The sequence below is a fragment of the Actinomadura fibrosa genome, from assembly GCF_900659615.1.
GTDB lineage: Bacteria > Actinomycetota > Actinomycetes > Streptosporangiales > Streptosporangiaceae > Spirillospora > Spirillospora fibrosa.
In genome coordinates, this window is record NZ_CAACUY010000029.1 from 1 (window position 1) to 57,671 (window position 57,671).

A 57,671-nucleotide genomic window follows, 5' to 3' on the forward strand; every position below is an offset into this window, starting at 1 on the left:
CGCGGTGCGCGGCGCGCCGCGCGTGCAGCAGCGCGGCCGCCGGATCGGCGTCCCGGAGCGCACGGGCGAGCAGCAGGTCGGACTTGCCGGGCGAGACGGCGGCCGCCGGGTCCTGCCGCTGGTGGGCCCGCAGCAGTTCGACGGCCTCCGCGCCGCGCTCCAGCAGCAGCAGGGCGTGCGCGTGGACGAGCTGGGCGCGCAGCGTCGCGGGGTGCGATCCGCCGAAGCGCAGCCGGCGGCCGGCCAGCACGTGCTCGCTGTGCTCGGCGGCCTGCCCGGCGAAGGCCCGCCGGTCGTCGGCTGCGGCGGCCTCCTCCGCGCGGGCGACCAGGGTCTGCGCCAGGACGAGCTGAGCGATCCAGGTGAACGGCCGGCCGGAGCCGTGCGTCCGGGTGCGCAGCGCGGCCTCCCGCTCCAGCATCTCCAGCGCCCGTTCCAGGTCACCGGGGCGGCCGCGCTCGCGGATCGCCATGGCGAGGTTCGCGTGCACGGTCGAGATCCGCGGGTCGTCCGGCGGGAACAGCCTGGTGCGCAGCGCGTGCTCGCGCTCGTACAGCCCCACGGCGAGGTCGGCGTCCCCCGGGCGGCCGCGGCGGCGCACGTACTGCGCGTGCAGCGCGCGGATCGCCAGGTAGGCCGGGTCGCGGGCCGCGACCCGCTCCTCCGCCGCGCGCCGGGCCAGCGTGGCCCAGACCTCGGCGGAGAGCGCCGCGTCGCGGTCGCGGCTGAGCCACTTCTCCAGCTCGCACTCCACCCGCAGTACCGTGGCGGGGCGCACGCCGGAGCGCCGGCGGGCCTCGGCGAGCAGCTCGCGCAGCGGCATCGGGTCACCGGTGTCGTCGACATGGGTGACCAGCGTCGCGAGCTCGCTGATCAGTTCCGTCTCGGGCCCGGCGGGCATCGCTCAGGCCCCCTCGGCGAGGAGGCGCAGGGCGTTCCGCGGCGCCCACGCCGGCAGCAGCCCGTCGAGCTCGGCGTCCGACATGCGCCCGAACGCGGACTGGAGCTCGCGCAGGCGCGGCCGCATCCCCTCCAGCAGCCCGGTGATCGCGGCGGGCGCGTACAGGATCTCGGCCAGCGCCTCGTAGCCGGCCTCGACGACCGCCTCCGGTGACGCGCCCAGCGGCCCGCGGGTCTCGGTGACGACCTTCGCCAGCAGGTCCGCGGCGCGCGGCTCGGTCAGCTCGCACGGCACGATGGCGCACAGGTCCTGGACCGCCGAGTGCGGCGCCGCGAAGCCCGCCGCGCCGGCCAGGCCGGGCTCGGCGGCGGCCCACTGGGACAGCACGTGCAGCAGGCTCAGCGCGGCGCCGCGGACCGAGCCGCCGGGCAGCCGGGACAGCCCGTTCAGCCAGCCCTGCCGGTAGGACCGGTACGACCAGATCTTCGCCTCGGCGACCAGGGTCGCCATGGCCTCGCTCCGGTCCAGCGTCGCGCGGAACTCCGACGCGCCGAGCGCCTCCTTGAAACCCGAGTTCTTGACCGTGTGGTAGAAGGTCGAGGACGAGGAGATCCCGAGCTGCCGGTTGAGCGCCGCTCGCGTGGGCCTCCGGGAGTACGACGGGGCGCCGGCGTCGAGGAGCTCGCGGAGCGCCCGGTAGATGCGCTCCCGGCCGTCGGTCTTCTCCTGCGACTCCCACCAGCGCGCGGTGGTCGTCCTGCTCAGGCGGGAGATGGAGTAGGTCATCGCTCCCCTTGTGATGACTGATTCTTGCCCACTGTCGGTGTTATGCCCCACTAGTACCGTGCAGGTCGCCCGCCGTGATCCGGTGTGGCCGCAATCGTCCACGAAATGGCAGGCATTTGCGCACTGGGCTGTTTCTGTCGGCTCGATGGTCTGGGATCCGGCGTTCCTGATCGTGATTCTGAGAGGACCATCGGAGTTCGCCGGGAGGACGGCATGGATAGGTGGATCAGCGTCGCGAGCGGGCCGGGCGGGAATGGCGACGGCAGCGGGGACGAGGACGACGAGCCGTAGACCGGCGACCCGCAAGCCGATGCCCCGTGGACCGAGGAGCCGTGGAGCGGTGCGCCGTGGAGCGGTGCACCGTGGATCGCGGCGTCCTTCCCGGTGCGGGCGCGGCGCCCCGGGCGGGGGTCATGACGGCCCGCCCGCGATGGCCGCGTGGAACGGACGGAGCAGGCCGTTCGCGGCGGCGAGGCCGTCGGGCTCGGACAGCTCCACGTTCAAGGCGGGCACCTGTTCCAGCGGCACCGGATCGCACCGGTCGCCGAACAGCATCAGCGCCCGCTCCGGGAAGTTGGTCCGCGACATCCAAAGCAGCCCCTCGGCGCTCCCCTCGGCGCACCACAACCGGCCCGCCCAGACCCGGGTGTGCGCGTACGACTCGTCCACCGTCCAGAGCAGCCGCTCGTCCTGGTAGACGGCCCGGACGTCGGTGGCGCTGCACAGGCGCAGCAACCGCAGCTCCCGGGTGGTCCGGACGGCGCTCAGCCGGCGCCCCGCCACCTCCTCGTATCCGATCAGGTGCGCCTCGGCGGTGGGGTCGCGGTCCCGCATCAGCGACTCGGTCAGCGCCGTCTCCGGAAGGTCGGCGGCGTAGTAGAACGAGTACGGCCACAGCGACGTCCCGTCGAACCGCGCCCCGGCGGAGACCGGGTCGGCGCGCGGCGGGACGAAGGCGCGGGCGTCGCGCCGGACGCGGTGCACCCGCCAGAGGAGCGTGCCCCGCGGCAGCAACTCGCAGCGGGCATCGCCCTCGCGGTAGTGGTCGGGGAAGACCCTGACGGGCATCAGACCTCCACCAGGACGGCCCGGGCCAGCTCGACCAGCCGGTCGTCGGTGACGGCGCCGAGCAGCTCGGCCGGGACGCCGCCCGCGGCGGGGCGGACGCTCAGCCACCAGGACGCGGCGGTCCACGGCGAGCGGGCCGCGCCGAGCATCCGGTTCACGGTCCGCACGACGGGCCGGAGCGCGCCGTCGGGACCGAACTGGAACTCCGGCGCGCGCGGCACCCCGTCCGGGAAGCCGAGCACGATCAGGTCCGGGTCGGCGATGAAGCCGGCCCGCGCGGGCGCGGCCCGCAGCCGCGCCGCGCCCAGTTCGATGATCTCCTCGGTGCTCGGCCCGCGCTCGTCGACGGTGGCGAGCAGGCGCCGCGCCGCGGCGCGGACCCGCGGCCAGTCGACCTCCTCCGCGACGCCGGCGGACCGGGTGCCGCTCGCGCTGACGAACAGCCCGGTGACCGCGTCCGCCGGCGGCAGGGACTCCAGCAGGAGCCGCCGCAGCCGCCGCCAGGCCGCCTCCGGCCGCTCCCCGCCGGACAGGTCCGCCAGGAGTTCCGCCAGCTTCCCGGAGACCGGGCCGAGCGGGTCGCGCAACCTGCCGAGCTGGGTGTGCAGCGAGACGATCGCGTCCTCCTCCAATGCCCCCTCCCCCTTCGCGCGTCAGGGACCGCGGTGTCCGCGCAGGGTCACCCGTACGGACACCTGTCCATTCATTCGTTCGACGGTCCCGGCCGCGCGACTTCCGGCCGACACCTTTGCCTCATATCAAGTCATATCTGACCGGTGTCCATTTTCCTGTCTTGAGCAGAAGGTCGGTCAGATTTCCAGAAAGTTCTGTCGTTCCACTGGAAACGGTATCTTGTCGCACCACCGCAGAGAAACAGGGAAAACACTGGAAAACGGGTGATCATGAACCCGCGGAGGCGTCGTACGACGGCTTGGAGATCTGCCGGGTGAAAGCGCCCCACACCGCGAGGTCCGCCAAGGGCGGATCGTCCGCGCGGTCCACCTCGGCGGCCAGCGGACCGGGCATCGTCTCCGGGACGGCACGCTTCGGATCCAGCATCCAGAGCTGGGTCCGGCGCAGTGCCTCGGCCGGACCGCCGCCGTCGGCGAGGTGGCGGCGGAACATGAACGCCAGCAACGACCTCGTGCCGTCGGCGACGGGCCAGCGGGAGCCGACCGCGTGGGAGGCGTCCTCGGACGCCGCGACCGCGGCCGACACCACCGGCTCAAGGGGACGGCCGGTCGCGACGGTCGTCAGGGCCACCCGGTGCACGACGCGCTGCCGCGTGCCGGCGCCGAGCCGTGCCGCCTGCCAGGGAAGGACGTCCAGATCCCCGCAGGGCACTAAAACGACGCGGAGAGCGCGGTCGCCGTCCCGCCCGCCGGGATCGCCGGGCCCGCCGAGATCTGCGAGCCCGTCGAGGACCGGCGTCACGATCGCCGGACCGGCCCAGTCGCACCACCGTTCCAGAGCCGCTCGCCACACCGCGTCCCTGCCGGGCCGCCCGGCACCGGACGATCCGGACGCCGCGGCGACGTACGCGCTCAGCGGCCCGAATCCGGACGCACGGAGCGCGGGCAGGGCGATCGAGCGAGGTTCTGCCTCGGCGGGCACGATGACCGCCCATCCCGGCTCGTCCGCGGCACCGGGAACCAGGTAGACCAGCGCGTCCTGGTCCGAGCGGCGCAGGCCGGCCTGAAGTTCCGGCACGCGGAAGGCTTGAAGAGGTGACCCTTCGACGGCGTGTCCGGCGAGCGCGGCCAGGGATTCCTCGCGCATCCGGCCCGGTACCTCCACACCGACGAGTGCCTGGAGCAGAGGCAGCTCGTCCCGGGGCCGTGCGGCCGTTCCCGTCACGGTGCTCCAGGTAGGTGGCTGCGCCACCGGGGCAGCGGCGTTCCGCCAGGCGCGCGCGAGATCGGGTTCACCGACGGCGGCAAGCCGGTCGGGCAGGTCGGCCAGGTCGCTAGCCGCAGCGGCCGCGTACGGTCGCAGTCCCCTTCCGGTCTCCAGTGTTCGGACGGCCTCGTCCACCCGCGCTTCGGCGAGGCACCAGCGTGCGAGGCGCCATGCGCTTTCGGCAGCGCGTTCGGCGGCGGTGAGCCCGAGAGGGCCGCCTGCCCGCAGGAGGACCTCCTCCACATGAGCGTTCAGCGCCTCCGCCGCGGTGGCGACCGCTCGTGCCGTGTCCCCTGCGATGCGCTGGGACGCGGCGAGACGGTCGAGCACGTCAGTGTGCGAGGCGAGATGCTCCTCGCGCAGGAGAGCATGTCCACGATCGAGGCAGGCGATGCCCTTCGACTGGTCGCCCGTTGAGCCCCCGTGCCGCTCCAGGTGCGCAAGCCGGGCCTGCCCGAGCGCCATCGTCGTCCAAGCCCGCTGCCTACGTGGCAGAAGCGGCTCCTCCAGTGCCTGCTCAAGCCGGACGATCCCCTGTTCGAGCCGTCGCTCATCGTGTTCGGCGAGCCCTTCCACGGCCCAGGCGATCGCTCCTCTGGCGCGGATGACCGCACCGACGGCACCGCCTCCCGAACCTTCGTCAGCCGCCAGAATGCAATGGCCCAGACCGAGCGAGAACGCGACCGGCCGCCGCTCCAGCAGGCCGCGGCCCAGGTAGGCGAATCCGAGACCGGCGAGGAGCCGCCGGCGCCATGGACAGGAGCCGGAATGCCGTTCATACGCGGCGTGCAGCGTCTCAGCCGCCGCGGCGAGCGCTTCGAGATCCCGCGCGGGCCAGGCGACCACGGCGCGCACGAGAGCGGTCACGCCGTCCAGGACCGGATCTCCCTCTCCTTCGGCGTCCGCTACCGGCCGTTCGGCGTTCTCGAAGAACAATCGCAGGGAATCGGCGTCCGGCATCTCTCCGTCAAGCATGTACCGGTCACCGAGTACGGCACCGAGTGCGCGGACGGCCGGCAGGGCGAGCGGGTCCTTCGGAGGGATGTTCTCTACGGCCCGGCTCAAAGCGTCAATCGCACAATCAATGTCATCGAGCGCCCCATCGCCGGTCGCCCGGAGAGCGAGCACTGTCCCATAGAGGAACTGACCCCTGCCGAGAGCGACACGATCGCCGTCATCCTCATCCACCATGTGAGCGGTCTTCGCCAGGACCCGTCCCGCGACCGTCGTCTCATCGTCGGCGCCATCCGGCGCCTCCGTATCGGGTGACGGACCGATGGCGATGTCCGTACCTGGTGGCAGGGCATGGGCGCATGCCTGCATGAGGTCCTCGTGGCAGCGGTCATCGGGCTCCGCCGACGGCGCGCCGTGCCCGCGCAGGCCCTGCCGCAGCCGCTCGTCCGCGAGCAGGATCCGAAGATCCCCGAGCAGGGACGCGCGCGGATCCGTCTCGTCACCGTCGCGGGGCCGCTCCTGCGGTGCGGCGACGCGGGCCTCGTTCTGATCGTCGTGCCGGTCGGTCACCGCGGGGCCTCCGGGAATCGGTCGATGGTCGGGGGGGCGGGCTCACGGCCGAAGCGCGCCGAGCCGGTCGAGCAGTGTCAGCGCCTCGGCCACCTGGACGCTGTCGACGGGGAAGTGGTCGAGCCGCCGCCGGCACGCTTCGCGGGCCGTGCGGGACGCCTGCGGATCACCCGTCACGCTCTGCGCCCTGGCCAGCAGGACCTCCGCCCACCCCGGCTCCAGGGGGACGCCCGAGCGCCGTGCCGTGGCGCGGATGTGGTGGAGCTCTCCGGTGGCGTCCGCCGCCCGTCCCGAGGTGAGCAGGGCGTGCGCGTGCACCAGATGAGCGCGCAGCGTGGCCCCGTCGGCCCGCCCGAACCTGCTGTTCCGCACGTCCACCACCGTCTGGGACAGCCGCAGCGCCCGCTCGGCGTCGGGGGCCGGGAGGCCGGCCCGGGTTCCGGCGGCGTCCTCCTCGACCGCCCGCAGGATCGTCTGTGCCAGGACGAGCTGCCCGACCCAGGTGAAGGGGTGGCCGGTGCCGTAGCGCCCGAGCCTGTGCGCCAGCTCGTCCTCCAGCAGGCGCAGGGCGTCGGGGAGATCGCCCTCCCCGTTCCGGTCGCGCAGCGCGAGGGCCAGGTTCGCGCGGATGGCCCTGGTGCGCTGGTGGTCCTCGCCGAACCGCTCGCACCGCCACTGCCACTCCGTCCGGTAGGCGCGGACGCCGTGGTCGAGGTCGGCGCGGGTGCCGCGCATCCGCCGGTGCCGGATGTACTGGGTGCGGATCGACATCAGGACCGGATGGTCCTCGGCGAGGACCTTCCCGGCGCGGCCGAGCAGGTCCTCCCAGGCCCTGACCGACTCTCTCACCGTGCGGGTGCGGCCCCGCAGCTCCTCCAGGCCGCACTCGACCAGCAGGACGACCGGATTGCCCGGCCCGAGCTCGGCGGCGCCCGCGGCGTGCGCGGCGGCCAGGCGGCACAGCTCGCCCGTCGTCTCCGCGCGGTGCAGCGCGGTCTCGTTGCGCGCCAGCAGCCGGGCCTCGGCGTCGCTGAGCGGACGGTCGGAGAACCTCATGCCCATCTCTCCTCCTCGACGACCTCGTTCAGCGCGGCCAGCCTCGCCTCCAGCTCGGCGCGGACGGCGGCGCGGTCGTCCGGCCGCAACTGCGAGACCAGGTACCCCACCTCGCCGATCGGCTCGTCCAGCCGGCGGACGATCTCCAGGACGTAGCCCGGCCGGTCGAAGCCGAGCACCGCCATCAGCCGGGCGTGCACGAGGTCGAGGACGTCGGCGGCGGACGTCGCCCGCGGCCCCACGGAGGTCGTCAGCACGCGTGCGAGGAACGCGGTGATGTCGGCGGCCGGGGTCCGCCGCCCGCAGATGACGCCCAGGTCCTCCACGGCGGACGCGGCCGGCATGTAGTCGGCGTGCGCGGCGAGCCGGGGGTTCGCGCCGGCCCAGTCGGCGAGGACGCGGACCAGCGTCTCGGCGGCGAACCTGCGGTCGTCGGTGCCGGCGAGGGCGTCCAGCCACCCCTGCCGGTACGGCCAGTGGCTCAGGGTCTTCAGCTCCATCACCACCGTGCGCACCATGTCCGACGCCCCGACGGCCCGCCGCGTCTCGTCCGGCAGGCGGTCGGCGAGGGCGTGCTTGGCGCCGCGCCCGAAAGTGAAGTAGAGGGTCGACGGCGATTTGTGCCCGGCCCTGCGATACAGATCCTCGTAGCTGTAGTCGATCATTGCGTGATCGGCGCCGGGGGGACGCGAGTCCAGCGCTCTCAGCACGATCTCGTAATAGCGCGACCGCGCCTTCTCCGTAGTGATCACCCGGTCCTCCCCGACCGCCGATCTCTTCGCCTCGGCACGCACTTCCCTCACCCAGCGGGCGACGACGGTCGCGTCGAGCTGCCGTCCCAGTGGAAGCATCGCCACCTCCGAGGTCGGTCCGTCCTTCTCGTGAGACGATCCGCGCGCCGGCGGCGTTCACGGAATTGAATGACGCTTTCCGGACACAAAAACGCGGGGCGCAGGAGTTTGCCATAAAGATCGCGAAAAAGATGACAGAATGTCCTCTTTGTGGCGCGGTGTGACTCGGAAAGGGGCGGACATCCACGGGACGTCCGCCCCCTCGACCGGCGTCGCGCATCGGCCGGCTCACGACCTGGCATGGGGTTCCATGACCTCCACCTCCCGGATTCCGAGCGACGCCTCCAGACCAGCCGCCCGCCGCGGCGCATCCCGGGCGTCGGCCGGGCCCGATCCGGGCGCGTCCGGGGCGCGCTCCGGGGGGACGTGGCATCCTTGAGCCGTTCAGCCGCCCCGTCCGTCCGGGAGGCCGGTTCGTGACCGACGGTCAGGCGCCCGCAGAGGCCGCCGCGCGACGGCGGGCCGCCCTGCTCGCCGAACTGCGCCGGCTCTGCCGCGGCTGGGGAGTCCAGGCACCCGACCTGCCCGGCCGGATCGGTCCGCAGCTCGGCCGGTATCTGGACGGTGGCGCGGACCCGCGCCGCGCACTGATCTCGCTGCTCAGCGGCGCGGCCGCGGGTCTGCCCGGCGACCTGCCGGACGCGGCGCGCGCCGCGCTCGGCCTGGAACCGCGGTTCCGCTTCCTCAAGGACCGGCAGTCCTGGCTGGCCGCCCGGCTCGACCGGGACATGCGGACGGCCCGGCGGCGCATCGACGAGGCGCTCGCCCTCATGGCCGAGAGGATCACGGCCGAATCCATCGCGGCCGAGTCCATCGCGGCCCCGTCGATCGCGGTCGGCGGGCACGGGCCAGGCCCCGCGGCGCCCGCCGTACCGGCCGCGGACGCCGATGGCTGGTACACCGAGACGCTGCAGACCCTGGTACGGATGGACCGGGACCCGCCCGCGATCCAGGAGGAGCGCCGGATCGCGGTCACGGCGCCCCTCCTGGAGGTCATCACCGTCCCGGTCAGCCTGCCGCCCGCCCCGGCGGCGCCCTCCGGCCGGCCCCGCGACCTGTTCGCCGAGGTCCTCTACGGCGGCATCGACGCGGGCACCGAACGGCCGAGCCAGAGCCACTTCCGCTTCCTGGTCAGGCCGCCGCGCCCGCTGCGCGCCGGAGAGCGGCACTCCTTCGCGCTCGGCTACTCCCTCCCGCCCGGCCAGCCGCTCGCCCCGCACTACGCGCTGACGCCACTGCGCCGCTACGACGGCTTCCGGCTGCGCGTCCGCTTCGCGGCCGACCGCCCGCCCGAGGGCCTGTGGCTGGTCGCCGGCGTGCCGCCGCGCACCCTCGACGACGCCCCGGACGGGCTCCCGGCCGTCGAGCTGGACGCGGCGCAAGAAGCCGAGGCGTCCTTCACCGACATGTCGATCGGGCTCGCCTACGGGTTCCGATGGCGCGAGGCACGCTGACGCGATCACGCCGGTACGGCTCGCGCCCCCGTCCCGTCCTTGTTCTGCCTTTGTCCCGTTAAGGGGCCGCGTTCTGTCCTAAAAGCCGTCTTCTTTGCATTCGGGCCGCGCTCCAGCCTGGCAGTGTCCACGAACCGCTCCCGACAAGGAGGCCGGCCATGTTGCTCGGACCGCCGGACGAAAGCGAAGAGCCCTTCACCGGAGCCCGCACCGATCCCGCCGCGATCTTCCGTTGCTGACACCGCCACGGCCGACGGCACCGCGCGGCCCGCTGCGCAGGATCGGCGGCGGGCTGCGCGACCGCGCCAACGCCGACGCCCACGTCGTCACGGCGGCCGCGCTGGCCTGCGCGGTGCTGTCGGTCTGCGGCGACCTGCTCTCGCCCGGCCTGCGCTGGGCGGTCGTCATGGCCGGGCTCGGCCTGCTCGTCCACGACATCACCGTTCCGGACCGCGCGGGGGCGGCCCGGAACGTGGTGCTGGGGGACCGCTCCGCGTTCACCGAGGACCCGGTCCCGCTGCGGCACGCGCGCGAGGTGTGGATGTTCGCCCCGGCCGGCAAGAACTTCCTGAGCTCGGTGCACTGCGACCTGCTCCGCCGGGAGGTCCTCGAAGGCCGGAACGGGAAGGTCAGGATCGTCCTGCTGGATCCCGGGCTCGACGACGCGGTGCGGCTGGCGACGCGGCAGCTCACGCTGTCCAGCGACTATCCCGGCCAGCCGTTCCCCGAGGCGCTGGGCGCGGCCGTCCAGCGGCTGCGCGGGCTGGCGGGCGGCGCCCGCGGCGACTTCGCCTACGGCTTCGTCGACTACAACCCGGGTTTCAGCATGCTGGCGGTGGATCCGTACGGTCCCGGCGGCGTCCTGATCGTGGAGATCCACGGCTACCACAACGAGTCGAGCGCGTCGCGGATGCACCTGCGGCTCACCAGGGAGACCTCACCGCGGTGGTACGACTACTGGTGCGCGCAGTTCCAGCACCTCTGGGCGGCGTCGGGCGCCGAGGCGGCATGAGACCGGGCAGCGCGAGGCCGCGGACGGGTCCTCACCGGGCGGCGCCGAGGAACTCCACGATCATCTCGGTGAGGTCGGGCCGGTGGTTGACGAAGTGCGCCTGCCAGCCGTCGTCCGGCCCGATCTCGCGCCGCATGGCCGTCCAGATCGCGTTCAGCCCGAGCCGGGGGTCCAGGCCGCCGCGGCCGGAACCGAGCAGGGGGAAGGCGATCGAGCACAGCGGCGGCGCGAAGCCGCCGCGCTCGCGCCGGGCGAGCCGGAAGGTGTTGCGCACGGCGAGCGAGATGCCCTGCGGCGTGACCTCGTAGCGGCCGCTGCCCGCGACCGGCACCGTGACCGCCGCGTGGTACAGCCGCCGGATCCCCCGGTCGGCCAGCTCGCCCGGCGAGGTCGGCGCGACCGTCCCGGGCGCCATGGCCAGCCCCCGCCGGCCGTGCTCGGCGACCCACGCCGACAGCTCGCGGTGGACGACGTCGTCCAGGATCTCGCCGACCTCGTCGCAGCGGGCGGCGCCCCGCCGCAGCGACGCGGACACCGACGACTTGAACGTCTGCGGGAGCTCGAAGTAGGTGTTCTGCGGGGACACGACGATGTCCACGCCGGCCAGGAGCTCGACGGAGCAGCAGTGCACCGTGACGGGCACTCCGGCGGACCCGGCGAGAACGGTGACGGGCGCGCACGCCTCCCAGCCGGCCTTCGGCCGCGGCGCGGGCGCGAACGCGGTCTCCTGGGCGCCGCCGTCCACGGACGTGCGGGCGGGTGCCACCGCGCTCCACGGTGCCGCGCTCCCCGGTGCCGCGCTCGCCGGTGCCGCGGCCGCGTCGCACAGGCCGAGGATCGCCTCCGCCGTCTCCTGGACGATGATGCGCTCGTAGTGCTTGCGGAACCGGTCGCATGACACCCCGTAGGCGGCGGCTCCCTTGCGCCGCCGATCCTGGGCGGGCCAGTCGCGGGTACCCGGGACCAGCCCGAACGCGTACTCGGCGGCCGTGCCGAGCCGTCCGCCGTCGAGGCGCTCGACCGCCGCCCGCACCAACGCCTCCACGGCCGCCGGCACGCTCGTCCCGGGACGGCAGAGTCCCGCCCGGGCGGCCGCCAGCGCCAGCGCCTTGACCGGCGTCCTTCGCAGGCCGATCAGCCCGCTCTCGCGCAGCCGCCGCAGCTCCGCCACGAGGGCGTCGTACTGGAGATCGTCGATCACGATCCACCTCACCCTGGTCGGGGCCGCGGTCCGGGGCCGGGCGCGGACCCCGGCTCAGGATCCCACGTGCACGTAGGGGGCCCAGGCGCGGAGACCGGCTCCGGCCTCGCGCAGGGCCCGGGCGGCGCCGGTCACCGCGGCGGCGACGCTCGCCCCCGACAGCCCGTCCACGGCGAGCGCCTCGTAGACGAGCTGGGCCATGCGGGCCGAGGTCGCGTCGTCCACCTCCCACAGCGAGCCGATGACGTGGGGGAAGCCCGCGAGCCTGCACGCGGTGACGGCGTGCACCGCCTCGTCGGCCAGCGGCAGCGACGTGCGCGCCGCCTCGCAGGCCGACAGGTACGCGAGCAGGGCGCCGGGCAGGTCGAGCCGCGCGAGGCGCGCCACGGTCAGGGGCCGCTCCTGGTGGTCGTGCAGCAGCAACGCCCCGGACGACGGGACCTCCGGGTCGGCCCGGCCATGGCACGCGAAATGCACGACGGCCTTGCCGGGCAGCTCCGCGAGGACGCGGTCCCGGGTGGCCTTCTCGTTGAACAGGTCGCACAGGCCGGGGAACCGGCGCCGCAGCCAGTCGCGCTCCTCCGCGACGGCCCTGAGCGGCCGCTCGCCGGGCGTCGCCGCCATGGCGACCAGCAGGACGCGGTCGCCCCTCGGCATCGGCGGGGCCGGGTCCGGCTCGGCGTGCGACAGGCTCCGGATCGTCGGCGTGTACGAGGAGACGACGCGGTCCCCGACGGACGCGCCGGACCCGTCGTAACGGCCCGCGGCGTGCAGGGGGAGCGCGGCGAGCGGCCCGGTCGGGCACCACCAGAGCCGGGGAGGCGCGCTTCCCGGAGGAGGCGGCGCGGTGTGTCCCAGCCGTTCCAGCACCGGCTCGGCGATGCCGTCCCACAGCATGGCCAGCAAGCGGGCGAGCGCGCCGTCGGAGGCCAGCGCGCCGGAGTCCGGCGCGAACGCCGCCGCCGCACGCCGCACGGCGGCATGGAGTCCGTCGCCGAGCCGGACCACGTCGACGGTCCCGTCGTGCAGCAGGATCGCATCGCTGCGGTGCCGGCTCGGATTGACCACGGCGACGGTCCGGCCGCCGAGCCCCGCCATCAACTCGGCGAAGGCGGGCGGTCGCAGGAAGTCCGCGAAGCCCGGCACGGCACGGATCTCCTCAAGGCACCGGTCCCACTCGCTCGCCAGCCGATCGCGCCGCTCCGCCTGCCGTACCGCTCCGTCTCCCAGTGGCGCGGCCTCCCGTCCGGGGACGTCGCCGGGCCGGTCCGTCGCGTCCATGCGGTCCCGCACGGCGGTGAACCGGCGCGCCAGGTCCGGGGCGCGTTCCCGCAGCCCGTCGATGTCGCCGCGCAGGTCCAGGGCCTTCGTGAGCAGCAGCCCGCGGCCCTGTTCGAGCAGCTCGACGGCGCTCTTCGGACGCCCCGCGGCCAGCGCGCAGGCGGCCGCGTCGGTGGCCAGGCCCGCCACGCGTCCGAGCTCGTGCTCGCTGTCGGCGCGGGTGAGGCGCCCGGGAGCCAGCCGAGCCAGTTCCGCCACCGCCCGCTCGAACGCGGCGCAGGCCCGCTCGGCGTCCCCGAGATCGGCCGCCGCGTCCCCCAGCGCCCGCAGCGCGGCCAGCCGCGGAGACGGCCGCCGCACGGCGGTCGCCGCGCGGTCGAGGGCGTCGGCGGCGCGGGCGAGGTCGGCGCGGCCACGCGTTCGGGACGCGCGCATCTGCAGCGCCGTCCCCAGCAGGCCGACGCAGTCGACGCGCTCCGGTGCCGCGCCGTCCTGCCGCGCGGCGTGGTCGAGCACGGTGACCGCCTCGTCGAGGTCCTCCGCCGCGCCGGCGCGGCGGAACCGGTCGAGCAGGGCGATGCCGAGGGCCGAGCTCGCGTGGCACAGGTCGCGGACGTCGCGGGACTCGCGCACGGCCTCGCGGAGCAGTGCCACGCCCTCGGTCTCGTGCCCGAGGTCGCCGGACGCCTCGGCGGCGCGCCCGAGCGCCTGGCCGAGGCCGACGGCGTGACCGATCCATTCGGGGCGGTCGCGCGGAACGCCGCGCACCACCGCGCGGGCGAGCTCCAGCGACTCCGCGGCGGCCCGCCGGTCCCCGGTGCGCTCGTAGTGTCGGCTCAGCCCGGCCGACAGCGTGTTGGCGGCGATCCGGTGCTCGTGGGAGCCGGCCGGCAGGTCCCCCAGCGCTTCCCGCGCGAGCGTGATCGACTCGTCGAGCGCGACGGCCGCGCCGGTCTGCCGGTACCGGTCCAGCAGTGCCGCCGCGAGGTTCATTGCGACCGCCGGCCGTATCGCCCCGCCCTGCCCCGCCGGCTCCAGCGCCCGGCGTCCGAGCGCGATCGCCTCGTCCAGGTGCCGGAGCTCCTCGGTCATGAGGTAACGCTTCCAGTGCCCCACCGCCAGGCCGGACAGGACCGCGGGGTACACCGGCTGCTTCGGGTCGATCGCGCCGGCCGCGTCCGCCAGCTCGTCGAGGCCCTCGTCCGACACCTCCGCGCGTCCCGCGCGCAAGGCCGCCTCACTCAGCACCGCGCCGAGCGCCATCCGCACGAGGGGAAGGTTCGGGTCCCGCGGTGGCGAGGCGGCGACCGCCTCCCGCAGCACCGCGGCGGCCTGCTCCAGGCTCGCGGTCCGCGCGCCGCCCGGCGTCTCCATGACCGCGGCGAGGAGCACGCCCAGACGCTGGACGGCCTCGTGGCGGCGGGGGTGACCGGCGGGCATCGACGCCAGGTGCGCGCGGCACCGGGCGATGAGGCCGTCGATCCTCTCGGACCGGTCCGGGGCGGCGGGATCCGCCAGCTCCGGCAGCACCGCCAGGATTTCGAGGAGTTCCGGGTCCACGCGCATCGACGCCAGCTCCGAGGCGTCCGCGGAGACCCGTGCCGCGCTGCGGTCCGCCTCGCTCACCAGCGCGGACGCCTCCGCCACGAGCGCCGGGTCGCGGCTGGCCAGGTAGCGCGCCATCAACGCGGACGCGAGCGCGCGCTGCGCGGCGGGTCGCTCGTCCTCGGTGGACGGCAGGCCGCGCAGTCCTCTCCGAAGCACCTCGACGCACTCGTCGAGCAGTGTTGGATCGCCCGTCCGGCGCTGGAGGCGGCACAGCGCGATGCCGAGCATGACGTCGGCGAGCGGCCGCTTGACCGCGGGCGTCTGGTCACGCATCCGGCGCAGGTGGACGACGCTGTCCTCCAGCAGCCCGGTGTCGTCCTTCTCGGTCGAGCGGTCGTCGGTCTCCATGGCGCGGATCGCCGCGTCCATGAGGCCACCGCCCGGGTCGATCCGGACCGCGTCTGGTGTCTCGTCGCGGACCTTCTCCTGGAACCGCACGCGCGCCGCGCGGATCTCCGCCCGCAGCTCCGGCGGGACCCGGTTCGGGTCGAACGTGTAGAGCGCCGTGAAGATCTGCATGGCGATGGACCGGCAGCCGGGGTCGCCGCCCACGGTGGCGCGGTACCAGCTCAGCCAGGCCGCGGCGTGCAGGCCCTCGATGTCGCCGTTCATCGTGGGATGCAGCGCGAACCGCCTGAGCTCGTCGCCCAGGCCGGCTCCGGCGACCAGGGACCGGTCACCGGTCGCCTCGAAACGCGCCAGCCGATCACGCAGGGCCTGCACGGCGCCGTCGGTGCTCATCTCTCAGATCCCCGCGTGCACATAGGGCGCCCAGTCGCTCTGAGCGGCGCCTTCCGACCGCAGGGCCCGGACGGCTCGATGAAGGGCGCCCGCGATGTCGCACCGGTCGCCCGTGCCCGCCGTCAGCGCCTCGTAGAACGTCTGTGTCACGGTGCGGGAGACCATGTCGTCGACCGTCCAGAGGCTTCCGACCACGTTGGCGAATCCGGCGAGCTGGAAGGCGGAGACGAGCTGCACCGCTTCGCCGGCACGGGCCGCCGGGACGCGCGCCGTCTCGCACGCCGACAGGTACGCCAACGCGGCGCCGCCGAGGTCCAAGGCGGACAGCCGCGCGATCGTGAGAGGGCGTTCGGCGTGGTCGTGCAGCAGGAGCCGCCCTTCGTGGGGCGCCCCTGGGTCGAAGGTCCCGTGGCAGGCGAAATGCGCGACGGGATGCTCGGGAAGCCGAGCCAGCACGGCGTCCCGCACGGCGTGGTCGTCGCGGAGCTCGTGCGCCTTGGGGAAACGGTTCTTGAGCCATGCGCATTCTTCGGCGATCCCTGGGAGCGCATCCGCGTCCGGCGTGTTCCTCATCGCGACCAGCAGCATCCGGTCGAGCATGTCCTTGGTGAGCCGCTCGCGTCCCCGCGCATGCCGCAGCGCCCTCGCGGTCGGGATGTAGGAGGAGACCACCCGGTCCAAGGCGGACTCGCCCGCCCTGTTTCCCGCGGCGTGGACGGGCAGAGTGGCCAGCGGCCCACCCGGGCACCACCAGATCCGGGGCCAGCGCTCGCCCTCCACGGGTGTGCCGGTGTGGCCGAGCTTCTCCAGCACGCGCTCGACGCACTCGTCCCACAGCCACTCCAGCGTGCCGGTGACCGTCTCCTCGGAGGAGGGGAGGGTGTCGACCGCGTCGCGGAACGCCCGTTCACGCGCATCGGCGTCCTGGTCGAAACGGACCTTCAGCCCCACCGTGTCGACCCCGTCCGGCGTGACCACGATCGCGTCGGAACGGAACCTGCTCACGTTGAGGTAGACGATCGCGCCTCCGGCCGCCTCGGCGCGCAGGTCCCGCACGCCGAGCGGCCGCAGGAAGCCGTCCATGCCCGGTACACGGCGGATCTCGTCGAGGAGCGCGTCCCACTCCCCGGCCAGCCGGCGGATGCGCTCCCTCCAGGACGCCGTCGCCTTCTCCGGCTCGGAGAGCTCCAGGCGGTTCCGCAACGCGTCGTACCGGTCCGCCAGCGCGGGCGCTGCCGCGCGCAGCGCCGACTGGTCGGAGCGGGTCTCCAGAGTCATGGCGAACTGCACGGCGCGGCCCTCCTCCAGCAGCTCCACCGCGCGTTCCATGTCACCCGCGGACAGGGCGCACGCCGCCGCGTCGGCCGCCAGGTCCGCGGTGTGCAGAAGCTGGCGGTCGCGGTCGGCCGCGGCGAGCCCGCGACCCGCGAGCCGCGGCAGCGTGCCCACTCCCGCGCCGAACGCCTCGGCGGCGGCCGACCACTCGCGCAGTTCGCCGGCCACGGCGCCGAGCTCCATCGCCGTGGCGACGAATCTCGACGTCGGGTGCGGCGCGCGGAACGCCTCGGCGAGCGCCGACCGGGCCTGCTGGAGCGACGCGCGCTCGCTCGGGCCGAGATGGTGATGGCGCAGGTGGAGGACGTGACCGAGCAGGCCGAGGCACTCGGCGCGCCCGTTGCCACCCGCGGGCGTCGCCGCCACCGCGTCGCGCAGGGCGGCGGCCGCCTCGTCCAGATCCGCGAGATCCCTGGTCAGCACGTAGCGCGACAGCAGCGTGACCGCCAGCGGGTTCGCCGTCCCGGCCGCGGGCGAAGGATCGCCGCCGGAGGCGCGGGCCGCGTCCCTGATCATCCCCGCCGCCTCGTCCAGCAGCGCCGGGTCCGCCGCGGCCTCGCCCGACAGGCGCAGGGAATCGGCGAAGCCCAGCAGCGCGTCGCACCGGTGCGGGTGGCCGTCGTGAGCCAGCCGTTCGGCGTCCCGGCCGACGCTGATCGCGCGTTCGAGCAGTTCGGCTCCGCCGTTCGCGGAGTAGGAGAGCTGGAGCCCCTGGGCAAGGACGAGCAGGACCGGCACCTGCTCGGGCGCCCCGTCCTGGACCGCGCGCCTGGCCTGCTCGGCCAGGGCCACCGCCTCACTCAGGGCGGCGGAGTCGCCGGTCGAGCGGAACCGGTCCTGGAGGCCGCTCGCCAGGTTCATCATGATGGACGGCCGGGTGGCGCTGTCGGCGTCGGAGCGGTCGAGGGCCCGGCGCGCCGTCTCGATGGCCGCGTCCAGGTCCGCCGCCTCCCCCGTGTCGTGGTAGCGCCGCCAGCGGGCGACGGCCAGGTTCGACTGCACCAACGGCCCGGCCATCGCCCCCTCCGGAAGGTCCTGCGCGCCGTCGCCGAGGAGGTCCAGCGCCTCCTGGGGGAACTGCTCCCCGTTCGCCTGGGCCTTCATCGCGAGGACGGTCCCGAGCAGGCCCCGGACGGGCAGCTCGAACTCCCCCAGGTGCCCACCGGTCTCGTACGCCTCGCGGAGCCGGGTCTCGGCCTCGTCCAGCAGAGCGGGGACGCGCTCCTGCTCGTACCGGACGGCGAGCAGCCCGCCCAGGTGCAGCAGCGCCTGGGGGCGGCCGGCATCACCGGGCGGAGCCGCGGCGAGGGCCGTTCTCGCCGCGTCGAGAGCCGCGTCGTGCTTGCGCTGCTCGCGTTCGGGCGCGTCCGGGTTGAGACCGCGCATCATGTCGGCGGCGATCGTGATGAGCGGCGTCATCGGCGAGTCGGCGGCGGAGCACTCCTGGGCCTCCCGGGCGACCGCGTTGACTTCGGCGAGCAGCGCGGGGTCCGGCCGCGTCATGAGCTTGAGCTGCAGTCCGCCCGCCAGGCCCATGAGCGCCGACGACCGCAGCTCATGGCCCGCGGGCATGCGCTCGACACCGCCCCGCAGGAGCGCGACCGCCTCGTCCAGCACCTCGTCGCTGTGCACGCGCTCGTACTGCATGAGCAGCCCGTAGCCGAGCAGGACCATGACGGGAGGGCTCATCAGATGGCCGTCCGGCATGTCCGCCCGGACGCCGCGGAAGAGTTCGAGGGCCCTGTCCATGGCCGCGGTGTCGTTCGTCTCGATGGAACGCTGGAACAGCAGTCCGGCCTCCCGCGCCCGTCCGAGGAACGCGGTCGGGTCCGCGGCCGTCCCGCCCTCGACTGCCGTGCGCTCGCGGCTCGCCCGGCGGGCTCGCATCTCGTCCTGGAGCGGCCCGGGAACCAGCTCCGGGTCGACGACGGACACCGTGTGGAAGAGCCGTACGGCCGCCTCCCGCTCGGCCGTGTCCGACGACGTCAGGAAGCGGTACCAGCGGAGCCAGGCCAGTGTCGCGATGACGTCGGTCTCAAGGTCCCGTGCCTGCTGCCGGACGACCGCGTCGATGTCGCGGCCGACATCCGTGCCCGCGATGACCGACACGTCGCCGGTGGCCTGGAACCGGGCCAGCCTGTCGGTCAGGCTCCGGTACGGCTCGTTCATGCGGCCCCTCTCCCAGTGGCCGGCCGCGCTCCTGAGGGCGGTCTGCGGAGCGTGACGCGGTAGGAGGCGAGCGCGACCCTGAGCCACTGCGTTCCCGCGTCGTCGTCGAGGTGGATCTGCCGGGACGGCGTCGGAGCGAGGGCCGACGCGGCGCCCCGGTCCGCGAACAGGATCAGCGTCGGCCTGGACGTGTCGCGCAACGACTGCCAGACGATGCCCTGCGCCCATTCCGCCTGTTCGCGGATCCAGTGCCCCACCGCCCGCGTCTGCGCGTACAGCGCCCCCTCGGCGGTCACGAGCCAGGGCTCCTGCGCGACGGCGGCCAATGCCGGCCCGTCGAGCAGGCTCACCAGGAAGAGCGGCTTCTCGACGGTGACCGCGCTGATCGTCCGGCCCCTCACCTCCCTGGCGCGCAGGTGCCGGTACCCCCGGTCGTCGCGCGGCAGGCCGCGCAGGAACGCCTCGGCGAGCGCGGTCTGCGGGGACAGCCCGGCGTACAGGTACTCGTACTCGTCGGCGGGCGTGGAGTCGAAGCGGCCGCCGCCGAAGTGCTCGTCGGAGCCTCTCGCGTTGAACTGGGCCGGCCCGTAGCGGCGCGAGTGCACGCGCCACAACGTCTCCCCGGCGGGCAGCAGGTAGGAGACCGGTGTGCCGTCGTAGCGCTTCGGCAGCGAGTGAGGCGTCGGATGACCCATCGTCACACCCCCGGATCCACGGCCCGCGCCGCCGAGACCAGCACCGCGTCGTCCAGCCGCCCGAGCGCTTGCGACGGGATCCTGCCCTCCAGCCAGGCGTTCGGGCACAGCCACCAGTCCGCCGCTCCCCACGGGTCGTCGGCGGCCTCCAGGAAGGCGTTGATGTAGCGCACCAGCGGGATGGGGCTACCGTCCGTGGAGAACTGGAACTCCGGCCACTGCCCCCCTCCGTCGGGGCGCCGCAGCAGGATCAGGTCCGGGTCGTCCGGGTCCAGGCCGAGGGCGACGAGGTCGTCCTCGCTCAGCGCCGGGGCCTTGAGCAACCGCCGTTCCGCCCAGAACTCCACCTCCTGGGGCCCGATGACGTCTCCGGCGACCTCCAGGCCGTCCATCTCCTCCAGGAGCCGCCGGGAGACCAGCGCCACATCGTCGACCGCGGTGCCGCGCCGGGCGGCGCGCAGAACCGGCAGGAGGGGATCGTCGTCCGGCAGGACCGCGGACAGCACCTCGACCAGCTCGTTCCGCGCGTCCCAGTCGGCGCCGCCCGGCCGTTCCGCGGCGATCCTCGCGGCCACCCGCCGCAGCAGGCTCCTGGTGTCCGCGCCCACCTGCATCGCGACGCGTCCCCAGGAATCCGCCAGCATGCCGAGCACCAGCCCGAAACCGGTCATGTCCGCCACGTCACCTCTCCCACCTCGACTCCGGACGCGGCAAGCCGCTCCACTACCAGCTCCGGTTCACCGGGACGCGGGATCCCGACGAACCAGACCCGATCCCCCTCCTGGCAGATCTGCATGCGCGGCCCGTCATCCGGGACGCCGCCGTACCGCTCCCGCCCGAGGGCGGTCAGCGGCACCAGGCTCTGGTTCGACGAGCCCCGCCATGGCAGGGACGACGGGCGGCGCGCCACGTACGGCCCGGTCATCACGGCGTCGGCCAGGTCCAGGACCCGCCGCGCCGGCGCGGACCGCCGGAGCCGGTGCAGGGGGTAACCCGAGTACACGAGGACGTCGACGGGCCGGGAGCCGCGCCAGTCGCGCACTCCGGCCAGCAGCTCGGCGACGGCCGCGGCCTGCTGGAAGGGCTCGCCGCCGGACACGGTGACCCCGTCCACCCGCCCGGGCAGCGAGTCGAGCCAGCCGAGCAGCATGTCGACGCCGACGGCGCCGCCGCCGTCGCGCGCCCACGTGTCGGCCGCCACGCACCCGGCGCAGCCGAGCGTGCAGCCCTGCACCCAGATGCCGGCGCGGCGCCCAGGGCCGAGCGCGGTCACCGGGAAGTGGGTGCGGTTCAGCCGCAGCGCGGTCATCGCGGCCGCTCCCGCCGCCGCGCCTTCTGCACCGTCCTGCGCCGCGGCGCCATCGCCCGGACCGGCAGCGGCCGCTCGCCGGGCTCGGTCAGCTCCCGGGTCGCCACGCGGACGCCCTCCCCGGCGAGCCGATCGCGGACCTTCCGGAACTCCTCGCACCACGCCTCCGCGCGCTCGCGGTCCACCCGGCGCTCCTCCTCGCCTCCGGCCCCCTGGGTGCGCCGCACCCCGGCCCTCAGTTCCATGCCGTCGATGACCAGCGCGACGGCGTGGTCCGGCCAGTCACCGCGCGACAGCTCCAGCCGCTCGCCGACGCGCAGCGTCTCCAGGTCCTCGGTGACGTCGAACCCCAGGTCGGACACGGCCTCGACGAGAGCCGCCCGCACCTGGCGCCGCTCGGCCTCGGCCCGCAGTCCGGCGCACCTCGCCGCGGCCCGCGCGCGCAGTGCCGCGTCCAGCTCCCGCTCCCGCCTCACCACCTGCGCGAGCGCCGCCCGCAGCGGTTCCGCCGCCGGCGCGGCGTCCTGCCCGAGCGCCTGGAGCAGCATCGACGCGTCGAGCGCGTCCGCCCTGGACCGCCGCGCGGCCGCATTGGCCTTGGCGACCCGGTGCCGCAGGTCGTCCAGCCGGCTCCGCTCCTCGTGCCGGTCCGGGACGAAGACCCGCGCCGCGGACTCCTGGACGAGGATCCGGTCGGGCTCGCGGGCGTCGAGGGCCAGGCGCCCGACGACGCGGGCGACGTCCGCGGCGATCCCGTCCGCGTGCGCTCGCTCGGCGGCCCGCGCGCGGTCGGCGCGCGACGCGGCGACCGCCTCCGCCGACAGCACCTCCGGAGGCACCGAACCCGGCCTCGCCTCAAGCCACGCCTTCGCCATCCTCGCCTCGACGTCCGCTGCGGCGGCGTGCGCCAGCCACCGCTCGGCCCGCTCCAGCTCCGTTTCCACCGAGGCGCACCAAGCGTCGAGCTCCTCGATCGGGCGCCCGGCCGGTGACAACGGCGGCGGCAGCGCGGGAGCGGCCGCGGTCATGGCCTCCGCGGCCCCGGTGGCGGCGGTGGCGCATTCCGCGGCCAGGACGGTGAGGCGTGCGTTGCGGTCCACGACGCGCAGCGCGGCCCGCTCCCACTCCGACCTCGCCTCCTGCTCGGCCAGCCACTGCGCGTACCGCGCCTCCATGTGCTCGCCGAACGCGGCCATCGCCCCGCCGGCGGCCGTGACGGCGGCGCCCGCGACGGCCGCGCCCGCAGCGGCCGTCAGCGCGGCACCGCCCAGCACGACCACGCCGACCTCGAAGACCCCGAACGAGCTCATGCGTGCCCTCCGAGGATCCGGTTCATGGCGTCCTGCCGCTGCCTGTTCCAACTCGAAAGGCGGATGATCGCCCACACCGCGTGCCCGACCGCGACCGCGAGCGGGACCGACAGCGGGAACACGGCGGTCAGCAGACCGGTCGCGCAGAGTGTCGCGAACACCAGCAGGCAGCCGCCGCAGCCGCCCGCGGAGCGCATCGTCGCTCCGGCGCGCCCGACGAGCACGGAGACGCGCTGCAGGAGCGAGTACTGGGGGTGGTAGAGCGAGCCGATCTGGTGGGCCAGCGTCGCCTCGCAGGCGCACTGGAACGCGAGAACGGCCATCGTGAAGATCATCACCAGGCCGGCGTAGCGGAACGTGAAGAAGTTCGCGCCGAAGAGGAACACGACCCAGATCCCGCCCATGATGCCCGTACCGCCGGCCACCGCGCCGTACGCAGCCGCCCGTCCGGCCAGCCGCTCGGCTTCGAGCTGCTGCCAGCGCGCCGTCCGTTCCGCCTGCCGGGCCCGGCCCTGGTCGATCGCGCTGCGCGTCCGCCGCGCCTCGTCCGCCGCCACGGGCACCGCCTGCCGGACGGCCAGCAGGCGCAGCGGATCGGACCCCGCCGCGACCAGCAGCGTCTCGAACCAGTCGACCCGGACCGGCATCCGCGAACGGCCCGCGATGATCTCCGCCCGCAGTTCCTCTCCGGCCGCTCGCGGATCGAGGCAGGCCAGCAGCAGCCGCGCGGCGACCTCCGGAGCGGCCTCGGGATCCACGTGCTCCAGCGTTCCGGCGAGAGCCGGCCAGGTGCGGACGATGCCGGCGGCGTCCAGGCGCCATCTGCGGGCCGCCTCCCGCCACCGCTCAGCGATCTCCGCGAGGCCGGAGCCGCCGGGGGCGCCGTCGAGTACGTCCAGCACCCGGTGCGGAAGCAGCTCGGACACGACCCGCCCGGCGCGTGCCTCGCCTCCCACGGCACGCCGCGCGAGACCGGGCAGGTCGACCGGTGTGAGCCGCGAACCCGCGTACACGGGCGGCAGCTCCCCGTCGAGCCAGCGCAGCAACATCATCAACTGGACGTCGCCCGGCGCGGGGCCGCCGAAGAGATCGATGACCTCGTCCCTGCCCGCGACGTCGTCGTTCCTCGGATCGTCGAACTGCAGAAGCCAGGCGCGCAGCGTCTCCAGCGCCTGCCCTGGCCGGGCGAAGAAGCGCCGCACCGTCTCTTCCCAGTGCTCCGCCATCGCGGCGGCCAGCTCCGCCCGGTCCTCGTACACCCGCTCCCGGAACAGGAACGGCTTGACCGCGTCCTTGTCCAGCAGGGGCGCCGAGCTCTCACGGACGGCAGGTGAGCCGCCCGTGCTCCACTCGGCGAACTCATCGGCACCCCAGCGGTCTTGAGGATCGCGCACCAGCAGGCCGCGGCACAGCAGCCGGAGCCGCGCGTCCTCCACCCGGGCGGTGTCCACCGGGCGGGACGCCAGGTGGAGCATGACGGCCTCCGGAAGCATGCCCGCGAACGGACGCTCGCCGAGAGCCAGTTCACGCACGATGATGCCGAGCGACCACCAGTCGCGGCTCGGCGACACCATCCCGGCGAACGTCTCCGGCGCCGTGTAGGCCAGGGTGTGCCCCGCCGAGGTGAACATCGCCGACTGGTCCAGGTAACGGCTCGACCCGAAGTCGGCGAGGGCCAGCTCCAGCGGTTCCCGCGAGCGCACCAGGACGTTCTCCGGCTTGAGGTCCTGATGGATCACCTTCGCCGCGTGCAGCGCGGCCAAGCCCTCCGCGATCTGGGCCGCGACCCTGACGACCGCCGGCGTCTCAAGGGCCGTCCCCCGCTCCTCGATGTATTCGCGCAGGGTGCCGCCGGGCAGGTACTCCATGACCTCGAACGCGCGCCCGTCGGCGTTCCCCGTCTCCAGAAGGCGGACCACGCGAGGTGACCGCACGACGGCCAGGCCCCGCCACATCTTCCCGTCGGGGACGACGCCGCGGCGGTAGAGCTTGAGGACGAGTTCGCGCCCGTCGGCGTCCCGCACGTGAAGCATGTCGGCCTCGGCACCCGCCGACGGTAGTTCGCGAAGCCTGGTGAAACGTTCGGCGAGCCGGCCGCTGAGCCGTACCTCGTCGGCACGCTCCGCCGGGCCGAGGTCCTCCCGGCGCGTCGCGGTCGGATCCGCCTCCGCCGGCTTCACGACCGGCTCGTGCCGCGTCTGGTCCGGCCGGATCTCCCCCATCCTTCTGCCCCCTGCTGTATCGCCGGGAAACGTCTTGCCGGCGGCCCCGCCAAGCGATCTCCGCACCGCGATCCGGTCCGTCGGTCATGCCGGATCACCATTACTCGGAATCACGACGATCGTGGACGACGCTAGCGCAGCACTCGCCACAAATCGGTTCACGAGCCGCTAAAGCAGGTCTTTTCCAGCAGATAGACATCATCACTAGAAAGAGACCCCGTGCTTTCCCGGAAGCACTGGTTACAAGGGTCAGAGGTGCCCAGAGGCACCTGGATCGGTGAGGGCGGCCGGTCTCCGACGGCTCTCTTGGTCGTCCGGTCAGGTTTTGACGGTTGTCAGGCGGTCTTCTAGGTCGAATAGGGCTGTCAGGTGGTGCGGGGGTTCGGTGGTCGGGTGTTCGCCTTGGATGCGGGCTGGTTGTGTTCTGATCACCTTGGTGTCGTCGCGGGCCAGGATGGCGCTGACCTCGGGGTGGGCCTTGGCGTTCTGCATGGTGCAGCGGATCGTGACCTGGTGGCCGTCGGCGTACTCGACGAGGAGGATGGCGGGTGATTCGTCGATCTGGAAGCCGTGGTGCTTCAGGAAGCCCCGGACCACGTTGTGCTGGTCGTCCGGCCATACCTCGGCGGCGCGCAGTAGGAGGCGGGGGGCTGTCAGGGGGTCGTACTCCGCGGTGGGAAGGTCCGGGTCGCTGCTGGCCAGGACGAGACGGCCCTTGCCTTCGTTGATCGTGACGAAGCTGACGGCTCGGGCGCCGATCAGGGGGGCGGCCGCGAGGGCCATGGTGAACGCGCCCTCGGTGGGGAGGTTGAAGCGGGAGAAGTCGAGGTGGCCTTTGAGCAGTTCGGGGATTCGGTGGCGGGCGCCGAACTCGCGGATGGTGCGCAGTTCGGCGAGGGACGGGGAGTCCTGGTCGAAGGTGGGGTTGTCCCATGCCCATAGCCAGGTTTGTGTGAGGTTCGAGAAGCTGCCCAGGACGGTGAGGTTCCGTAGGGTGCGGCCGTCCAGGGTGACGGTTGCCCTTTCCAGGTTCCATTCCAGGTAGTCCTGCGTGTAGGCGTCGTTGAAGACGTCCTGCTGGTGGATCGCGGCGGCGGCGATCTCGCTGGCGAAGGCTTGGAACTCGGGGCTGTAGAAGGTCGGGCCTTCGGGGTATTCGCTCCAGTAGCGCGCTTGGCGGGGCCGGTCCGCCCTGGTGTAGATGTCTCGGAGTTTGCGGGCGGCCTTGGCGTCGTCGGCTTCCAGGGCGGCGCGGCGGAGCCAGGTGATGCCTTCGTCCAGGTTCTGTGCCGAGAGGTGGACGTCGGCGACCGCGTAGGCGGCGCGGGGGTGGCCCAGGTCGGCGGCGCGTTGCCATGCCTCCAGGCGTTTGGCGAGGTCGCCTCGGTCCTGCCAGACGAAGCCGAGGTTGTAGGCGGCCGCGGCGTTTCCCAGGTCGGCGGCCCGTTCGTACCACTCGGTGGCGGCGACGAGGTCGCCTTTCCCGTCATCGTCGTAGATTGCGGCGAGGTTGAACGCGGCCTTGTCGCTGGAGGCCAGGTCCCAGGCTCGCATGTAGCACTGCTTCGCCTCGTCCACGGCGCCTCTGCGGCGCAGGAGCACTCCCAGGTTGAGGTTGGCGCTCGCGTGGTCCGCTTCGGCGGCCTGCCGGTACCAGCGTTCGGCTTCGGAGAGGTTGCCGCGCGACTCTTCGGCGTAGCCGACTTCGAAGGCGCTTTCCGGGACGCCGAGTTCGGCCGCGCGGCGGTACCACTTCTCGGCTTCCGCTTCGTCGCCTCGGTCCATGAGGAGGGAGGCCAGGGCGTGGGCTGCGGCTGGGTGGCCTGCTTCAGCGGCTTCGCGAAAGTTCCGTTCCGCCTGTAAGGGGTCGGTTTCGCGCAGTCCTCGTTCGTATAAGGCAGTCGCGTCGGCGTCGCTCATGGGCACTCCTTCTGATCGCTTTCGTACAACGACGCCTCGCGGGGAGGAGCGGTTCCGCTGGGAGCGGCGGCTCTGACGCGGTGGTCGCCTGCCGTGGACGGTCAGTGCGTAGCCGCCCGAGGCGCAGATGCCGAGGACGCTGAGGAGGCGCAGGCGTCCTGAGGGCTGTCACTCGGTGGTCTGGTGCGCTCAATGGGGGTGCGGTGCCGCGTTCACGTGCGGCCTTTACGTTGCCGATGTGATCACGGGGCGGGAGGCGTGGAGGCTGCCGCGGGCCGCGGCGCTCGGCGGGGTCGCGGTGAGTGTCGCGGGGATGATCCTCATCGGGCTGTGCCGGCCGCCCGCGGCGGTTCCGACGATGGACGGCGCCGGGCTGTTCCCGCGCCTCGGGTGGTCGCCGGAGCCTGACCTGTCGGTCACCGTGCTGCTGTGGGCCTCGATGATCGTCGGGACGCTCGGGACGGCCGCCGGGCTGCTCGCGCTTCACCGGGGGTGGCGGCCGCGCAGCGGGCCGGTCTTGGCTGGGGCGGCCGGGGCGGTCGTCCTGCTGGTCGCGGCGCCGCCGATGGGGACGACCGATCCCATGGACTATGCCGCCTACGGGCGCATGGCGGTGCTGGGCCTCAATCCGCATGTCACGACGCCCGGAGACTTCCGGGGAACCGGCGATCCCGTCGGTGTGCTGGCGCCGCGCGAGTGGGAGGACATCCCCTCGGTGTACGGGCCGGTCGCGACGGGCGCGCAGTGGGCGGCTTCCAAGCTGGGCGGGACGTCGGCGGCCCGGACGGTGCTGTGGTTGAAGATCATGAACGGTATCGCGTTCCTCGCGGTGGCGCTGTGCCTCAACCGCCTGGCCGGGGCGCGGCGCGTCCGGGTGCATCTGTTGTGGACGCTCAACCCGCTGCTGCTGTGGGCGTTGATCGGTGGTGCCCATGTGGACGGTCTGGCGGCCGCGCTCGCGGTCGGGGGGCTGGCCGTTCTTGGTCCGGGCACGGCACTGAGGGGACGGGCCGGACTGGTGCGCGCGGCCGCCGCCGGGCTGCTGCTGGGTGCCGCCGCCGGCGTGAAGCTGCCGTATGTGCTGGTGGGCGCCGGGATGGTGTGGACGCTGCGGCGCTCGCCGCGGTGTTTGGCGGTGCTGGGCGCCGGGGCGGTGGCCGCGTTGACGGCGGGGTACGCGGTGGTCGGTCCGTCGGCGATCGAGGTGGTGGTGCGGCGGGGCGGCATGCCGTCCTGGAACACGCCGTGGCAACTGGTGCTTTCGGGGTCGGCGCCGGGCTGGCTGACCTGGGGGGCGCTCGCGCTGGCGGTGGTCGCCGGGGCCGCGCTGCTGCGGCTGCCGACCGGTGCGCCGCCGTGGCCGGGGCCCGCGCTGGCGATCTGCCTGGCGTGGGTGATCACCGCGCCGGTCTACTACCCGTGGTACGAGGCGCTGGTGTTCCCGCTGATCGCGCTCGCGCCGGCGTCCCGGCTGGACGTGCTGCACCTCGGCCGGGCCTTCGTCGCCACCGTCGCCGCTCTGCCGGGCGTGGTGTGCAGGCTGGGCGACTCGTGGCTGCGGGCGGCCGTTCTGGACGGGCCGGTGACGTCCCTGGCGCCGGTCGCGCTCCTGGTGCTGGCGCTGCTGCTCGTCGGGGGTGCTCTGGCGCGGGCGCGCGTCGAGGCGCCGGCAGGTCGTGGGGCCGGACGGTCCGTGGTCACGGGCTGAGGATCAGGCGGATCGGGTTCCCGGTCTTGCTCTCCAGCGCTTGGACGGCCTCGGCGGCCTTGGCCAGCGGGAACGTGCCGCTGACCGAGCGGGTGAGGTCGAGGCGGTGGCCTCGGACGAGGTCGACGAGCTGGACGACGTGCTCGGCGGCGGAGCCGTAGTGGCCGCGGATCTGCTGCTGGAGGTAGCTGAAGCGGGTGCCGTCCGCCAGGGACAGGGGCTTGTCGGTGAGGCCGACCAGGACCAGCCGCCCGCCGGGGCCGAGGCACGCGGCGGCCTGCTCGCGGACGGGTGGGACGCCCGCGAAGTCGAACGCGGCGCGCAGGCCGAGGCCGGACGTGGCGGCGCGGACCTTGGCGGGCAGGTCGGGGTCGGCGGGGTCCAGCGCGAGGTCCGCGCCGAAGGCGAGGGCCCGCTGCCGGGCGGCGTCCAGGGGGTCGAAGGCCAGGATCGGGTAGGCGCCGACGAGGCGGAGCAGCTGCACGCCGTGCGCGCCGAGCCCGCCGACGCCCCAGACGCCGACGGCTTCGGCGGGTCTGACCTCGGCGGTCGCCACGATCGCGGCCCAGGGCGTCGAGACCGCGTCGGGGATGAAGCAGGCCTGGTCGAAGGGCAGATCGTCCGGGATGGGGACGAGTGTGTCGACCGTGGCGAGGGCGTACTCGGCCCAGCCGCCGTCGTAGTCCACGCCGCGGGTGTGGACGACGCCGTCGCGTTCCTCGCCCGCTTGGAGGAGGACGCGGTCGCCGGGGCGCGGGCCGGTCACTCCCTCGCCCAGCCTGTCGACGGTGCCGGCGACCTCGTGGCCGAGTGTCACCGTGTCGCCCTGGAGGTAGAGGGGGCGCAGCATCCCCTCGATGAGGTGCACGTCCGACAGGCAGACGCCCGCGGCCGCGACCTTGACGAGGACCTCTCCGGGGCCGGGTTCGGGGACGTCCACCTCCTCGACGGCGAAGGTCCGCGTCGTCACGTTCAGCCGACCGGCCAGCATGCGGCTCACAGGCTTTCCTTTCCGTCATCATTGACTGACTGCCTGTAGCTACCCCGCTGACCTCATAGTTAGCGTGAGCAGATCACGGAGCCCTGGACGGCGAGGCGGGGCGTCGACCCGAGGCGCCGGTGCGGAGCCGCCGGTAGCCGGGGTGGACACCGGGTGTGAGGCCCTCGTGGTCGGCGATGCGTCGGAGCAGTTCGGCCAGGTGCTGGCGCTCCTCCGGGGTGAGCGACTCGGTGATCTGCTGCTCGTGGGCCATGCCCGCCTTGGCGAGTTCGCCCAGCATCTCCCGGCCCTGCTCGGTGAGGTGCAGGGCGTAGAGCCGCCGGTCCTCGGCGTTGCGGCGGCGCTCGATCAGGCCGCGTCCCTCCAGCTCGTCGGCGAACGGGACGAAGCGGCTGGGCGGCATGCCCAGGTCGCCGGCGAGCTCGCGCTGGCTGCGGCCGGGGGCGTGGGCCAGCATCCGGAGGAGGCCGGCCTGCGGGGGCGTGAGGTCGAGTTCGGCGATGCGCCGGGCGAACCGGTCGGCCGCGTGCGCCCCGAGCTGGGCCAGCAGGAACGCCACCCCGCCGAGGGCGGGGGGCCGTGCGCCGTCGTCGTTCGTACTCATGGCGACATCGTACCCGCTTGACAATCGTTCTACTTTGTAATCATTATCGAACGTGTACGGAGTCGTTCCCTCGAAGGAGACATGATGATCACCGCATCCGAGCCGGGCCGCGCGCAGCGGTCCCGCCGCCCGCAGTCAGGGCCGCCCCTCCTCATGCCGGTGCTGGCCTACGCGGCGCTGACCGTCGCATACGTCGTGCTCAACCGGTCCACGCCGCATCCCGACGCGTCCGGGGCCGAGGTCCTGCGGTACGCCCAGGGGCACGCGACGACGGTCAAGGTCGGCGCGTTCCTGCTGTTCTCGTCTGCCGTGCCGCTGGCGATCACCGCGGCGGTGCTCTACCGCCGGCTGCGCGCCCTGGGCATCACCGCGCCGGGCTCCGCGATCACGCTGGTCGGCGGAATCCTGGCCTCCGCCGCGCTGACGCTGAGCGGGATCTTCTGCTGGACGGGCGGGCGGCTGCCGGACGACGCGCCTCCCGTCCTCGCCCGCGCCCTCGCCGACCTGGCGTTCCTCACCGGCGGTCCCGCGTTCGCGGTCGCCTTCGGCCTGCTCGCCGCCGGGATCTCCGTCACCGGCCTGCTCGCCCGGCTGCTGCCGCGCACGCTGACCTGGACGGGGCTGGTCATCGCGGCCGCCGGCGCGCTCTCGACTCTCACCCTGCTGGGCTCCGGCTTCGGCTACCTGCTGCCGGTCGTCCGCTTCGGCGGGACGATCTGGCTGGTCTTCGCCGCGGCGGCGATGCCCCTCACCCGCACGGCGCGCCGCACCGGTGCCGCCCCGGCCGCCGACGCCGCCACCTCCTGACCCGGACGATCACTCGTGGAAAGGCGATCGACATGCTCAGCACCTACTCCGACCTTCGCGGCAAGGTCGTCGTCGTCACCGGCGGCTCGCGCGGCATCGGCGCCCGGACCGCCCGCGCCTTCGCGGACCAGGGGGCCAAGGTATGCGTGGTCGGGCGGGACGAGGCTGCCCTTACCGCCGTCACCGCCGATATCGCGTCCGCGGGCGGGACCGCCATCGCCGTCACCGCCGACGTCACCGGCGCCGCGGCGCTGGAGGAGGTGCGGCGCCGGACGGAGTCGGAGCTCGGGCCGGCGGACGTCCTCTGCGCGTTCGCCGGAGGCCAGGGCTTCCCCGTCCCGTCGGCGGAGCTGACGGAGGAGCGGTGGCGGCAGGTCATCGACTCCGATCTGACGTCGGCGTTCCTGACCGTCCGGACGTTCCTGCCGGGCATGCTCGACCGGGGCCGCGGCTCGATCATCACGATGTCGTCGGCCGCCGGGCGCCAGCCGAGCCAGGCCAACCTGGCCTACGGTGTCGCGAACGCCGGGCTGGTCATGCTGACCCGGCACCTCGCCACGGAGGCCGGGCCCGGGGGCGTCCGCGTCAACTGCATCGCGCCGTCGTCCGTCCGGACGGAGAAGGTCGAGGCGAACATGCCCGCCGACGTGCAGGAACGCGTCGCGGCCATGCATCCCCTCCGGCGCCTCGGGACGACCGAGGACGTCGCGGAGACCGCCCTCTTCCTGGCCTCAGACGCCGCTTCCTGGCTGACCGGCCTGACCATCGACGTGTCCGGCGGCCGCGTCACCGGCTGAGCCCGGGACCGGCGCCGGCGCGCGGTCGCCGCCCGGCCTGGCCCGGACGGGCTTGGTCACCTGCTTCGCCACGCAGGACGGGATCCCGGCGGTCGCGTCGGCCGCCTGGCGCCGGTAGACGCTGGGCGGCACGCCGACGAGCTCGGTGAAGCGGGTGCTGAAGGTGCCGAGCGACGCGCAGCCGACCTCGAAGCAGACCTCGGTGACGGTGAGGTCGCCGCGCCGCAGCAGCGCCATCGCGCGCTCGATGCGCCGCGTCATCAGGTAGCCGTAGGGCGATTCGCCGTAGGCGAGGCGGAACTGGCGGCTGAGGTGCCCGGCGGACATGTTGACGCCGCGGGCGAGCGCCTCGACGTCCAGCGGCTGCGCGTACTCGCGGTCCATCCTGTCGCGGACGCGGCGCAGGAGGGCGAGGTCGCGCAGGCGCTGCTCGTCGGAGGGCTTGCTGCTCGTCACAGGCGCATCGTACGTCCCGCCCGAGCCGCGCGGCGCCGCCTGAGCCGCGCCAGGCCGCGCCACGCTCCGCCCGTTGGCGTTGGCCGGGCGCCGGACCGGCCGCGGCGAGGACCGTCGCCGCGCCGTCCTCGCCGGCGGCATGGTCATGAGGCGTCCGTCGCCGGAAGGCCGGGGTCGGCTGTCGGTGTCCATGCCTGAACGGTAGGGCCGGAGCCGCGGCGGACGCTTCTCGATTCCTGACCGTTGGGCACCAGGGGTCCGGTGGGGTCACATGAGCCGGGCCAGCCGGTCGGGGTCGGCGAGCACGTCGATGGCCACGATCGTGCCGTCCACGACGGTGAAGGCCATGACGGAGAGCGGCTTCCGGTCGCCGAGCACGACGACGCCGGCGGTCCCGTTGACGATCGCCGGACGCGCGAGCGGGGACAGCCGTCCGAAAGTGACCGCCTGAGAGGCCACGGTGCGCGCACCGTTGAGGACGACCGTCTGGGCCGCGCGGACCGTGCCGCCGTCCGAGCGGAGCACGACCTCCGGGTGGAGGACGGAGACGAGCGCGTCGAAGTCGCCGTCGCGGGCCGCCGCGAAGAATGCCTCGACGGCCGCGCGCTGGCGGCCGAGATCGGGGTCGGGGACGGGCGCCCGCTCCCGCACCCTGCGGCGGGCGCGGCTCGCGAGCTGCCGCGTCGCGGCGGGGGACCGTTCCACCATCGGCGCGATCTCCTCGAACGGCAGCGCGAACATGTCGTGCAGGACGAACGCGAGCCGCTCCGCCGGGGCGAGGGTGTCGAGCACCACCAGCAGCGCCAGCCCGACCGAGTCGGCCAGGACCGCCTCCTGCTCGGGTCCCCCGTCGAGGGTGATGATCGGATCGGGCACCCGGACGTCGAGGGGGTCCTCGCGGCGCCGCTCGCGGGAGCGCAGCGTGTTCAGGCACACCCGGGCGACCACCGTGGTCAGCCACCCGGCGAGGTTCTCCACGTCCGCGGTGCCGGCGGCGTTCACGCGCAGCCAGGCGTCCTGGACGGCGTCGTCCGCCTCGCTCACCGAGCCCAGCATCCGGTACGCCACCGACCGCAGGCGGGGCCGGTGCTCCTCGAACAGCAGCGCCAGCGATTCTTCGTCGGCCACCTGTCACATTCCTTCCGCGCGCGGGTTCAAGGGGGTGAAACCGCGAAAGCTGGAGGAACCATGACATCACCCATCCTGATCACCGGCGGCACCGGGACCCTCGGGCGCCTCGTCGTCCCGCTCCTGCGCGATACCGGACGCGACCTGCGCGTCCTCAGCCGGCACGCCCGCGAGCCCGAGCCGGGCGTCGAGTACGTCACCGGCGACCTGATGAAGGACGAGGGCGTCGACGACGCCGTGAAGGGCGCTGAAATCGTTGTGCACCTCGCCGGCGGCCCCAAGGGCGACGACGAGGCGACCCGGAACCTGGTGCGCGCCGCGAAGCGGGCCGGGGTGCGGCACCTGGTGTACATCTCGGTCATCGGCGCGGACCGGGTCCCCCTCGGCTACTTCCGGCGCAAGTTCGACGCCGAGCGGATCATCGCCGAGTCGGGCGTCCCCTGGACGACGGTGCGCGCCGCCCAGTTCCACGAGTTCGCGTTCAACACGGTCAAGGCGATGGCGAAGTCGCCGATCGTTCCGGCTCCGGGCGGGCTCCGGTTCCAGCCCGTGGACTCGCGCGAGGTCGCGGCCCGGATCGCGGAGCTGACGCTCGGCGAGCCCGCCGGACGCGTGCCCGACCTCGCCGGGCCGGAGGTGCACAAGCTCAGCGACCTCAGCCGCGACTACCTGCGGGCCCTCGGCAAGCGCCGTCCGATGCTGCCCGTCCGCATCCCCGGCCGCGCCGGACGCGTGTACCGGGCGGGCGAGAACCTGACCCTCGAAGGCGCCGACAAGGGCCGGCGCACTTGGGCGGACTTCCTTGCCGAACGAGTCCAGGGGTGACCGCCGATCTTCGGTTGTGCGCAACTCAATGGGCGCCAACGTAGACTAGCCCCATGACGGGGACGCCCGGCGACGAGTACATGAGACTGGACGTGCAGGTCTGCTTCGCCCTGCACGCCACCTCCCGCGCTTTCGACGCCTTCTACCGGACGCGGCTCCGCAAGCTCGGCCTCACCTATCCGCAGTACCTCGCGATGCTGGCCCTGTGGGAGGCGGACGGTCTCACCGTGAAGCGGCTCGGCGAACGGCTGCGCCTCGACTCGGGGACCCTGTCGCCGCTGCTGAAGCGCATGGAGGGCGCCGGGCTCGTGGAGCGGCGGCGGAGCCGGGACGACGAGCGGTCCGTCTCCGTCCATCTCACCCGGCGGGGCACCGAGCTCAAGGACCGCGCCGTCGACATCCCTCGGCACGTGCTGGAGGCGACCGGCCTCGACCTGGTCGACCTGGTGCAGCTCCGGCGCACGCTCGACCGGGTGACGGCGCAGCTCGACGCGGCCGTGGAGGCGTCCGCCGCCGGGACGCAGCCGTCCTTCTAGGAGTCGGCGCGGTCGCCCTGGGAGCGCTGGCGGGACGACGGGCGGCGGAGCACCCGCGGGCGGACCTTGCCCAGCCCCTGCAAGGGACGCGGACGCAGCGACGAGACGTCGTAGGACGCCCCGTCGGGAAGCGCGGACGCCAGGGCGGCGTCGATGAGGACCGTCCCGGGATAGGCCGTGGCGGTCAGGCGCGCGGCCAGGTTGACGGGGGTGCCGAAGACGTCGCCGAGCCGCAGGATGACCTCCCCGTACGCCATCCCCACGCGGACCTTGGGGAAGTCGGGGTCCTCGTTGAAGCGCTCGGCGATCTTGAGCCCGATCTCCGCGGCGGCGCCGGGATCGGAGGCGACGAAGAGGATCTCGTCGCCGAGCGTCTTGACGACGCGGCCGCCGCGCTCGGCGACGATCTCGCCGGCCACGGTCTCGAAGCGCATCACGAAGGCGGCGAGGGCGTCGCCGTCGAGCTGCCGGCTCAGCCGCGTGAAGGAGACGACGTCGGCGAACCCGACGGCGAGGTTCGCGACGCCCGCGGCCGGATCGGCGCTCGCGGCGGCCGTGGTCGCGGCGGCGCGCATCCCGGCGGCGGCGAGCTGGCGGCGCCAGCCGTGCAGGAGCAGGCGCTCGAACGCGGGGCGCAGCTCCTCGGTGGCCGCGAGCGCGGCCGTGACGATCTCCGAGGTGACGGGCTCGTCCGGCGGGTACTCGTCGCCGAGCCGCTTCAGCCACACGTCGCCGAGCCAGCTCGCGAGCCGTCCCATCGTCTGGCCCACGGCCCGGACGAGCTGGAGGACGAGGTCCTCGTCGACCAGGTCGTTGCCGAGCAGCTCCCGGATCTCCCGGAGGGCGTCCACGTCGCCGTCGGTGAACGCGACCTCGTCGTCCGTGGGCGTCGGGAAGCCCAGGGCCTGCCAGATGCGGAGCGCGTAGTCCTCCGAGACGCCGGCGAGGGTCTCGACTTCCTTGCGCGTGTAGCGCATGGGGCCGCCGAGCAGGGTCCCCTCAATATCCTGGGGCACGCGGGGGTCCGCCATCGGGGCCGCCTTTATGTGTCATCAGTCAATGTAACAATAGTGCCGAAGTAAGATCACGGCGGTCAAGGTGGACGAGTCCGGCGGGCGGGGCATGGTCGAGTACCGAATCGACGAACTGGCGCAGGCGTCCGGGAGCACGGTGCGCAACATCCGCGCCTACCAGGACCGGGGGCTCCTGCCGCCGCCGCGCCTGGAGGGCCGGGTCGGGCTCTACGACGACTCGCACCTGGCGCGGCTGCGGATGATCGGCAAGCTGCTCGGCCGCGGCTACACCTTCGCGATCATCAAGGACCTGCTGTCGGCCTGGGAGACGGGCAAGGACGTCGGCGAGGTCCTCGGCCTGGAGAAGGTCCTGACGGACCCGTGGTCGGACGAGATCCCCGGCACCGCGACCTACGACGAGCTCGTCCAGATCTTCGGGGCCGGGCTCGACGAGGACGAGGTCGCCCGCGTCCGGCAGCGGACCATCGAGCTCGGCCTGATCGAGCCCGACGGCGACGTGTTCCGCGTCCCGAGCCCGCGCCTGCTGCACGTGGGCGCCGAGCTGGTCGCCGCCGGGATCCCCCTCGACGCGGTCCTCGACATCGCCGAGCAGATCCGCGACGACTGCGACGTGATCGCCGGGCGGTTCGTGAACCTCGTCGAGGAGTACGTCTTCCATCGCGCGACCGACCCGGCGGCTCTGACCGGCGAGGACGTCGCCGAGACCGCCGCCATGGTCCGCCGCATGCGCCCGCTCGTGAAGATGGTCGTCGACCCGTTCATCGCGCGGGCGATGGAGACCCGCGTCCAGGCGGCCCTGGGCGAGCAGCTCGAAACGATCCGCGACCATCTGGCGGGAACCCCGGCCGACGGCTGACCCCAGGCCGCCCGGGGCGGAGGTCAGAGGATCGTGGCACCCCACGTGACGGTGACCTGGTGAGTGGCGCCTTCGGAGTCCGTGAAGGTGAGGGTTCCCTGGCCGGGCAGGCCGATCAGGGCCGTCCGGAGCGTGATGGTCAGGTCGAGCGAGCCGTCCTCGGGCATGCCGCCCTGCATCTGCGACAGGATCAGCTGGCTCGTCGACGTCATCGCCGTCCAGGTGACGGGACCGCTCCGCGCGGCGAGGCGGATCTGCGCGGTCTTCTTGCCGTAGAGCTCGACCTTGGCGGGCGCGATGACGAGATCACCGGGCGGCGTCGGCGCGGTGGACGGGGTCGGCGCCGTCGTGGTCGTCGGCGTCGGGCTCTTCGGAGCCTCGGTCTCGGTCTGCGGGCTGGCGGGCGGGGCGGCGCCCGGCCGCCCCTGCGCCGCGCCGCCCGGCCCGGTGGGCGCGCCGGGGCTGTGCCCCGAGCCCTGCGACGGCTTCTGATGGGTGATGGACGGCTGCGGGTGCGCCGGGAAGGGCAGCCACGACGGCGCGCTGCCGATCCCGGGCCCCATGATCAGCGCGGCGACGACCGCGGCGACCAGCGCGCCGGCCATCCCGCCGCCGGTGAACAGCCATCGGCGCGTGAAGGGCGAGGGGACGTCGGGCTGGTTCGGCAGGCCCTCCGGCGTCAGCGTGCCGCCGCGCGCGGCGATGTCGGCGCGGTGTCCGGCCAGCTCGGGGTCGGTGGCGGTGTGCATGACGCGGTGCCGCAGGGCTGCGGGCAGCACTGGCGCGGGTGCCCGTTCGAGCAGCGCGACGGCGCGCACCTGGCAGCGGGCCCGGCAGGCCGCGCATCCGCCGACATGCTCGCCAAGCTCCCGGTCGCCGGACGGGTCGGGAACGACCTCGCCGCGCCGGTGGAAGGTCTCCCACAGCGGACCGGAGAGCGGCCCGCGCCGCGAAGAACCGCGATTCACGGCCGACGTCCGCCGCATGGCGGTGACGGCGTCCCGCGCCTGCCCCAATTCATAGACCTGGCCGGACGCCTGAGGCTGATCGGGGGTCTTTCGGGTTTCGTCGGAGACTCGGGTGAGGTCGGAGGTTCCGCTGTGGTCGGAGTTCCTCTCCCGTCCGGGGGGCTGGCTTCGGGACGCGAGGACGGCGATGCCCGAGGCCCCGGTCTTCTCGGCGCGAGAGGACTCTGCGCGGCGGGGCTCAACGGCTTGATCCGCGGCGCACGCGAGGTTCGCTTGGAGGCACTCGGCCTTGAGAGCTGCCTCCATCTCGTCCCGTGCCCGCCGGACGCGGATGGCCACCCGGCGAGCCGACAGGCCGAGCGCGGCACCGAGACGGGCCGGACGGAGCCCGTGCCGGAACGCGAGGAGGACGGCCTCCTGGTCGGCGGGGTCGAGGCGAGCCAGGGAGGCGCGGAGCAGATCATGCAGCTCGGCCGAAGGCGGCCACTCGGACTCGGCGCTCTCGGGGGCGGGGGCGGTGGTGTCGGCGGCGGGGGTGTCGGCGCGGTCCATGAAGGGCGCGTCCGAGAAGTCGTCCGTCCGGTCCCAGTAGAGCTCCGGCTCGCGGCCCCGGCGGATGCAGCGGCGCCGGGCGGCGCCGTACAGCCAGGAGCTGAGGTGGAGGTGGTCGCGCATGCGCGGGGCCCGGCGGCAGGCGTCGATGAAGGTGTCGTGGACGATGTCGCCGGCGAGTTTCTCGTCCGCCGTCATTGACAATGCGTAGTCGTAAAGGCGCTCCGCGTACTCATCGTAGAGCGCGGCCAAGGCCGTTTCGTCGCCGTCGTTCAGCCCTTTGACCAACGCTCGGTCGGCCGTGGTCTGAGCGGGGGACAACCTCGGCATACACGCTCCCGGCAGCGGCGTGGGCGTCCGCCCCGAACGGGGCTGTCCGGACAATCAGCCCACCTTGCATACACCCCGTAACACCGTTCGCACCAGTTGATCCTTGAAATAACCCGCATCGGTGACAGCGGGGTCGTTCGTCGCATCTCTCCGTGACGACGGGGCCCGTGACTTCGAGTCAGATTTGAGTCACCTTCACGTTCCAGTCTGTTATCTTGGTACCATGGTAACAGTCGATCGCGTCCAGACCGGACTGCGCGTGGAGCGGAACGTCCTCAAGGTGCTCAAGGGGCTCGCGGAGTACCTCGACATGTCCCTCGGCGACCTCGTGGAGGGCATCGCGCTGCACGCCTTCGAGGGCGTCACCCCCTTCTCCCCCGAGACCCTCGGGAAGATCCAGCAGCTCAAGGCGGTCTACGGGCTGACGCTCACCGCCGCCGACGCGCACGGGCTGACCGAGCGATGAGCGCCCGGCGCAGGCTCACCGGGCGGCTCCGCGTCGCGCTGCCGCCCGAGGAGGCGTTCGGGCTGTTCACGCCGCGCGGCGAGGAGCGGTGGGTGCCCGGCTGGCGGCCCCGGTTCCCGGCGGGCGACGACGGCGGCCCGGGGACGGTCTTCGAGACCGTCCACGACGGCGAGACGACCACGTGGGTCGTGCTCGTCCACGAACCGGGCCGCCGCCTCTCGTACGCCCGCGTGACGCCCGGCCACCGCGCGGGGACGGTGACCGTCGTCCTCACCGGTGACGGCGACGGCGGCAGCGACGTCGAGGTGAGCTACGACCTCACCGCGCTCACCGCGGACGCGGAGCGGGCGCTCGACGGCTTCGCCGCCGGCTATCCGGCCTTCCTCCGCTCGTGGGAGGGGGCGATTCAGTCGACGCGCTCGACGTCCAGCCCGCCGTCGGCGTAGCGGCGGCGCAGGACCTTCTTGTCGAACTTGCCCACGCTCGTCTTCGGGACCTCGGCGATGAACGACCAGCGCTCGGGCAGCTGCCACTTCGGGATGCGGCCGCTCAGGAACTCCCGCAGCTCCGCCGCCGTGACCGCGGCCCCGTCGCGGACGACCACGGAGGCCAGCGGGCGTTCCTGCCAGCGGTCGTCCGGGACCCCGACCACGGCGGCCTCGATGACGTCCGGGTGCGCCATGAGGTGGTTCTCCAGCTCGACGGACGAGATCCATTCGCCGCCGGACTTGATGACGTCCTTGGCGCGGTCGGTCAGGACGAGGTAGCCGTCGGACGAGAGGGTGCCGACGTCGCCGGTCCGCAGCCACCCGTCGTGGAACTTCCCGGGGTCCTCGTCGAGGTGGTAGGCGCCGGTGATCCACGGCCCGCGGATCTCGACCTCGCCGACCGCCTCGCCGTCGTTCGGGAGCACCACGTCCCCGTCCCCGACGATGCGGATCTCCAGCCCGGCGAGGATGCGCCCCTGGGTCACCCGGGCCTGCCACGCGTCCTCGCCGGTCGCCCCGGCGGGCGGGTGCGCGACGGTCGCGACGGGGGACGTCTCGGTCATCCCCCACGCCTGGACGATCCGCACGCCGATCTCGTCGAACCCCCGCATCAGCGCCTCGGGGACCGCGGACCCGCCGCACGGCACCAGCCGCAGCGAGCCGAGGTCGGAGCCGTGCTCGCGCGCGTGCCGCAGGACGTCCGACCAGATCGTCGGGACGGCCCCCGCGACCGTCGGGCGCTCGGCCTCGATGAGCCGGACGAGCGGCTCGGCCTGGAGGAAGCGGTCGGGCATCACGAGGGCGGCGCCGGCCATCACCGCGGCGTACGGCAGCCCCCAGGCGTTGGCGTGGAACATCGGGACCACCGGCAGGACGGTGTCGGTGGCGCTCAACCCCATCGCGTTGCCCGTGCAGGTCGCCATCGAGTGCAGGTACGCGGAACGGTGCGAGTAGACGACGCCCTTGGGGTTGCCGGTGGTGCCGCTCGTGTAGCACATCGCGGCGGCGGAGCGCTCGTCGATCTCAGGCCAGTCGAAGTCGGCCGGGGCCGCGGCGAGCAGGTCCTCGTAGGAGTGAAGGTCCTTGCCCGCGTCCGCGAGCGGCGCCGTGTCCCCCGCGCCGACGACGATGACGTGCTGGACGGTCTTGAGCTGGGGGAGCACGGGGGCGAGCAGCGGGATCAGCGACCCGTCGACGAGGACCACCCTGTCCTCGGCATGGTTGGCGATGTACACGAGCTGGTCGGGGAAGAGCCGCAGGTTGAGGGTGTGGAGGACGGCGCCCATGGACGGGACGGCCAGGTAGGCCTCCAGGTGCTCGGCGTTGTTCCACATGAACGTGGCGACGCGCTGGTCGCCGTCCACGCCGAGCCCGCGCAGCGCGCCCGCGAGCCGGGCGGCGCGCTCGCCGACCTCCGCGTAGGTGCGGCGGCGGGTCCCGTCACCGGTCCAGGTGGCGACCTCCGTGGCGCCGAAGACCGACGTGCCGTAGCGCATGATCGAGGTGATGGTCAGCGGGAAATCCTGCATGGTGCTCCACACGGCGCGCCTCCTGCTCGCAGCGGATTCCAGAACCGGATTCTTGCCGCTCAGCACCCGGATTGTCAGCCCTTGACGCGGTCACGGTTCGCGCTGATCCGTCCGGTGGACGTTCCCCGCCGCCAGGAGGCGGTTACGAGTGTGGGGGTGGAGGGCCGGGGAAGTCGTCGCCCAGCGCGCCGTCGTCGCGGAGCCTTGCCACGGCGCGGGAGACGGTGCTCTTGACCGTCCCGACGCTGACGCCGAGGACGTGGGCGACCTCCGTCTCCGACATGTCCTCGTAGTAGCGGAGCATCAGGGTGACGCGCTGCCGCTCGGGGAGCCGGCGGAGCGCCCGGCCGAGCGCGTCGCGGAGCTCGCTGCGCCGGGTGTGGTCGTCGACGGGCCGGTCGGGCAGCTCGTCCGTCGGGTAGATCTCCAGCTTGCGACGCCGCCACCAGGAGATCTGCGTGTTCGCCATGGCCCGCCGGACGTAGCCGTCCAGGGCCGCGCGGTCGTGGATGCGGTCCCAGGCGAGGTAGGTCTTGGCGAGCGCGGCCTGGACGAGGTCCTCCGCCTCGGTGCGGTCGGGGGTGAGCCGCATCGCGGCGCGGAGCAGGGCGGGCCCGCGTTCCGCGACGTACGCGCGGAACTCCTCGTGCCTCGTCCCGTTCACCTCACCCCCCGTGTCAGGGGCCGTGGAGCCGCCGCCGGACCGATCCGGGATCTTGACTGAGCGGGCTCCCGGTACCGTTGACGATCGCAGCTAGTTCGTCATTACGGGTCTACTCTGCGCGTATTTTCGGGTCAACCAGTGCACAATCTTCATCCCGAGGATGTCGAACCTCCTCCGCCGAACGACTTATCGCGACAAATCCGTCGACACTGGCGTCACCGCGCGTGAACCTTGACTCGCCGTCCTAACAGCCGTGACCGCGAGTGAAGATCAACGCCGGAGTGCCGCCATGTCGCTGTCCCGCCGCCGCGAAGCGAGGCGCCGCCGGCATCGCGCGGCGGTGCTCGGAGCCTCCGCACCGGGGCGCGGCGGCCTGCCGGAGCGGGCCGCGCCGCCGCTGGACGTCGTCACCGGGACGATCCTGGACGCCAGCCCGCACCTGCTCGTCGTCCGCGCGGACGCCCCGTACGGCGGCGCCGTGAGCCATCCGGACGCCCCGGACGCGCAAAGGATCACAGGCGCGACCGGCGCGGCGGACCCGGACACCTCGGACACGCCGGGTGACACGGGCACGCGGAGTGACACGGGCGCACCGGACGGGACGTGCCCGGTGGGTGGCACCGGCGGCACGAGCCGGGCAGGCGCGGGGGGCGGCGCGGGCCGAACGAGTGACACGGGCGGCCCGGAAGCGGCGGCTCCAGGCTTCGCGGCGGGTGCCGGGTTCCCGGTGGGTGCGGAGATCCGGCTCCCCATGTCGGACGGGACGTCCGTCTGGCACGGCGGGCGCGGGGGCCTCGCCGCGCTCCGCCCGGGCCGCGAGGTGATCGTTCGGCCGAAGGGGGACGGGCTCGGCGCCGACCGGGTCTGGGTCGACATCGGCCGGGTCACCGGGACGATCCTGGCGTGCGGGAGGGACACCGTGGAGGTGGACATGGGGCCGCACAGAGGGCGGACCCATGTGGTGATCCCTCCGCACGCCCTGGAACGGGTGCTGGTCAGGCACCCGCGGCTGGAGCCCGGCTACCTGATCGACGTCATCTGCGTGCGGGCGGGCGGCGTCCTCCAGGCGGTGCGTCCGGGAACGTCGCAGCCGGGTTACCGGGCGGACGACCTCGCCGCGCCGGAGGCGTCCGCGCCCGTCCCGGAGGTGCTGCACGGGACGGCGACCTGGTTCGGGTTCATCGGCGCGGCGGCGCAGGCCGGGCAGGCCGCCCGGGCCGGGGTGTACGAGGGCACCTGGCCGTACCTGCGCGACGGCGGGCTCGCGACCGGTGCCGGGGAGCAGGTGCGGCCGTCCGTGCGGAGTGCGGCCGGACGGCACGGGGCGGCGTATCCGGCCGTCGACCCTGAGGGCGACGGCGGCGGGTGCGCCGACGCGCCGTCCGGGTGCGCGGCGATGCCGTTCCTGTCGCTGGGCAGCGACGTGGCCGTCCACAACGAGTGCAGCGGACGCACCGCGACGGTCCCGGTGATCGAGTGCGGCTGCGTCGCGGCCCGATACTGCGACCGCTGCGTGGAGTGCGGCACGTCCCCGCGCGGTCGGATCGTCGAACTGACGCCGGCCGCCTTCGTGTCGCTCGGGGGCGACCTGGACGCGGGCTGCTTCAACGCGCTCGTGCGGCCCGGAACGCCCGGAGCACCCGGGACGTCCGGGGCGTCCGCCGCGCCGCTTCCGGCCGAGGAGGGGAGGGCCGGACGATGGTGACGGCGTTCCAGAACACGCAGGTTCTGCTGCTGGCCGCGGTGCTGCTCGCCGCGTGCCTGGCGAAGCTGACGGTTCGCGAACGCGCGGCGGACGCCCCGGACCGCGTGCACGGCGTCCCGGTGCCGGCGGGCCTCGGCCGGCTGACGGCGCTGCGCCGCGTCCGGGGGATGAACGCGGGGCTCGGCGTCGGCGAGGGGGTCCTCGGGCTGGCGCTGCTGGTGACGTCGCACATGTCGGTGCGGCTCGCGACCACGGTCGCGTTCGCCGCCGCGACCTGGGTGGTCGGGGAGCTGCGGGTGCGCCGCCCGGACGCTGGGTGCGGCTGCTTCGGCGGGCTGAGCCACCGGCGGGTCGACCGGCGCAGCGTGCTGCGGGCGGTGCTGTTCACCGGCGCCGCCGCCGCCTCGATCGGCGCGCCGCTCGCGGGGCTCCAGGCGCTGCGCGACGTGCAGGCGCGGATGGGCCTCGTGCTCCTGGTCGAGCTGGCGCTGTTCGCGGCGCTCTCCCCCGAGCTGTCGGAGCTGCTGGAACGGTACCGGCGGCGGAACGGCCGGGGCCGCGGGCGGACGGTGATGCCGTGCGAGCGTCGGCGCAGCCCGCTGGCGGAGACGTACGCGTCCCTCTACGACAGCGCGGCGTGGGCGGCGCACGAGAACGTCGTGTCCAGTGCCGTTCCGCTGGACGTGTGGCGGGAGGGCTGCTGGCGCTTCATTGCCTTCGGCGCCCGCGTGGACGAGCGGGACATGGAGGTCGTGTTCGCCGTCTCGACCGCCGAGCGCGACCGGACCGTCCTCGCCGCGTTCGTCCAGCCCGAGCGCGCGGACGCGCCGGAGGAGGAGCGCGCCGCGCGGTCGGCGGAGCGGCTGTCTGCACTCCTCTAACCCGGTCTTGGACGCGTCCAATAGAGGCATAGAGATCCTTCGGGTCCGGCGGGCGGCGGGTGTGGACGGACGGCCGCCGGGGGAGGACCGTCCTCGGGGGGACCATGGCATCGGGGGAGGCCGGCACCGCCGGCGGATACCTGCGCTTTCCGTCGATCCGCGGCGACGACGTCGTCTTCGTCTGCGAAGACGACCTGTGGACGGTGCCGGCGGAGGGTGGGCGCGCCTACCGGCTGACCGCGGGCGTGGCCGCCGCCGCCTACCCCCGCCTCTCGCCGGACGGGACGCTGCTGGCGTTCGCCGGGCGCGAGGAGGGCCCGACCGAGGTCTACGTGATGCCCGCTCAGGGCGGTACCGCGCGGCGGCTGACCTTCCACGGGACGTCGTGCACGATCACCGGCTGGGATCCGTCCGGCGGGATCGTCTACGCCAGCGACGTCCGGCGGCCGTTCGCCGGGGACAACCGGCTGCTGCGGATCGAGCCGAGCGGCGCGGGCATCCCGGCCCGGCTGCCGTACGGCCCGGCGAACAGCGTCTCCCACGGTCCGGGCGGCGGCGTCGTGATCGGCCGCAACACCGCCGACCCCGCCCGCTGGAAGCGGTACCGCGGCGGCACCGCCGGGGACCTGTGGATCGACCCCGGCGGCACCGGCGCGTTCCGCCGGCTGATCGCGCTGGACGGGAACCTCGCCGCGCCGTGCTGGGTCGGCGGCCGCGTGTACTTCCTGTCCGACCACGAGGGCATCGGGAACGTCTACTCCTGCCTGCCGGACGGCGGAGACCTGCGCCGCCACACCGACCACCGCGACTACTACGCGCGCAACCTCGCCGACGACGGGCACCGGCTCGTCTACCACGCCGCCGCCGACCTCTACGTCCTGGACCCGGCCGGGCCGGGGCCGCGTCGGCTCGACGTGCAAATCGGCAGCTCCCGCACCCAGCGGAACCGGCGGTTCGTCTCCGCCGCCGACTACCTCGACTCGGCGACGGTGAACGCGGCGGGCGACGGGCTCGCGATCACCACCCGCGGCAAGGCGTACTCGTTCCCGGCCTGGGAGGGGCCCGTCCGCCAGCACGGGCGCGAGGACGGCGTCCGCTACCGGCTGCTGACCTGGTTCAACGACGACCGGCGGCTGATCGCGGCGGCGTCCGGGGAGGACGGCAGGGAACGCCTCGTCGTGCTGACCGCCGACGGCCGCCGCGACGTCGCGCACGCCGAGACGTCCGGCGACGTCGGGCGGGTGCTGGAGCTCGCGCCCTCCCCCGCCGCCGACCGGTTCGCCTTCACCAACCACCGCAACGAGCTGTACCTGCTCGACGTCGGCGGCGGGACGCTCGACCCGGTCCCGCTGGACGTCAGCCCGTACGGGGCGATCACCGGGCCGGTGTGGTCACCCGGCGGCGAGTGGATCGCCTACGCCTGCCCGGACACCGCCCGCACCACGGCGATCAAGGTGTGCCACGCCGACACGGGCCTCGCCGTGCCGGTCACCGCGCCCGTCCTGCACGACCGCGCCCCGGCCTGGGACCCGGACGGCCGCCTGCTCTACTTCATCGGACGACGGGAGTTCGACCCGGTGGGCGACTCGCTCCAGTTCGACCGCGGTTTCCCGCTCGGGTCCCGGCCGTACGCGGTCACGCTGCGCCGCGACGTGCCGTCGCCGTTCGTCCCGGCGGCACGACCGCTCGGCGGCGACGCCCCCGCCCGGCCGAGTTCCGAAACCAAGAACACGGAAGCACCGATTCCGAGCGCAGGCGCACCGCCGGGTCCACGCACTACGCCCGCGGGCATCGGAGGGCCGCCCACCTCTGACGGGTCCGCCTCCCCCGGACGGGACGCGCCCATCGGACCAGGCGCACGCCTCGCCCCAGAAACACACAACAAGCCCCGCACGGACGCCGAACCCGGCACACCCGTCCAACCCAGCACGGACGCCGAACCGGGCGTGGCCGTCGAACCCGGCGCGGACGTCGAACCCGGCGCGGACGTCGAACCCGGCGTGCGCGTCGAGCCGGGTGCGGAGGCGAACCTCAGAATCGACTTCGAGGGCATCGAGCGGCGGGTCGTCGCGTTCCCCGTCGGCGAGGCCCGCTACGGGCGGATCGCGGGTTTCCGGGACATGGTCCTGTACTCGATCTTCCCGGTGCGCGGCGCGCGCGGCGACGATCAGCCGCTCGGCCGTGTCGAGGCGTTCGACTTCGGCACTCAGCAGGCGAGGACGTGGCTGCGCGAGGTCGGCGACTTCTGGCCGGCGCGGGACGGCGTCAGCGTCCTCTACCGCTCGCGCTCCCGGCTGCGGCTCGTCACGGCCGGACGCGAGCAGCCGAAGGACGACGCGCCCGGCCGGCAGAGCGGCTGGATCGACCTCGGCCGCGTCCGGGTGTCGGTGTGCCCGGCCGTCGAGTGGCGCCAGATGCTCCGCGAGACGTGGGTGCTCCAGCGCGAGCACTTCTGGGACGAGGACATGGCCGGCGTCGACTGGAACGCCGTCTACCAGCGCTACCTCCCGCTCGTCGACCGCGTCACGACCCGCGGCGAGTTCTCCGACCTGCTCTGGGAGATGCAGGGCGAGCTCGGCACGAGCCACGCGTTCGAGAGCGGCGGCGAGTACCGCCGCCGCCCGGTGTACGACCAGGGGTTCCTCGGCGTGGACTGGGCGGTCCGCGACGGCGCCTTCGTCATCGACCACATCATCGACGGGGACCCGTGGGACACCGCCACCACGTCCTCCCTCAACCGGCCCGGCGTAGACGTGCGGCCGGGCGACGCGGTGATCGCCATCAACGGTGAGCCGGTCGCGCCGGGCGGGGTCGTCCCGGGCGCGCGGCTCGTGAACCTCGCCGACGCCGAGGTGCTGCTGACGATCCGGCGCGGCGACGCCGAGCCGTTCACCGTCACCGTCCGGACGCTGGCGGACGAGCGGCCGGGCCGCTACCGAGACTGGGTCACGGCGAACCGCGCCCTCGTCCACGAGCGGACGGGCGGGCGGGTCGGCTACATCCACGTCCCCGACATGGGACCGGACGGGTTCGCCGAGTTCCATCGCGGCTTCCTCGTCGAGCACGACCGCGAGGCGCTGATCGTGGACGTCCGCTTCAACGGCGGCGGCAACGTGTCGGGGCTGCTGCTGCAGAAGCTGTCCCGGCGGCGGCTCGGCTACAACTACCCGCGCTGGGGCGTGCCGACGCCGTACCCGCGCGAGTCGCCGCGCGGCCCGATGGTCGCCCTCACCAACGAGTGGACCGGATCGGACGGCGACATCTTCAGCCACGCGTTCAAGCTGCTGAAACTGGGCCCGCTCATCGGCCGGCGGACGTGGGGCGGCGTCGTCGGGATCCGGCCGCGGCACCGCCTCGCCGACGGGACGGTCACGACGCAGCCGGAGTTCTCGTTCGCGTTCGACGACGTGGGCTGGCGCGTCGAGAACTACGGCACGGACCCCGACATCGAGGTCGACATCACGCCGCAGGACCACGCGAACGGCACGGACACCCAACTGCTAAGGGCCGTGGACGAGGCCCTCGACCAGCTGGGACGCTTCCTACCGCACACACCCGACCCGTTCTCCCGCCTAGAGGTCCGCGCCCTACGCCCACCCCCAACCCGCGACCGATAAGCCACCCGCGACCGGCAGAACACGCGCCACCAGCAGAGCACGCGCGACCGGTAGGCACGTGCGAGCGGCAGGGCACGCGACCGGCAGGCACACGCGACCGGCAGGGCACGCGCGACCGGTAGGGGGCGGGAGCGGTAAGGGCACCCAACCGCTGAGTACACGCCGACGTGAGGGCACGCGCGCGGTGAAGGCGCGCGGCCGTTGATCAGCCGCGAGTCTGTTGATCGGCCGCGGGCGTGAGGGCGCTCGCGTGAGTGTGAGGCCAGGGGCGCGGTGAGGGCCGCATCCGGTTGTGCGGATGCGGCCCCTGACTGCTCGGTGTCCCGGCCTCGGCCGGGGATGCTCAGAACTCGTCGTCGATCTGGTCGTCCTCGAAATCGTTCCGGTCGGAGCCGTGCCGTCCGCCCCGCCCGGATCCGCGGCTTCCCATGTCCGACATCGACTCGTCGCCCCGGTCCGGCATGAGGTCGTCGTCGGCCCCGTACCCGCTGTCGGCGTCGGACCGGCCGCGGGCATGGCGCCCCACCGAGCCCTCGTCCTCCAGGGATCCCATGTCGGCCGCCGTCTCCTCGGACGAGTAGGCGTCGTCCGGGTCCTGGCCGCGGAATCGATCCTGCGCGTTGCTCATGTTCCCCCCGACTTGACTCCGCGCCCGCTCTGGGCGCGATGCACCGGGGGTTATACCCATCTCACTCCATGTAACATCCACCGGTTCAGTGCCCTCCTCTGCGACTCTCTAAGGCTTTCTAGCGGGAAACGTAGAAGTGCCTAGAGAAAGGCAGAAAAAAGGCAAGGAGAATCTACGACTCTCTACGGTCAGCGCTAGAGAGCCGGATATTCACCTGAGGAAGGTGTTCGATGCGGCTTCCTACGGCTCTCTAGCGAGGACGCTAGAGGAGCGTAGAGAGATGTAGCGGGTCGTGCGGGGTCAGGTGGGCTGGGAGCGGAGGAACTTGCCGAAGTGCGGGACGGTGAACGCGACCATGCCGCGTTCGGCGCTGTAGATGAGGCCCTTCTTGATGAGGCCGTCGCGGGCGGGCGAGAGGCTGGACGGCTTGCGACCGAGCTGGTCGGCGACCGCGGCGGTGGAGACGGGGTCGTCGCCGAGCCCGGCCATCGCCCGCATGTAGTCGCGCTCGGCGGGGGTCGCGCGCTCGTAGCGGCTGCCGAAGAAGCCGACCGCGAGCTCGCTCTCGGCCTCCGGCGCGGCGACCTTGATGTCGTCGGCGGTGATGGGGGTGTCGGGCGCGACGTCCCAGACGACCTTGGCGTACGCCTGGACGAAGTAGGGGTAGCCGTCGGCGGCCCCGTAGAGCGCGTCGAGGGCGTCCTCGGTGAAGGTGACCTCCTCGCGCTCGGCGGGCGCCAGCAGCGCGACGTCGGCCGACTCGCGGTCGAGCCGGTCGATGCGCGCGTAGCGGAACAGCCGCTCGGAGTAGGACTTGCTGGCCGACAGGACGGCCGGGAGGTGCGGCAGGCCGGCGCCCACGACGATCAGCGGGCCGCCGCTCTGCGACAGCTCGTGGCACGCGGCGCACAGCGCGGACACGTCGTCGGCGGGGATGTCCTGCATCTCGTCGACGAACAGGGCGATGCCGGCGCCGACGTCGGTCGCGACGGACGCGGCGTCGACGAACAGCTCGGTGAGGTCGATCTCCAGGTCGCCGGAGTCGGCGCGGCCGCGCGAGGCGGGCACGTCGATGCCGGGCTGCCAGCGGTGCGCCCGCGCCTTGCCCCGGCCGGACGGCTCCTCGCCGGCCTGGGCGAACGCCTTGAGCACGCCGAGGAACGCCTCGATGCGGTCGGGGGCGCGGTGCCGGGGCGCCAGCTCGCGGACGGCCATGTGCAGGGCCGAGGCAACGGGCCGGCGGATCGACTGCTCCGGACGGGCCTCGATCTTGCCGGTGCCCCACAGCCGCTGGATGGCCATCGAGCGGAACGCGTTGAGCAGGACGGTCTTGCCCACCCCGCGCAGCCCGGTGATGATCATGCTGCGTTCGGGACGGCCGCGGGCCACCCGTTCGAGGACCACCTCGAACTGCTGGAGCTCACGGTCGCGGCCGGCCAGCTCCGGAGGGCGCTGCCCGGCGCCCGGGGCATAGGGATTGCGCACGGGGTCCACAGTCTCGGACTCTATGAGGCGATATAGCTGCGGCCGTAGATTTGGGTAGAAACCGCTGCGGCGTGTCGCGTGCGGCGCACGGCGGCAGGGCGCCGCGGCTTCGAGGCCCCCCGTGGCCATCGTCGCCACCATGTCGCCTCCCCAGGCGAGCGCGTCCGAACAGATAAGTCGAATCTCTGTTCGACTATTCGAACACAGTAGCGCATGCCGTCCCGCCCGTCACCCGAACCCGCCAACCAAAAGGAACCCCGGCCGCGGTCCCCCCACCGCGGCCGGGGAGTCTTCGGAGGGTCAGGCCATGGGCTCGTCGGCGCTGGACAGGTGCGGGACCTTCTCCACCGGGACGGTCCCCATCCGGCCGGCCTGGAAGTCCTCGAACGCCTGGACGATCTCCTCGCGCGTGTTCATCACGAACGGGCCGTACCGGGCGACGGGCTCCCGGATGGGCAGCCCGCCCAGGACGAGGATCTCCCAGCCCTGCGCGCTCGCCTGCGGCTGAGCGTCGGCGGCGCGGACGACGAGGCCGTCACCCGTGCCCTTGTGGTGCGAGCCCGCGAACACCGCGAGCTGCCCCTCGTCCACCGCGACCTCCTCGACGCCGGCGGTGCCGCGTCCGGAGAGGACGTACACCAGGGCGTTGAACTCGCGCGGCCACGGCAGCGTGAGGCGGGCGCCCGGCGCGACGGTCGCGTGCAGGTAGTTGATGGGCGTGTAGGTGACGCCCGGCCCGTCGTACCCGGCGACCGATCCGGCGATGACGCGGACCAGGGACGAGCCGTCGTCGGCGGCCAGCAGCTTCACGTCCCGCGCCTCGATGTCCTGGTAGCGGGGCGCGACCCACTTCTGCGCGCGGGGAAGGTTGACCCAGAGCTGGACGCCGTGGAACAGGCCGCCCTTGGCCACGAGGTCCGGCGGCGGCTGCTCGATGTGCTGGATCCCGGACGCGGCCGTCATCCACTGGGTGGCGCCGTCGGAGATCAGCCCGCCGCCGCCGGTGGTGTCCTGGTGCTGGAACGCGCCGTCGATGATGTAGGTGACGGTCTCGAAGCCGCGGTGCGGATGCCAGGGCGTGCCCTTCGCCTCGCCGGGCGCGTACTCGACGGCGCCCATGTGGTCGAGGAGCAGGAACGGGTCGGCCAGGGACAGGTCGATGCCCGGGAACGGGCGCCGGACCTGGAAGCCCTCGCCCTCCAGGTGGCGCTGGGCGGTCACGACCTTCGCGACGCGGCGCCAGTCGGTGTCCCCCTCCGGCAGCAGCGGGAGGCGGGGCAGGGTCAGCGGGTTGGCCATCACGGCAGGCACGGTCTCTCCCATCTCGCGGCCGTCCCCGACGTCGCCAGGGGCGGTGCACCGGCTCGCACTCCGTGCGGAGGGCGGCTGCCACTTCCAACGTAGTTGATTCTTCAACTATTTCCTCGGGAAGGCGGTGCGGTACCGTCCTCTAGGGAGACGATAGCCTCGATTAGTTGAATCTTCAACCTGTGCCTATACTCGTCCCATGAGCGAACCACGCTGGCTCGATGCCACCCAGCAGCGCGATTGGCGGGCCTACGTCGACGGCAGCGTCCGGCTCACCGAGATCATGGACCGCGACCTCAAGACCAGGCACGGGCTGTCGGTGTCGGAGTACGAGATCCTCGTCCGGCTCTCCGAGGCGCCCGACCGGCGGCTGCGCATGGCCGAGCTGGCGGAGAACGCGAGCCAGTCCCGCAGCCGCCTGTCGCACACGTGCTCGCGCCTGGAGTCCAAGGGCCTGGTCAAGCGGGACAGCTGCCCGAACGACAAGCGCGGCGTCTTCGCCCACCTGACCGACGAGGGCTTCGCCACGCTGGAGCGGGCCGCCCGCGACCACGTCGAGACCGTCCGGACGTTCTTCATCGACGTCATCGAGCCCGAGGACCTGGAGGCCATCGGCCGCGCCTTCAGCGCCGTCATGAAGCGGATCGGCCCCGGCGCCTGAGGCTCCGGCTCCCGGAACGCGGCGGCTGAGGCTCCGGCTGCCGGGACCTGGCGCCTGACGCCGCCGGTCAAGGCGTCCTCAGAGGGTGACGCTCACGCCCGTGAGGAAGCCGACCGAGACGAGCGTCAGGAACACCCAGGCCAGCATCATGCCGATGCCGAACGGCCGCCACCGGCCGCCCACCTTCCAGGTCAGCAGCCCGCCGAGCCCGAACGCGAGGACGAGCAGCGTCACGAACTGGGGCCACAGGCTCGGCCTCCGGCTCATCATCAGCGGCGCCCACATCATCACGACGTCGACGAACACGAAGATGCCGAAGCCCGCCGCGATCGCCCCGATGTCGCGCCGGCCGAGGGCGCGGGCCCGCTCGGCGATCTGCTCGGCGCGGTCCGAGCCCAGCCGCAGCCGCGGGCGCACCTCCGCCCCCGCGGGCTCCACCTCCACGCTGTGCGCCACGGCGAAGATGTCGTCTTCAAGGCTCGGGAGCCTGCTCTCTTGAGGATCCGACATGCCGGCTCCTTGGACCGGGAGAACGCCGGGGATGACATGCCCGGCGGATGGACGAATACTCGGCGCGTCCGTCCCGGTCCCGTCCGACGAGCGCGCCCCTCCCCGCACCGTAGCGAATCCAAGGTCCAACGCGAAGGGCGCCGGACGTGCGATCCTGCAAAGATGCCAGGCAGAGGACCAGTTCGCGCCGCGGTGTCCGCCGCCGCGTTCATCGCCGTGACGTCCGCCGCCACGGGCTGCGGGAACGGATCCGGCGACTCCGGGAAGTCCGGGTCCGCGACCCCGGCCACCCCGCCGACCGCGTCCGGGACGCCCGCGCCGTCACCGGCGTCGCCGACGGCGTCGCCGAGCCCGCAGGGCTTCCGGTCGGAGATCAAGAAGGTGACGGCGGGCGACCTGAGGTACTCGTGGAAGAAGGGCTGCCCCGTCGCGCCGTCCGGGCTGCGGATGATCGAGATGACGTACTGGGGCATGGACCGCAGGCCGCACGCCGGCGGGCGGCTCGTGGTCAACGCCCGGGAGGCCGCCGACCTCGTCAAGGTGTTCCGCAAGCTGTACGACCAGCGGTACCCGATCAGGCGCATGGAACCGGTGGACGCCTACAAGGGCAGCGACTTCCAGTCGATCGAGGCCGACAACACCTCGGCCTTCAACTGCCGCAACGCCACGGGGTCGAGCTCCTGGTCGCAGCACGCCTACGGGCTCGCCGTCGACCTCAACCCCTGCGAGAACCCCTACGTCAGCGCGAGCGGCCGGATCGAGCACCCGGACTGCGTGAAGTACGGCAACCGCAAGAACCGCGATCCGGGCGTGGTCCACGCCGGCGACAAGGTCGTCAAGGCGTTCGCCTCGATCGGCTGGGGCTGGGGCGGTTCCTGGAACGGTACGAAGGACTTCCAGCACTTCTCGGCCAGCGGCCGCTGAGCTCGCCCGGAGCCGGGCCGTCCCGAGCGGTTCCCGTCAGATCATCAGCAGGCCGGCGACGATGACCGCGACGATGGCCACGACGGCGACGATGCCGACGATCAGCCCGATGTTGGGCCCGGACTTCTCGGCGGCCTGGCCCTGCCCCTGGTTGGCGAAGGTCTGGAACTGGTGGGTCGTCCCGGCCGGATCATTCGGTGTCTGCGACATGCCGACGAGGGTAACGGACGTTTCCGGGGCAAATATGGCCATTCGCCCTTCCGGCCGCTCCCGGCCGCGCACGTCACGCACCCGCGACCGCGCGGCACCCCGCGTCCGGGACGCGCACGCTGGCGGAGAGTGTGGGATTCGAACCCACGAGGACTGTCCCCAGCCCTGGGCGCTTTCAAGGCGCCTGCACTAGTCCACTATGCGAACTCTCCAGAAGACCACCGCCAACGATAGCGGTCGCCGGCCGCTGCCATCGACCGCATATCGCAGTTCGGGTAACGGCCTCGGCCCCGCCTGCGAGCGGTCCCGGCACCCGGTTCCGTCGCGCTCGTCAGGGCGTGCCGGACGGGACGGCGTAACCCGGGATGGACGGCCAGCGCACCGTCATGACGACGGACTCCTCCTCCGCCAGCCAGGAGTGGTCGACGCCGCGTCCCCACACCACGTAGTCGCCCTGCTCGGTCAGCAGCACGTCCCGCTCGGGGAACTCCATCCGGAACCGGCCGCTGATCAGGACGAGCAGCGCGGTGCGCTTCTCGCCGCTCGTCCACCGCGCGCGGCGCTCGCCCTTCGGGTGCACGCCCCACTTGATCTCGACCTCGTCGCTGTGCCGCAGGTCGCCGTCCGGCTTGAAGTGCCCGAGCAGCCAGCCCCGGTCGCCCGCGGCGTCCGGAGCCGCCTTCCCCACGTACACGCCCTCGTCGTCCGCCACGGATGGCGACTCTAACGCCCGCGGCTCCCGGTCATGAGGACTGGGGACGCTGGAACGCGAACCCGTCCCCGACCGCGGCGGCCAGGCTGAGGTACGCCTCGCGCGTCGCCGGGGCGAGCTGCTCCAGCTCCACCTCGGCGCCCTCCTCCAGGTGGTCGTCGTAGGGGATCCGGACGACCGCGCGGCAGCGGCTCTCGAAGTGCGCCTGGAGCTTGTCGAGGTCCACCTGGCTGCGGGTGCGGTTGCGGACCATCGACAGCACGACGACGCCGTTGCGGACGAGGTGGCCGTGGTCGTGCGCCTCCAGCCAGTCCAGCGTCGCGCTCGCGGACCGCGCGCCGTCCACCGACGGCGAGCTGACGAGGACGAGCTGGTCGGCCAGCGCCAGCACGCCCGACATCGCCGAGTGCAGCAGGCCCGTGCCGCAGTCGGTGATGCAGATCGAGTAGTACTGCTCCAGGATGACCGCGACGGCGGCGTAGTCCTCGGCGCTGAACGCCTCGCTGACCGCCGGGTCGCGGTCGGACGCGAGGACCTCCAGCCGCGCCGCGTTCTGCGAGGTGAAGGCCCGCACGTCGGCGTACCGGTGGATCGCGTCACGGTTGTTCAGCAGGTCGCGGACCGTCGCGGCCGTCTCCAGCTTGACCTTGTCCGAGAGCGTGCCGCGGTCGGGGTTCGCGTCCACCGCGATGACGCGGTCGCCGCGCAGGGACCCGAGCATGGAGCCGAGGCCGGTCGTGGTGGTGGTCTTGCCGACGCCGCCCTTCAGTGACATGACCGCCACGCGGTGGTGGCCGCCCGCCACGACGGTGCGGGCCCGGGCGACGAGGTCCTTGCGGCGGATCTCCCCCTGCGACTCGCCGGGGTGGATGTTGCCCGCGGTGGCCTTGTAGACGGCGCGCCGCCATCCCGACGAGGGCGCGATGCGGCGCTCGCCCAGCAGGTTCTCGGAGCTGAGGCTCTCCGCGCTCTGCGGATCCTGGGGCGGTTGCTGCGGCTGCTGCGGCTGCGGCTGGTACGGGCCCTGCTGGGGGACGGCGGGCTGCTGGCCGGGAGGCATCTGCTGGTACGGTCCCGGCTGCTGCTGCGGACCGTACGCGTACCCCTGCTGCGGCGCGTAGGGCTGACCAGTACCCGGGTCGTAGCCGTAGGGCTGCGCGGGGGCGTTGGGGTCCTGCGGGTAGGGCTGCCCGGTGCTCGGGTCTACTGGCGGGTAGGGCTGGCCGCCTGCGTTGGGGTCCACGGGGTAGGGCTGGCCCGCGTTCGGGTCAAGCGGCGCATACGGCTGAGCGCCAGCGCTGGGGTCCTGCGGGAAAGGCTGGCTGGTGCCGGGGTCGTAGCCGTAGGGCTGCGCGGGAGCGTTCGGGTTCGGCTGGAAGGGCTGCCCAGTGCTCGGGTCGACCGACGGGTAGGGCTGACCGCCCGCATTGGGGTCCTGCGGATATGGCTGCCCCGTGTTCGGGTCGCTCGCGGGGGCCGGTGCACCGGCTTCCGGGACGACGAACTGGTCGGCGAGGTACGGCGGGAGCTGGTCGAGCGGCGGAGCGGCCTCGCCGTTGGCGCTGGGCTCCGGCGGCTGGGGCGGCTGGGGCGGCTGGGGCGCTATCTCCCACGGCTGCTGCGGGATGTACGGCGACGACTGGGGCTGGTACGGCGGCTGCGGCGGCGCGCCGGAGGCGTCCGGCGAGGACGGCTGGGACGGCTGGGACGGCTGCGCGGGCGGGGCGGGCGGCTGTGCCGGGTCGTAGCCGCCCATGCCCACGTAGGGCGGCGGCAGCATGCCCCCGTCGAACGGCTGCGGCATGGGACCGCCGTCGTAGGGCGGGACGGGCTGGCCGCCCTCGAACGGCGGCGGCGCCGGCGGTTCGCCGTAGGGCGCGAACGACGGCGGCGGAGGCACGGGGCTCTGCTCAGGGGTCTCGCCCTGGGACGGCCCGCCCTGCTCCTGCGGTACGGGCGGCGGCGGGCCGAAGCCCTCCGGGCCGAACCCGCCGGGGCCGAAGCTCTCGGGCGGCGGCCCCTGGAACGGAGGCGGCGCGGCCAGCCACGGGTTGGCGTTCGGGTCGGGCTCCTGCGCGGCGCCCTGGCCGGGCTGAACGGGCTGGTCGGCGGGCTGGTCGGCGGACGCGCCGCCGGGCTGGTCGGGGGCCTGCTCGGTGGACGGCGCCGGCTCGGACGCGGCGGGCGGGACGGTGGACGGCCCCGTCGCCTCGCCGCTCATCGCGTCCAGAGAGGCCAGCCGCTCCTCCAGGGAACGCCCGTCGTGCTCGTTCCTCGCCACCGTTTCTCCCCTCGGGACCTCAAGCGATCATTTGCGGAGCAGATAGGCAATGGCCCCACGGCAGGATACCCGTGCCCTAATACCACGCATCTCCAGCGTAGATGGACCTCGGGCACCATTGCGCGGCCCGGCGTCCCCCAGGAACCGCGCGCTTCCCTCGTGTCACCCGGAGGTCGTCCGGGCGTCGCCCGCCCGACGCGTCCGTGGCCGTTCACGGGCGCCCTTCGGGGACCTCGCCGTCCGAGCCGATAGCGTGATCGGCATGCATGCGATTGTGATTCGCGAGCCGGGCGGTCCCGAGAATCTGGAGTGGACGGAGGTCCCCGATCCGGAGGCCGGGCCGGGCGAGGTGCTGATCGAGGTCGCGGCGAGCGCCGTCAACCGCGCGGACGTCATGCAGCGCATGGGCTTCTATCCGCCGCCGGAGGGCGCTCCCCCGTACCCCGGCCTGGAGGTCTCCGGGCGCATCGCCGGTCTCGGCGAGGGCGTGACGGGCTGGAGCGTCGGTGACGAGGTGTGCGCGCTGCTCGCGGGGGGAGGCTACGCCGAACGGGTGACCGTGCCCGCCGGACAGGTGCTTCCCGTGCCGCGCGGCGTGGACGCGGTCGACGCCGCCGGACTCCCGGAGGTCGCGTGCACGGTCTGGTCGAACGTCTTCATGCTCGGGGGCCTGCGGGCCGGGGAGACCCTGCTGGCGCACGGCGGCGGCAGCGGCATCGGCACGATGGCGATCCAGCTCGCGCGGGCGCGCGGCGCGCGCGTGGTCTGCACGGTGGGCGGCCCGGAGAAGGCGGCCCGCTGCCGGGAGCTGGGCGCGGACCTCGCGCTGAACTACCGCGAGGAGGACTTCGTCGAGCACGGCCCGTACGACGTGATCCTGGACGTGATCGGCGCGAAGTACCTGGCCCGGAACGTGGACGCCCTCGCCACCGGCGGCCGGCTCATGGTGATCGGCCTCCAGGGCGGCGCCAAGGCGGAGCTGGACCTGGGCAAAATGCTGACGAAGCGGGCGCTGGTGCACTGCACCGGACTGCGCGCCCGTCCGTTGAACGAGAAGGCGGAGATCGTGGCCGCGGTTCGCGAGCACGTCTGGCCGCTGCTGGAGTCGGGGGAGGTCGCGCCGGTCGTCGACCGGAGGATCCCCATGGCCGAGGCGGCGCGGGCGCACGAGTTGCTGGAGAACAGCGGTCATGTCGGCAAGATCCTGCTGACCGTGTGAGGATGAGAGGACTATGAACGAGCCTTCGAGGAACCAGTCCGACCAGGAACCGCAGGTTCTCGTGGTCGGCCCCAACGGCATAGCGATCGAGGGCGGCGGGGACACCGACAAGGACGAGAAGTCGGTGACCGAGATGGTCGAGCAGCCCGCGAAGGTGATGCGGATCGGCGGGATGATCCGGCAGCTCCTCGAAGAGGTGAAGTCGGCCCCGCTGGACGAGGCCAGCCGCGCGCGGCTGCGCGAGATCCACAAGTCGTCCATCAAGGAGCTGGAGGACGGCCTCGCCCCCGAGCTGGTCGAGGAGCTGGAGCGGCTGTCGCTGCCCTTCACCGACGAGCACATCCCGAGCGAGTCGGAGCTACGGATCGCCCAGGCCCAGCTGGTCGGCTGGCTGGAGGGCCTCTTCCACGGCATCCAGACCACCCTGTTCGCCCAGCAGA

The 57,671-nt window shown here is 73.5% G+C and carries 47 protein-coding genes, 1 tRNA gene and 1 pseudogene (1 of these 49 running past the window's edge); 17 read left to right on the forward strand and 32 right to left on the reverse strand.

All coding sequences use genetic code 11. The features are described from left to right. From E1300_RS13260 to E1300_RS50025, 7 genes and pseudogenes are all read right to left on the reverse strand, one after another. Positions 1-901, reverse strand: a pseudogene (locus E1300_RS13260) (hypothetical protein); the annotation flags it as partial. Positions 902-904: 3 nt separating this feature from the next. Continuing rightward, positions 905-1,687 carry a hypothetical protein gene (locus E1300_RS50015; RefSeq protein ID WP_165502815.1) on the reverse strand — a complete coding sequence of 261 codons (783 nt, stop codon included), beginning with the start codon at positions 1,685-1,687 and terminating at the stop codon, positions 905-907. Between the two features lie 411 nt (positions 1,688-2,098). After that, entirely contained in the window at positions 2,099-2,755 is a 657-nt protein-coding gene (locus E1300_RS13270) for an RES family NAD+ phosphorylase (RefSeq protein WP_131757291.1), read from the reverse strand. Then, positions 2,755-3,387, reverse strand: a complete 633-nt coding sequence (locus tag E1300_RS13275) for a hypothetical protein (protein WP_131757292.1) — start codon at positions 3,385-3,387, stop codon at positions 2,755-2,757. Before E1300_RS13275 ends, E1300_RS13270 begins: the two co-directional genes overlap by 1 nt. 268 nt (positions 3,388-3,655) lie before the next feature. Then, on the reverse strand, positions 3,656-5,977 hold the full coding sequence (locus E1300_RS13280; protein ID WP_131757293.1) for a CHAT domain-containing protein: 2,322 nt from the start codon (positions 5,975-5,977) through the stop codon (positions 3,656-3,658). 243 nt (positions 5,978-6,220) lie between these two features. Continuing rightward, complete coding sequence (locus tag E1300_RS50020) at positions 6,221-7,234, reverse strand: hypothetical protein (RefSeq protein ID WP_165502816.1); 1,014 nt, start codon at positions 7,232-7,234, stop codon at positions 6,221-6,223. Then, a complete protein-coding gene (locus tag E1300_RS50025; RefSeq protein WP_165502817.1) occupies positions 7,231-8,085 on the reverse strand; it encodes a hypothetical protein in 855 nt (284 codons plus the stop codon). Before E1300_RS50025 ends, E1300_RS50020 begins: the two co-directional genes overlap by 4 nt. Positions 8,086-8,501: 416 nt before the next feature. Between E1300_RS50025 and E1300_RS50030 the strand changes: the two genes are divergently transcribed. Continuing rightward, positions 8,502-9,539, forward strand: coding sequence for a hypothetical protein (locus E1300_RS50030; RefSeq protein ID WP_165502818.1), 1,038 nt, complete (start codon positions 8,502-8,504; stop codon positions 9,537-9,539). 232 nt (positions 9,540-9,771) lie between these two features. Next, positions 9,772-10,551 carry a hypothetical protein gene (locus tag E1300_RS13295; RefSeq protein WP_131757295.1) on the forward strand — a complete coding sequence of 260 codons (780 nt, stop codon included), beginning with the start codon at positions 9,772-9,774 and terminating at the stop codon, positions 10,549-10,551. Positions 10,552-10,582: 31 nt separating this feature from the next. Here E1300_RS13295 and E1300_RS13300 read toward each other — a convergent pair whose 3' ends face one another. The 9 genes from E1300_RS13300 to E1300_RS13340 form a co-directional block, all read right to left on the reverse strand. Next, on the reverse strand, positions 10,583-11,752 hold the full coding sequence (locus E1300_RS13300; protein ID WP_131757296.1) for a macro domain-containing protein: 1,170 nt from the start codon (positions 11,750-11,752) through the stop codon (positions 10,583-10,585). A gap of 54 nt (positions 11,753-11,806) precedes the next feature. Further along, positions 11,807-15,382: a CHAT domain-containing protein gene (locus tag E1300_RS13305; RefSeq protein ID WP_131757297.1), complete on the reverse strand. Its 3,576-nt coding sequence runs from the start codon at positions 15,380-15,382 to the stop codon at positions 11,807-11,809. A 3-nt stretch (positions 15,383-15,385) separates the two neighbouring features. Next, entirely contained in the window at positions 15,386-18,886 is a 3,501-nt protein-coding gene (locus E1300_RS13310) for a CHAT domain-containing protein (protein ID WP_131757298.1), read from the reverse strand. Then, positions 18,883-19,581 (reverse strand): RES family NAD+ phosphorylase, encoded by a 699-nt coding sequence (locus tag E1300_RS13315; RefSeq protein ID WP_131757299.1) that lies wholly within the window; start codon positions 19,579-19,581, stop codon positions 18,883-18,885. The genes E1300_RS13310 and E1300_RS13315 overlap by 4 nt, the downstream gene beginning before the upstream one ends. Before the next feature lie 2 nt (positions 19,582-19,583). Further along, positions 19,584-20,261 carry a hypothetical protein gene (locus tag E1300_RS13320; protein WP_131757300.1) on the reverse strand — a complete coding sequence of 226 codons (678 nt, stop codon included), beginning with the start codon at positions 20,259-20,261 and terminating at the stop codon, positions 19,584-19,586. Then, positions 20,249-20,890, reverse strand: coding sequence for a 4Fe-4S single cluster domain-containing protein (locus E1300_RS13325; RefSeq protein ID WP_131757301.1), 642 nt, complete (start codon positions 20,888-20,890; stop codon positions 20,249-20,251). Before E1300_RS13325 ends, E1300_RS13320 begins: the two co-directional genes overlap by 13 nt. Continuing rightward, entirely contained in the window at positions 20,887-22,200 is a 1,314-nt protein-coding gene (locus E1300_RS53400; RefSeq protein ID WP_131757302.1) for a hypothetical protein, read from the reverse strand. The genes E1300_RS13325 and E1300_RS53400 overlap by 4 nt, the downstream gene beginning before the upstream one ends. Then, positions 22,197-24,422: a serine/threonine-protein kinase gene (locus tag E1300_RS13335; protein ID WP_131757303.1), complete on the reverse strand. Its 2,226-nt coding sequence runs from the start codon at positions 24,420-24,422 to the stop codon at positions 22,197-22,199. The genes E1300_RS53400 and E1300_RS13335 overlap by 4 nt, the downstream gene beginning before the upstream one ends. Before the next feature lie 318 nt (positions 24,423-24,740). Next, the gene (locus E1300_RS13340) at positions 24,741-26,342 is read right to left on the reverse strand and encodes a tetratricopeptide repeat protein (RefSeq protein WP_131757304.1); all 1,602 of its coding nucleotides are present in this window, start codon (positions 26,340-26,342) and stop codon (positions 24,741-24,743) included. Between the two features lie 238 nt (positions 26,343-26,580). On the opposite strand from E1300_RS13340, the gene mptB reads away from it, so the two are divergent. Further along, positions 26,581-28,050 (forward strand): polyprenol phosphomannose-dependent alpha 1,6 mannosyltransferase MptB, encoded by a 1,470-nt coding sequence (gene mptB / locus E1300_RS13345; RefSeq protein ID WP_131757305.1) that lies wholly within the window; start codon positions 26,581-26,583, stop codon positions 28,048-28,050. Here the strand turns inward: mptB and E1300_RS13350 are convergent. Both E1300_RS13350 and E1300_RS13355 read right to left on the reverse strand, forming a co-directional pair. Then, positions 28,040-29,041, reverse strand: coding sequence for a zinc-binding dehydrogenase (locus tag E1300_RS13350; RefSeq protein WP_242619133.1), 1,002 nt, complete (start codon positions 29,039-29,041; stop codon positions 28,040-28,042). The genes mptB and E1300_RS13350 overlap by 11 nt on opposite strands. Positions 29,042-29,123: 82 nt before the next feature. Next, a complete protein-coding gene (locus E1300_RS13355; RefSeq protein WP_131757307.1) occupies positions 29,124-29,654 on the reverse strand; it encodes a MarR family winged helix-turn-helix transcriptional regulator in 531 nt (176 codons plus the stop codon). A gap of 81 nt (positions 29,655-29,735) precedes the next feature. On the opposite strand from E1300_RS13355, the gene E1300_RS13360 reads away from it, so the two are divergent. Together E1300_RS13360 and E1300_RS13365 are read left to right on the forward strand one after the other, a co-directional pair. Beyond that, positions 29,736-30,461 (forward strand): DUF4386 domain-containing protein, encoded by a 726-nt coding sequence (locus E1300_RS13360; RefSeq protein WP_207399697.1) that lies wholly within the window; start codon positions 29,736-29,738, stop codon positions 30,459-30,461. A gap of 32 nt (positions 30,462-30,493) precedes the next feature. Then, positions 30,494-31,258, forward strand: a complete 765-nt coding sequence (locus E1300_RS13365; RefSeq protein WP_131757308.1) for an SDR family NAD(P)-dependent oxidoreductase — start codon at positions 30,494-30,496, stop codon at positions 31,256-31,258. On the opposite strand, the gene E1300_RS51510 is transcribed toward E1300_RS13365, so the two are convergent. Then, complete coding sequence (locus E1300_RS51510) at positions 31,193-31,714, reverse strand: helix-turn-helix transcriptional regulator (protein WP_370784805.1); 522 nt, start codon at positions 31,712-31,714, stop codon at positions 31,193-31,195. The two genes, E1300_RS13365 and E1300_RS51510, sit on opposite strands and share 66 nt — an antisense overlap. Positions 31,715-31,981: 267 nt before the next feature. Beyond that, positions 31,982-32,842, reverse strand: a complete 861-nt coding sequence (gene sigJ, locus E1300_RS13375; protein WP_131757309.1) for an RNA polymerase sigma factor SigJ — start codon at positions 32,840-32,842, stop codon at positions 31,982-31,984. Between the two features lie 60 nt (positions 32,843-32,902). Here sigJ and E1300_RS13380 point away from each other — a divergent pair, with 60 nt between their 5' ends. Both E1300_RS13380 and E1300_RS13385 read left to right on the forward strand, forming a co-directional pair. Then, positions 32,903-33,667, forward strand: a complete 765-nt coding sequence (locus E1300_RS13380; RefSeq protein WP_131757310.1) for an SDR family oxidoreductase — start codon at positions 32,903-32,905, stop codon at positions 33,665-33,667. A 53-nt stretch (positions 33,668-33,720) separates the two neighbouring features. Next, the gene (locus E1300_RS13385; protein WP_131757311.1) at positions 33,721-34,203 is read left to right on the forward strand and encodes a MarR family winged helix-turn-helix transcriptional regulator; all 483 of its coding nucleotides are present in this window, start codon (positions 33,721-33,723) and stop codon (positions 34,201-34,203) included. Here the strand turns inward: E1300_RS13385 and E1300_RS13390 are convergent. Then, positions 34,200-35,234, reverse strand: coding sequence for an adenylate/guanylate cyclase domain-containing protein (locus E1300_RS13390; RefSeq protein WP_131757312.1), 1,035 nt, complete (start codon positions 35,232-35,234; stop codon positions 34,200-34,202). The genes E1300_RS13385 and E1300_RS13390 overlap by 4 nt on opposite strands. 67 nt (positions 35,235-35,301) lie before the next feature. On the opposite strand from E1300_RS13390, the gene E1300_RS13395 reads away from it, so the two are divergent. Then, entirely contained in the window at positions 35,302-36,093 is a 792-nt protein-coding gene (locus tag E1300_RS13395; protein ID WP_242619126.1) for a MerR family transcriptional regulator, read from the forward strand. A 23-nt stretch (positions 36,094-36,116) separates the two neighbouring features. Here the strand turns inward: E1300_RS13395 and E1300_RS51515 are convergent, their stop codons facing one another. Then, entirely contained in the window at positions 36,117-37,943 is a 1,827-nt protein-coding gene (locus tag E1300_RS51515; protein WP_278045356.1) for an RNA polymerase sigma factor, read from the reverse strand. A gap of 223 nt (positions 37,944-38,166) precedes the next feature. On the opposite strand from E1300_RS51515, the gene E1300_RS13405 reads away from it, so the two are divergent. Together E1300_RS13405 and E1300_RS13410 are read left to right on the forward strand one after the other, a co-directional pair. Further along, entirely contained in the window at positions 38,167-38,409 is a 243-nt protein-coding gene (locus tag E1300_RS13405; RefSeq protein ID WP_131757313.1) for a hypothetical protein, read from the forward strand. Beyond that, the gene (locus E1300_RS13410; protein WP_131757314.1) at positions 38,406-38,855 is read left to right on the forward strand and encodes an SRPBCC family protein; all 450 of its coding nucleotides are present in this window, start codon (positions 38,406-38,408) and stop codon (positions 38,853-38,855) included. The genes E1300_RS13405 and E1300_RS13410 overlap by 4 nt, the downstream gene beginning before the upstream one ends. Here the strand turns inward: E1300_RS13410 and E1300_RS13415 are convergent. Together E1300_RS13415 and E1300_RS13420 are read right to left on the reverse strand one after the other, a co-directional pair. Beyond that, a complete protein-coding gene (locus E1300_RS13415) occupies positions 38,816-40,426 on the reverse strand; it encodes a long-chain fatty acid--CoA ligase (protein ID WP_242619128.1) in 1,611 nt (536 codons plus the stop codon). The genes E1300_RS13410 and E1300_RS13415 overlap by 40 nt on opposite strands. A 142-nt stretch (positions 40,427-40,568) precedes the next feature. Then, positions 40,569-41,090, reverse strand: coding sequence for a SigE family RNA polymerase sigma factor (locus tag E1300_RS13420; RefSeq protein WP_131757316.1), 522 nt, complete (start codon positions 41,088-41,090; stop codon positions 40,569-40,571). Positions 41,091-41,379: 289 nt separating this feature from the next. On the opposite strand from E1300_RS13420, the gene E1300_RS52400 reads away from it, so the two are divergent. The 3 genes from E1300_RS52400 to E1300_RS52405 all read left to right on the forward strand — a co-directional run bounded on the left by E1300_RS52400 (position 41,380) and on the right by E1300_RS52405 (position 47,293). Then, positions 41,380-42,795 carry a hypothetical protein gene (locus E1300_RS52400; protein WP_242619129.1) on the forward strand — a complete coding sequence of 472 codons (1,416 nt, stop codon included), beginning with the start codon at positions 41,380-41,382 and terminating at the stop codon, positions 42,793-42,795. Next, positions 42,789-43,676: a MauE/DoxX family redox-associated membrane protein gene (locus E1300_RS13430; RefSeq protein ID WP_207399699.1), complete on the forward strand. Its 888-nt coding sequence runs from the start codon at positions 42,789-42,791 to the stop codon at positions 43,674-43,676. The genes E1300_RS52400 and E1300_RS13430 overlap by 7 nt, the downstream gene beginning before the upstream one ends. A gap of 104 nt (positions 43,677-43,780) precedes the next feature. After that, positions 43,781-47,293, forward strand: coding sequence for a S41 family peptidase (locus E1300_RS52405; protein WP_242619130.1), 3,513 nt, complete (start codon positions 43,781-43,783; stop codon positions 47,291-47,293). 343 nt (positions 47,294-47,636) lie between these two features. On the opposite strand, the gene E1300_RS13445 is transcribed toward E1300_RS52405, so the two are convergent. The 3 genes from E1300_RS13445 to E1300_RS13455 all read right to left on the reverse strand — a co-directional run bounded on the left by E1300_RS13445 (position 47,637) and on the right by E1300_RS13455 (position 50,717). Next, positions 47,637-47,921, reverse strand: a complete 285-nt coding sequence (locus E1300_RS13445; RefSeq protein WP_131757317.1) for a hypothetical protein — start codon at positions 47,919-47,921, stop codon at positions 47,637-47,639. Positions 47,922-48,221: 300 nt separating this feature from the next. Further along, a complete protein-coding gene (locus E1300_RS13450; protein WP_242619131.1) occupies positions 48,222-49,406 on the reverse strand; it encodes an ATP-binding protein in 1,185 nt (394 codons plus the stop codon). 300 nt (positions 49,407-49,706) lie between these two features. Next, positions 49,707-50,717: a pirin family protein gene (locus E1300_RS13455; RefSeq protein WP_131757319.1), complete on the reverse strand. Its 1,011-nt coding sequence runs from the start codon at positions 50,715-50,717 to the stop codon at positions 49,707-49,709. A 196-nt stretch (positions 50,718-50,913) separates the two neighbouring features. Between E1300_RS13455 and E1300_RS13460 the strand changes: the two genes are divergently transcribed. Beyond that, a complete protein-coding gene (locus tag E1300_RS13460; protein ID WP_131757320.1) occupies positions 50,914-51,375 on the forward strand; it encodes a MarR family winged helix-turn-helix transcriptional regulator in 462 nt (153 codons plus the stop codon). Between the two features lie 78 nt (positions 51,376-51,453). Here E1300_RS13460 and E1300_RS13465 read toward each other — a convergent pair whose 3' ends face one another. Then, complete coding sequence (locus E1300_RS13465; RefSeq protein ID WP_131757321.1) at positions 51,454-51,885, reverse strand: hypothetical protein; 432 nt, start codon at positions 51,883-51,885, stop codon at positions 51,454-51,456. 162 nt (positions 51,886-52,047) lie between these two features. Between E1300_RS13465 and E1300_RS13470 the strand changes: the two genes are divergently transcribed. Then, the gene (locus tag E1300_RS13470) at positions 52,048-52,809 is read left to right on the forward strand and encodes a M15 family metallopeptidase (RefSeq protein WP_131757322.1); all 762 of its coding nucleotides are present in this window, start codon (positions 52,048-52,050) and stop codon (positions 52,807-52,809) included. 36 nt (positions 52,810-52,845) lie between these two features. On the opposite strand, the gene E1300_RS50035 is transcribed toward E1300_RS13470, so the two are convergent. The 4 genes from E1300_RS50035 to E1300_RS52410 form a co-directional block, all read right to left on the reverse strand. After that, positions 52,846-53,019 (reverse strand): hypothetical protein, encoded by a 174-nt coding sequence (locus tag E1300_RS50035; RefSeq protein WP_165502820.1) that lies wholly within the window; start codon positions 53,017-53,019, stop codon positions 52,846-52,848. A 120-nt stretch (positions 53,020-53,139) separates the two neighbouring features. After that, a tRNA-Ser gene (locus E1300_RS13475) sits at positions 53,140-53,231 on the reverse strand. A 119-nt stretch (positions 53,232-53,350) separates the two neighbouring features. Beyond that, complete coding sequence (locus tag E1300_RS13480; protein ID WP_131757323.1) at positions 53,351-53,731, reverse strand: cupin domain-containing protein; 381 nt, start codon at positions 53,729-53,731, stop codon at positions 53,351-53,353. Between the two features lie 31 nt (positions 53,732-53,762). Then, complete coding sequence (locus tag E1300_RS52410) at positions 53,763-56,012, reverse strand: MinD/ParA family ATP-binding protein (protein WP_242619132.1); 2,250 nt, start codon at positions 56,010-56,012, stop codon at positions 53,763-53,765. Positions 56,013-56,274: 262 nt separating this feature from the next. On the opposite strand from E1300_RS52410, the gene E1300_RS13490 reads away from it, so the two are divergent. Further along, positions 56,275-57,231 carry an NAD(P)H-quinone oxidoreductase gene (locus E1300_RS13490; protein WP_131757324.1) on the forward strand — a complete coding sequence of 319 codons (957 nt, stop codon included), beginning with the start codon at positions 56,275-56,277 and terminating at the stop codon, positions 57,229-57,231. A gap of 13 nt (positions 57,232-57,244) precedes the next feature. Continuing rightward, on the forward strand, positions 57,245-57,671 hold the 5' portion of the coding sequence (locus E1300_RS13495) for a bacterial proteasome activator family protein (protein ID WP_131757325.1). 116 nt of this gene lie beyond the right edge of the window; the window shows 427 of its 543 coding nt (coding positions 1-427); it begins with the start codon at positions 57,245-57,247; its stop codon lies beyond the right edge, outside the window.

Coding starts and splice junctions, on each gene's coding strand:
- E1300_RS13325 (WP_131757301.1), bottom strand. CDS start 20,890: ATGACCGCGCTGCGGCTGAACCGCACCCACTTCCCGGTGACCGCGCTC.
- E1300_RS13310 (WP_131757298.1), bottom strand. CDS start 18,886: ATGAACGAGCCGTACCGGAGCCTGACCGACAGGCTGGCCCGGTTCCAG.
- E1300_RS13390 (WP_131757312.1), bottom strand. CDS start 35,234: ATGGCGGACCCCCGCGTGCCCCAGGATATTGAGGGGACCCTGCTCGGC.
- E1300_RS13270 (WP_131757291.1), bottom strand. CDS start 2,755: ATGCCCGTCAGGGTCTTCCCCGACCACTACCGCGAGGGCGATGCCCGC.
- E1300_RS13470 (WP_131757322.1), top strand. CDS start 52,048: ATGCCAGGCAGAGGACCAGTTCGCGCCGCGGTGTCCGCCGCCGCGTTC.
- E1300_RS13340 (WP_131757304.1), bottom strand. CDS start 26,342: ATGAGCGACGCCGACGCGACTGCCTTATACGAACGAGGACTGCGCGAA.
- E1300_RS13445 (WP_131757317.1), bottom strand. CDS start 47,921: ATGAGCAACGCGCAGGATCGATTCCGCGGCCAGGACCCGGACGACGCC.
- E1300_RS50020 (WP_165502816.1), bottom strand. CDS start 7,234: ATGAGGTTCTCCGACCGTCCGCTCAGCGACGCCGAGGCCCGGCTGCTG.
- E1300_RS13355 (WP_131757307.1), bottom strand. CDS start 29,654: ATGAGTACGAACGACGACGGCGCACGGCCCCCCGCCCTCGGCGGGGTG.
- E1300_RS13385 (WP_131757311.1), top strand. CDS start 33,721: ATGACGGGGACGCCCGGCGACGAGTACATGAGACTGGACGTGCAGGTC.
- E1300_RS50035 (WP_165502820.1), bottom strand. CDS start 53,019: ATGTCGCAGACACCGAATGATCCGGCCGGGACGACCCACCAGTTCCAG.
- E1300_RS13415 (WP_242619128.1), bottom strand. CDS start 40,426: ATGCAGGATTTCCCGCTGACCATCACCTCGATCATGCGCTACGGCACG.
- E1300_RS52405 (WP_242619130.1), top strand. CDS start 43,781: ATGGCATCGGGGGAGGCCGGCACCGCCGGCGGATACCTGCGCTTTCCG.
- E1300_RS13350 (WP_242619133.1), bottom strand. CDS start 29,041: ATGCTGGCCGGTCGGCTGAACGTGACGACGCGGACCTTCGCCGTCGAG.
- E1300_RS53400 (WP_131757302.1), bottom strand. CDS start 22,200: ATGAGCTCGTTCGGGGTCTTCGAGGTCGGCGTGGTCGTGCTGGGCGGT.
- E1300_RS50015 (WP_165502815.1), bottom strand. CDS start 1,687: ATGACCTACTCCATCTCCCGCCTGAGCAGGACGACCACCGCGCGCTGG.
- E1300_RS13335 (WP_131757303.1), bottom strand. CDS start 24,422: ATGGGGGAGATCCGGCCGGACCAGACGCGGCACGAGCCGGTCGTGAAG.
- E1300_RS13430 (WP_207399699.1), top strand. CDS start 42,789: ATGGTGACGGCGTTCCAGAACACGCAGGTTCTGCTGCTGGCCGCGGTG.
- E1300_RS13305 (WP_131757297.1), bottom strand. CDS start 15,382: ATGAGCACCGACGGCGCCGTGCAGGCCCTGCGTGATCGGCTGGCGCGT.
- E1300_RS13405 (WP_131757313.1), top strand. CDS start 38,167: ATGGTAACAGTCGATCGCGTCCAGACCGGACTGCGCGTGGAGCGGAAC.
- E1300_RS13280 (WP_131757293.1), bottom strand. CDS start 5,977: ATGCAGGCATGCGCCCATGCCCTGCCACCAGGTACGGACATCGCCATC.
- E1300_RS52400 (WP_242619129.1), top strand. CDS start 41,380: ATGTCGCTGTCCCGCCGCCGCGAAGCGAGGCGCCGCCGGCATCGCGCG.
- E1300_RS13315 (WP_131757299.1), bottom strand. CDS start 19,581: ATGGGTCATCCGACGCCTCACTCGCTGCCGAAGCGCTACGACGGCACA.
- E1300_RS13410 (WP_131757314.1), top strand. CDS start 38,406: ATGAGCGCCCGGCGCAGGCTCACCGGGCGGCTCCGCGTCGCGCTGCCG.
- E1300_RS50025 (WP_165502817.1), bottom strand. CDS start 8,085: ATGCTTCCACTGGGACGGCAGCTCGACGCGACCGTCGTCGCCCGCTGG.
- E1300_RS13490 (WP_131757324.1), top strand. CDS start 56,275: ATGCATGCGATTGTGATTCGCGAGCCGGGCGGTCCCGAGAATCTGGAG.
- E1300_RS51515 (WP_278045356.1), bottom strand. CDS start 37,943: ATGCCGAGGTTGTCCCCCGCTCAGACCACGGCCGACCGAGCGTTGGTC.
- E1300_RS13465 (WP_131757321.1), bottom strand. CDS start 51,885: ATGTCGGATCCTCAAGAGAGCAGGCTCCCGAGCCTTGAAGACGACATC.
- E1300_RS13380 (WP_131757310.1), top strand. CDS start 32,903: ATGACATCACCCATCCTGATCACCGGCGGCACCGGGACCCTCGGGCGC.
- E1300_RS13460 (WP_131757320.1), top strand. CDS start 50,914: ATGAGCGAACCACGCTGGCTCGATGCCACCCAGCAGCGCGATTGGCGG.
- E1300_RS13365 (WP_131757308.1), top strand. CDS start 30,494: ATGCTCAGCACCTACTCCGACCTTCGCGGCAAGGTCGTCGTCGTCACC.
- E1300_RS13360 (WP_207399697.1), top strand. CDS start 29,736: ATGATGATCACCGCATCCGAGCCGGGCCGCGCGCAGCGGTCCCGCCGC.